Below are 57,671 nucleotides of genomic sequence, written 5' to 3'. Positions count from 1 at the left end.
CTGCCAGGCCGGGCGGCGCAGCACGCCGAGCGCGACGAGCGCGACCGCGATCGGGATCACCGCGACGAGGAACGACAGCAGCAGCGAATGGGCGACCGGCGTCAGGGGCTGCGCGAAGACGATGCCTGCGGGAAGGGCGGCGGTGGGGTTCATCGTGTCTCCTGTGTCGACGTGAGTTAGCGCTTTAGCGCTTACTCACGTCCCATGCAGCGCAAGTCGACGTGAGTTAGCGCTTTAGCACTTACTCACGTCCCATGCAGCGCAAGTCGGCCCGAGCTAGCGCTTCAGCGCTTATTCGGATCCCATGCAGCGCAAGTCGGCCCGAGCTAGCGCTTCAGCGCTTACTCGGGCCCCATGCAGAGCAGCGCAGCCGGTCGGCGCCTGCGCCCAGGCCCTTGCCAACGCAACGACTTCGCTCGGCCGACCGATCGGTCACTTAAAAAGCGTAGGCGTCACGCGCCGCTTCTACAAGGAGGAACAAGCCTGATAACCGCCGGCCGCGCATCTGGCCCCGCAATGCACGGCGCGCCAGTCTTGCACAGCCGACAAAGGTGCCTATCCGGCAGCGGGATGTTTCCCCGGGTATGCGAAGCCTAGACTGCACGCATCGATTCACGCCGCGCCGCCTCGGTGCGCGGCGACCGACCGGAGTGCAAGATGAAGAAGGCAATCGTTCGTACCGCTTGTATCGGCATCCTGATGATGGGTGCCGCGGCGGCGGCCCATGCGCAAGCATCCGCCCAGCCGCTGACGCGGGCCCAGGTTCGACAGGAACTCGCGGAGCTCTCGGCAGCGGGCTACCGGCCCGCCATGGTCGGCAGCCCCGACTATCCGCAGAACATGCAGGCGATCATGCAGCAGGTCGCGCAGGCGCACGCGGACGAAGCCGGCTACGGCAGCAACGGCCGCGCGACAACCGAATCGGGCCGGCGCAACGCGGCGCCGGCTGCCGATCCGTCAATCTACTCGCATCATTGAAACGGGTGTGAGATGAGCCGCCTGCGCCTGTCATCCGACGCATCGCCGGAACGCAGCGGCAGTTGCTGCCCGCGCCGGCTGCCCGGCGCGCATCGACGCGCACGCGCCGGCGGGCGCCACCGGCATCGCGCGCAAGCGGTGCGCACGCCGATGCGTGCGGCCGCGTGCGCGATCGTCAGACGCTGAAGCGGTTCAGCGTGTACGCACGGTACGCGGCGACGAACGCGTCGAACGAACCGGCTTCCTTCGCTTCCAGTTCCGCCTGTTCGGCCAGCGAGCGCTCGGAGAGCGCCGCCGCGGCGCGCGCCGCATCGTCCGGCAGCGGCCGCGCGCGGAAATGCGCGGCATGCGCGTCGCTTTGCGCGCGCGCGAATGCGAGGAACGACTGGTTGCGCTCGCGCATCGTGCGCAGCACGCGCGCGGACGGCGTGCGTTCCGGATCGGCGAGCTTCTCGCGCTGCGCGGCAATCGCGCGCGCATGCTCGTCGCCGCCGCGGATCTCGTCGAGGCGGCGGCCGACGGTTTCGATCTTCGTCATCAGCTCGTCCGCCCATGCATGCAGCGTGATGGGGCTGCCGTCGCGCGACAGCGTGAGACCCGGCTTGCGCCCTTCCATCGTCACGGTGCCGAAGTTCGCGTTTGCTTCCTGGTACGCCGCGCAGTCGAGCGGCGGGCTCGCTTCGAGTGCGCACACCAGCAGATACGCGTCGATGAAACGCGCGGTGTCGAGCGCGATGCCGGTCGGCTCGAACGGGTCGATGTCGAGGCAGCGCACCTCGATGTACTGCACGCCGCGCGACGCGAGCGCATGCAGCGGGCGCTCGCCCGAATACGTGACGCGCTTCGGCCGGATCGTCGAGTAGAACTCGTTCTCGATCTGCAGCACGTTCGTGTTGATCTGGATCCACTCGCCGTCGCGATGCGTGCCGATCGCCTCGTAAGGCGGATACGGCTCGCTGACCGCCTTCGACAGCGCGTCGAGATAGCCCGACAGCGTGTTGTAATCGACCTGCAGCGCGGCCTGGCCGGTCGTGTTCGAGTAGCCGAGATCGCTCATCCGCAGGCTCGTCGCATACGGGCGATACAGCGTGTCGGCATCGAACGTGTCGAGCGTATGCGGGTTGCCGCGCAGGAATTTCGCATCGAGCGCCGGCGACGCGCCGAACAGGTACATCAGCAGCCAGCTCGTGCGGCGGAAGTTGCGGATCTGCGCGAGATAGCGTTCGGACTGGTAGTCGACGAGCGTCGCGGTCGAGCCTTCCTCCGCGTGCAGGCGCCGCCACACTTCGTCATGCAGCGAGTAGTTGTAGTGGATGCCGGCGATGCACTGCATCGTGCGGCCGTAGCGATACGCGAGGCCGCGCCGGTACACCGTCTTCAGGCGGCCGATGTTCGACGTGCCGTAGTCGGCGATCGGAATCTCGTCGTCGGCCGGCAGCAGGCCCGGCATCGAATCGTTCCACAGCATCTCGTCGCCGAGCGACGCATACACGTAGCGATGCAGCGCGTCGAGGCGTTCGAGCGTGAGCGCCGCATCGGGTTCGGCGGGGGTGATCAGTTCGAGCAGCGCTTCGGAATAGTCGGTCGTCAGCGACGGATGCGTGAGCGCCGAACCGAGTGCGCGCGGATGCGGCGTGAACGCGATCATCCCGTCGCGCGTCACGCGCAGGCTTTCCTTCTCGATGCCGCGCAGGCCGTCGGGCAGGTGCTGCCGCGTCGGGCCGGTGCTCAGCACGTCGAGGCGATCCAGCAGCAAATCGGTCTGGCGGATGGTCATGGTGTTCGACATGAATGCGCAAGTGCGGGACGGCCGCGCGCGAAACGCTCGCGCGCGGCCGGCAGGATTGTTGGTCGCTTCGTTGGTAGCGGGCACTTTAACATCTCGCCGTAACACGCGCTTGAGGTGGCTCCGGGCGCGGGCGGGCGGGTCGGGACGGGCTCGGGAAGGGGGCGGACAGGCCGTTGCGGCGGCCGCAAGAATGCGGCGCGGAGACCGCACGCGTGATGCGCATTCATCTGCCCGATGACGGCATGCATCGCATGCCGGCTGACGGTGCAACCCGGTTGCAGGTATCGGACATCGGCCGGCGCCCTGCTCCGCCGGGCCCCGGCAAGCGGCCATGCGATGGCCGCTGTGCGCCGGCTTGCAGCGTGCCGCTGCCAAGACAAGCGTGCACCGGCGCGCAGGTTGCACCTTCGCGCGCGTTCACGTCGATTGCGTATCGAAGCGCGATGGTCCGCGCACACGCGCCGCGATCAGGCGATCGGCGGCCGGCACGCGCTTCGCCGGATCAACCGCCGCGCGCCGCCCCCGCGCGATCGGCCACCTCGTTCCACAGATGCAGCGCCGCATACGCGCGCCACGGACGCCAGCCGTCGGTGCGGCGCTTCTGGCTCGCGAGCCGGTCGAGCGACGGATCGCGCGCGGCGATCGACTGCATCAGCACCAGGTCGGACGCGGGCCACGCATCCGGGTCGCGCCACGCACGCATCGCGATGTATTCGACGGTCCACGGGCCGATGCCGGGCAGGTCGAGCCACGCCTGCCGCAGTGCCGCCAGGTCGGCCTGCGCGGGATCGACCGGCACGTCGCCCGCCGCGACCGCGCGCGCCATGCCCGAGAGCGCCGCGGCCCGCTTGCCGGGCATTCCGATCCGCGCGAGATCGCACGCGGCGAGCGCGTCCGGCGTCGGGAAACGCCACGCGGGCGCGCCGTCGTCGTCGTGCACCACGCGCTCGCCCGCGCGTTCGACGAGCCGGCCGACGATCGTCGTCGCCGCCTTCACGCTGACCTGCTGGCCGACGATCGCGCGCACCGCGAGCTCGAATCCCGACCACGCGCCCGGCACGCGCAGCCCCGGCGCGGCCGCGACGAGCGGCGCGAACCACGGGTCGCGCACGAGCTCCCCGCCGATCGCGGCCGGATCGGCGCGCAGGTCGAACATCGCGGCGATGCGTGCCGCGAACGCGTCGTCGACGTGACGCGCCGCCGCGCCTGCTACGGTCACCACGAGGCAATGCTTGCGCGGATGCCGCGTAACGGTGAGCCGGCCGGGCGCGCCGTGCAGGTCGACGATCCGGCGGTAGACGCCGTCCGCGACCTGCTCGACACCCGGAATCGCGCGCCCGCTGAAGAAGCGCAGCACGCGCGCCCAGTCGTAGGGCGCCTTGAAGCGCAGCTCGAGCTGCGCGGCCGGCGGCGCATCGCCGCCGTTCGTGGTTGTTCTGGTGATCGCGACGCTCAAGCTGCACTGCCCTCCGTCATCGCGGCGTCGGCCGCCGCCTCTTGTGAATGACGCGCCTCGTCCGCGAGTAGCGTCGCCTTGCGGCGCACGCCCCAGCGATAGCCGGCCAGCGCGCCGCCTTTCTGTACGACACGATGGCACGGAATCGCGAGCGCGACCGGGTTCGACGCACACGCGGACGCCACCGCCCGCACCGCGCGCGGCGAGCCGAGCGTTTCGGCGATCTCGGAGTAGCTGCGCGTCTCGCCGTACGGGATGCGGGTCAGCGCTTCCCACACGCGCTGCTGGAACGCGGTCGGCGCGATGTCGAGCGGCAGGTCGAACGCGCGGCGCGTGCCGTCCAGATACGCGCCGATCTGCGCGACGAACGGCGCGAGCCGCGCCGGCGATTCGACCAGCTCCGCGCGCGCGAACGCGTCCTTCAGCGCGGCGACGAGCGGCGCGGGATCGTCGCCGAACGCGATCCGGCAGATGCCCTGCGCGGTCGCGGCGACGAGCACCGTGCCGAGCGACGTCGGCGCGGTCGCATAGTCGATCCGCAGCCCGGCGCCCTGCCGGCGGAACGCCGACGGCGCCATCCCCAGCTCGCGCGGCACCGACGCATACAGCCGCGACGGCGAATTGAATCCGGCGTCGACCGCGGCCTGCGTGACCGGCTGGCCGCTTTGCAGCGCCTGCCGCAACGCCGCGCCGCGCTGCGCGGCCTGGTACTGGCGCGGCGACACGCCCACCACGCGCTTGAACAGCCGCTGCAGATGGAACGGGCTCACGTGCACGGCATCGCTCAGCTGCTGGAGCGTGAGCCGCTCGGGGTGCGCGTCGAGCACCGCGCACGCGCGATTGACGATCTCGAGCTCGCGCGGCAGCCCCTCGGGCTGGCAGCGCTTGCAGGGCCGGAACCCGGCGGCACGCGCGGCGGCCGGATCGTCGAAGAAGGCGACATGTTCGCGCCGCGGCAGCCGCGACGCGCAGGTCGGGCGGCAGAACACGCCGGTGGTGCGCACCGCATAGAAAAACGCGCCGTCCGCATGCGGATCGCGGGCGGTCACGGCATCCCAGCGGGCGTCGTCGGTCGGATAGGCGGTTTTCATCGGAACCTCGCACTCTCAGTGTAGACGGTGCCTACTCTAGCCAGCCCCGCACACCGTCGCGCCCTGAATCTTGCTCTGTGATTCGCCTCATAGAATTGGGGACATGCTCCAAAAACCATCGCCATGTTGCAGTGCGGCTGCGGCAAATCGCCGTCCTGACGTTTTTTGACACAAACAATATTGCGTCGCACCATCGGCATGTGTATAGTTGGAACTGTCTCCTCCATGTCTCCTCCTGATATGGATTAAGCCCGTTCCTCGTGAGCGGGCTTTTTTTCGTCCGTCGATTCTGCACGCGTTCACGCGGGCGCCGCCGATGCGTTGGGCTACACTCGATGAACCCTGCCCTCAAAGGAGCGTTCATCCATGAAACCCACCCTCCGCGGAATCGATCACATCGTGCTTCGCGTGACCGACATGGCCGCGATGACGCGCTTCTACTGCGACGCCGTCGGCTGCCACGTGGAAAAGGAACAGCCGGATCTCGGCCTCGTGCAGTTGCGCGCCGGCGCCTCGCTGATCGACCTGCTCGCCGTCGGCGCGAAGATCGACCGGCCCGACAACGGGCCGCCCGGCGCCGGACGCAACCTCGATCATCTGTGCCTGCGCGTCGAACCGTTCGATCCGCAAGCGCTCGCCGCTCATTTCGCCGCGCACGGCGCGCAGCCGGGCGCCGTCCAGGAACGCTACGGCGCCGACGGCTACGGCCCGTCGATCTACCTGTTCGATCCCGAAGGCAACATGCTGGAACTCAAGGGCCCGCCCGCCGCCATCGCGTGAGTGCGGCCGGCCCGCGCGTCACCGCGTCATGCGTCGGCGCGCGCCTTGAGGAACGTCCATTCGACGGCAACCGGATCGTGGTCCGCGCTCGAGATCCACGCGGCGCCGTCCTGCACCGTGCATTGCAGGCGCATCGTCCGCTCGGCGAGCCGCCCGAGCGCAGCCGCGACGCCGTCGGCCAGCGACAGCACCTGCACGTTGCGCAGCCGCTCGACCTTGCTGCGCACGCCCTGCCACCAGATGTCCGAGGTCTTGCCGCCGTACGCGATCACCGTCACCTGCCCGGCGCGGCCGGCTGCCTTCGAGATGCGCCGCTCGTCGGGCTGGCCGACGTCGATCCACACGTCGATCGCGCCCGTCAGGTCCTTCTGCCAGAGATCGGGCTCGTCGGTGTCGGACAGCCCCTTGCAGAATTCGAGCCGCTCGTGCGCGAACAGCGCGAATGCGGCGATGCGCACCATCATCCGGTCGTCGGTTTCGGACGGATGGCGGGCCACCGTCAACGCGTGGTCGCCGTAGTAATGCCGATCCATGTCGGCAATTTGCAGTTCGGCTTTGTAGATCGTGGATTTGAGCGCCATGCGGGAAGTGCCCGGGCGGGCATCGGTTCAGTTCGGGTCGTGATGATACCGAAAGCCCGGCGTCGGCCCCATGTCGCGCACAGCACGACGGCCCGGCAGGCGGCCGGGCCGTGTTCGGGATCGCGCCGCCGGCCCGCTGCCGGCGCGCGGTGGCTTGGCGTTATTGCTTGATGAAACGCGAATCGGCCCAGAGGCCCTGCTGGTCGCTGTTGTCGGCGCTGACGAACTGCACGTCGCCCTGATCCACCGCCACCACGCGGAAGCGCTGGCCTTCCGGCACGGACAGGCAGCGGAAGTCGTCGAAGTACTGCTGCTTCGCCTGCGACTTGCCGTCACGCTCGTGATTCAGTACGGAATCCAGATTGTCTTTCGACAGGCAGCCCCACGCGTTCTTCGTCAGCTGGATTTCCTGCTTCGGCTTCACGCCGGTATCGCCCGCCTGGGCGATCGACACCACGGCAAATGCACCGACAAGCGCAACAAAAACAGCGGTTCGCTTCATCATGTTCAGTCTCCCATGCTCGCGGGCGTCAGGCTGCGGTTAGCTATGTGTTTAAAGGTGATGGTGAACCCGCGTTTTTGAGCTTAGAAGACCGGCAAGCGATAGCAAGCACATTTGTTGTGCACTCGCAGTAGCGGCGAATTGTCGCACCCTGCGCGCCGCATGTTTTTCGTGCGCACCGAGTCGCCATTCAAACGTATCGACGATTGGGGCGCACATGGCGCCAGAGCGCAAAGCCTTGCCCGGCAATGCGTTCATCGAATTGTCATCGCATCGTTTGAACGGCCTGGATAATCCAGTTCGATATCCGGATCATTTTGATGCGCCGCACATAAAGTCAGGCGAAAACACAGGCGCATTACTGCAGTGCGCCATGCGATTTATCGCATACAAGAAAAATGCCAGATCGGCGAATACTGGCATTTACCCGTATTTCCCGCCCGCATGCGGCACCGCGGAATCGCGCGCCGGCGAGCGGGCATGCGTCACGCAATGTTTTGCCGTTCGAAATAATCGCGCTGAAACAGGCACATCCGGTAAGCGTTGTGATACGCGCCGTTGCCGAAGAATTCCTCGATCAATTCCGCTTCGCGCTGGAACCCGCATTTTTCATAAACGTGGATCGCCGCCGCGTTCGACGTATCGACGATCAGGTACAGCTTGCGCAGGTTCAATACCTTGAACGCGTATTCGACCGCGAGGCGCGTGGCCTGGCCCGCATAGCCGCGGCCCTGGCACTGCGGCGCGATGATGATCTGGAATTCGCCGCGGCGGTGGATGTAGTCGAGCTCGATCAGCTCGACGAGGCCGACCAGTTCCCCTTGCGGATCGACCGCGACGAATCGGCGCTCGCGCTGGTCGTGCACATGGCGATCGTAGAGCTGCGAGAGTTCCGCGAAGGTTTCATACGGCTCCTCGAACCAGTAGCGCATGATCTTCGCGTTGTTGTTCAGTTCGTGCACGAAGCGCAGGTCCTGGCGTTCGAGCGGCCGCAGCGCGAGCGTGCGGGTGTCGTTCTGTATTTGCATCGTAGGAATCGTCGTGGGGTGCACCGGGGCGCGGGAGGACCCTGTCGGGCCCAGTCCCGATTGCCACCCGGAAGCACAGTAAGAAAATGAAGGTAGGCCGAAGTACAGAGCCTAGAATGGAAAAAGGGTTCCTGCCACCGTCATGGAGGCTATCGTGATCGAGCAAGTGATACTCGGTGTGTTTCTGGTGCTGCCGCTCGTGATCGTGGCCGTGCTGTTTTCCGATGAACTCTGGCAGGAACACCGGCGCCAGCATCCGCGCGACGAGGATGCACCGCACATCGACTGGAAGCATCCGTGGCGCCGCGTGCGGCGCGGGCATTGACGGTTGCGCGCCAGCCGGATGCCGACCTTCCGCACCCGCCGCCATGCGGGCGTGAAGCCTGCGTGCGCCGCCGAACGCGGGCGAGCCGGGTGCGCATGCACCCGCTGTCCCGCTGCCGGCGTGCGGCCCGTTTCGATCCGATTGCGAGGCGCTGACGTGAACGACAGGCCATCTTCCCGGAAGCCGGACATCCCGCACGAAACGATCGACCTGCAGATCGCCGACGTGCTGGCCGGCATCACCTATCCCGCCAACAAGGACGCGATCGTCGACGCCGCGCGCGATGCGGGCGCCAGCAACGAAGTGCTGACGATGCTCGACGGGCTGCCCGAACAGGACTACGCGGACATCGACGCGGTCACCCGCTGGGTCGCCGGCAACTACGGGCCTGGTCTGGGGATTTGAGCGCGCGCCGATAACGCGCTAGGATCGGGCCGCACCGGTCGCGCGGCGGCCGGGACGCACACGCCCGGCGCACCGGCCGGACGCTTGCGCGCGAGCGCGTCGGAGACCTCATGGAAGGCATCCTGATCCAGCACACCACGCGGCGGCAGTTCTGGTTCGGCGCGCTGTCCGCGCTCGTCATCCTGCTCGCGCTCGGCGTCGCCGCGCCGCATGCGAACGTCGCGCTGCCCGCGGTCGAACCGTTCATGCCGATGTGCGCGCTGACCGTGTTCTCCACCGCCTGCATCGCCGCGTTCTTCCTCGGCGCGCAGTTCGCCGTGTCGCGACAGCCCGTGCTCGGTGCGCTCGGCGGCGCCTACGCGTTCACCGCGCTCGCCGTCGCGCTGCAGCTGCTGACGTTCCCCGGCGTGTTCGCGCCGCACGGCCTGTTCGGCGCGCGGCCGCAAAGCGCCGCGTGGATGTGGATCTTCTGGCACGGCGGCTTTCCGTGCTTCGTGATGCTGGCGCTGATCGCGCGCGAACGCATGGTGCGCTCGCCGATCAGCGTGCAGCGCACCCGCCGGTGGACGATCGCGCTGATCGGCGGCCCCGCGCTCGCGGCCGCGCTGCTGTGCGTGCTGGCGCTGAACGCGCCGCTGCCGCCCGCCTTCCGTCCGCCCGGCGACATGGCCGTGATGCCGGTCAATCCGGTCGCGCTCGTCGTCTGGACGCTCAACGTGAGCGCGCTCGCCGTCGTGCTGCTCACCGGCCGGCTGCGCACGACGCTCGACCTGTGGCTCGCGATCGCGATGCTCGCGTGCACCACCGACACCACGCTGAACCTGCTGAGCACGAACCGCTTCACGGTCGGCTGGTACGTGGCGCGCGTGTTCAGCATGTTCACGCCCGGCGTGCTCGTCTGCGTGCTCGCGTGGGAGGTGACGATGATGTACCAGCGGCTTTTCGAGGCGCACGCGACGCTGATGCGCTCGTCCGCGCGCGACGGGCTGACGGGCGTCTACAACCGCAGCCACTTCAACGATCATTTCCACCTGCTGTTCCTGCAGGCGCGGCGGCAAGCCGAGCCGCTGTCGCTGCTGATGGTCGACGTCGATCACTTCAAGGCATACAACGACGCGTTCGGCCACGTGAAGGGCGATGCCTGCCTGATCGCCGTCGCAAATGCGCTGACGGGCGTCGTGCGCCGGCCCGCGGATCTTGTCGCGCGCTATGGCGGCGAGGAATTCGCGATCGTGCTGCCGAACACCGGCGTGCGCGGCGCACGGCTCGTCGCGGAAGAAGCGCGCGAGGCCGTGCTGCGGCTCAATCTGTCGACGCATGCGCCGGCGGGGCGCGTGTCCGTCAGCGTCGGTTGCGCGACCGTGTCGCCCGATGAATTGTCGATGCCGGATGCGCTGATCGAAGCGGCCGATGCCGCGCTGTATCGTGCGAAGGATGCCGGGCGGAATCGGGTTCTCGTCGCCTGAAACCGTCTGCTGTGCGGGGCAATTGTTACGGTCATTTTGACCGGAATAATCCACCGTTACGGATTACGGCACGGGGATACGAACGCTTACATCCGGTGTTGCGGGCGCTCGCTATGCTGCGTTCCATATTGAACCCGAGCAGGTGAGCGTCATGAAGAAAATCCTTTTACTGATTGCCGGTGTCGCCGTGCTGCTGAGCGGCTGCGTCGTGGTGCCTGACGGCGGGTATTACGGTGGTGGCGGGTATTACCACCATCATCGTCATTGGGATTGAACGCGACGCTAGCCGAACCGCGCGAGATCGTTTCGCGCGCATCCGATGAAGCGAATGTTCGGGTCGCCTGATGCTGCGGGGAATCGCCCGCACGGCCGGCGGCCCGAATCCGATCCGCAATCGGCTGTCGGTTGCTTCTCGGTGAATTCTGTCTGCCGCTCGCTTCGATACAGAACCTACCCTGGCGGAAAGTCCTCATAGGACTTCGGGGCGTAGCCCCAGATTCTGGCCACATCGCCGCTGGCCTCGAACTCGAAGCCAATCTCGGCGAGCTTGCCCGACACCAGCGCTGAGTGATCAATCACGTCGTGCCTCGGCGAGGCTTGTTCATGCAGCCCGATGTCGAACCACTCGACGCCCACGAACGGGAATGGCAGATGGTAGAACCACTCGACATCCCATCCCGACACATGGCCGTTGACCCACTTTGACCGGTACGACGGCCGCCAGCCATTCAGGCCGCGCACGAAGGCAATCAGTTCGTTCCACTTGGTGTCGTTGGCCAGCGACCCGGCGAATTTCCGGCGCGCCAGGGACGCTACTTTTTCCTTGTCCATGCCGCGCGGCACGGCATCGGCCATCGGGAGGGCATTCATCTCGGCGTTCGCTTGGAATGCCGTTCACTTCCCGATACAGAACCTGCTGAAAATCACCCCCAGCAGGTCATCCGAAGTGAACTCCCCGGTAATCGCGTTGAGCTGCTCCTGCGCGAGCCTCAACTCCTCCGCGAACAAATCGAGCGACTGCGCGCGCTGCTCCGCATGATCGGCCGCCTGCGCAAGATGTTCCTGCGCCGAACGCAGCGCAATCAGATGCCGCTCGCGCGCGAGATAAACCCCTTCCGCACCCGCCTGCCACCCCGCGATCCGCAGCAGCTCACCGCGCAGCATATCGATCCCGTCACCGCGCTTCGCCGACAGATGCACCTCGGTGAGATCCCCCTCCGCCGCCGGATGCGCGACCGACGCCGGCGCGCCGGTCAGGTCCGTCTTGTTGAGCACGCGCACGACCGGCACACCCGCCGGGAAGCGCGCGGCGATCGCCGCGTCGTCCGCCGTCATCCCGCTGCGCGAATCGAGCAGATGCAGCACGACGTCCGCGCGCTCGATCTCGCTCCACGTGCGCGCGATGCCGATCCGCTCGACTTCGTCCTCCGTCTCGCGCAGCCCCGCCGTATCGATGATGTGCAGCGGAATGCCCTCGACCTGGATCGTCTGCGCGACCTTGTCGCGCGTCGTGCCGGCGATCGGCGTGACGATCGCGAGCTCCGCGCCGGCCAGCGCGTTCAGCAGCGACGACTTGCCGACGTTCGGCTGCCCCGCGAGCACGACCGACAGGCCTTCGCGCAGCAGCGCGCCCTGCCGCGCATCGCCGAGCACGTGCGCGAGCTGCTCGCGAATGCGAGCAAGCTTGCCGCGCGCGTCCGCCGCCTCGAGAAAGTCGATCTCCTCTTCCGGGAAATCCAGCGTCGCCTCGACCAGCATCCGCAGCGTGATCACGTCGTCGACGAGCGCGTGGATCTGACGCGAGAACGCGCCGTCGAGCGAACGCCCGGCCGAGCGCGCCGCCGCCTCGGTGCTCGCCTCGATCAGGTCGGCCACCGCCTCGGCCTGCGCGAGATCCAGCTTGTCGTTCAGGAACGCGCGCCGCGTGAATTCGCCCGGCTCCGCGAGCCGCAGCCCGATCCCGCGCCCGGCGTCCAGGCAGCGCTGCAGCAGCAGCTGCATCACGATCGGCCCGCCGTGCCCCTGCAGCTCGAGCACATGCTCGCCCGTGTACGAATGGGGCGCCGGGAAATACAGCGCGATGCCGCGGTCGAGCGGCGCGCCGTGCGCGTCGAGGAACGGCACGTAGCTCGCATGACGCGGCGCGAGGCCTTGCCCGCACAGCGCGTCGATCAGCGGCAGCGCCGCCGCCTCGCCGCCCCGCCCGAACGACACGCGGACGACGCCGATGCCGCCCCGGCCGGCGGCGGTGGCAATGGCGACGATCGGATCGGAGTCGGTAGCAAGCATGGCAATCGGAGGTTCAGCGGTGGAACGGCCAGCCCGTGCGGCATCGGCGCGCGGGCATCGGGACGCCGGCATTGTAGCGTGCCGGCACGCCCGTCACCGCCGCCGCACGACGCTTCGGACTCCCCTCAATTTATCTCGAAAGAGATAAGATAAATACTAGTCGAACCCGAATACACCTGGTCCGTTTCGGACAAGTATGGCCAATCGGGGCGACCTGCGCCCGCTCCTTGTGGCCGGCCATCGCTGCGGGATTAGCTTGGGATTCGTCTGACTAAGCTACGTTTAGCCTGATTGGTTGTCTGAGAGCCGTTAGTCGAAATGCACAATCTCCCCCATGCCGACATCCGAAGAGAAAAAGGCGTTCTCCGAGCGCCTGAAATTCGCCTTGCAGCGCAGCCCGCACAAGATCACGGGTGCGACGGAGCTCGCCAACCAGTTCAACCTTCGCCATCGCGGCGAGCATCAGGTGTCGCCGCAAACGGCGCACAAGTGGCTGACGGGGCGCACCATTCCGACACAGGACAAACTGCGCACGCTCGCGGAATGGCTGCGCGTCGAACTCCACTGGCTGCACTACGGCCCGTCGCCGAACGCCGCGGCGCGCTCGACGCCACAACCGCTGCCGCGCGACGAGCGCTATCCGCCGACACCCGAGACGATCGAACTCGCGTCGAAGATCGAGGCGCTGTCGCCGCACCATCGCTACCTGGTTCAGGAACTGATCGAGCAGTTCTACGGCGATTCGCCGAAACGCTGAGCGCCGCCGCGCCAAACAAAAAGCCGCATGACCCGAAGGCCATGCGGCTTTTTTGCATCTTCGCGGCCGGCTGCGCGGGCGGAGCGTTGCCGCCCCCGCGCCGGCCCGCCGTCAGGCGGTTTTCTTCGCGGCCCCGATCGTGCGGGTGATGTAGTACTGCTGCGCGATCGACAGCACGTTGTTCACGACGTAGTACAGCACGAGGCCCGCCGGGAAGAAGAAGAACATGACCGAGAACGCGATCGGCATGAACATCATCATCTTCGCCTGCACCGGGTCCGGCGGCGTCGGGTTCAGCTTGGTCTGCACGAACATCGAGACGGCCATCAGCACCGGCAGGATGAAGTACGGATCGCGCTGCGACAGGTCGTGGATCCACAGAATCCACGGCGCGCCGCGCATTTCCACCGACGCGAGCAGCACCCAGTACAGCGAGATGAACACCGGGATCTGGATCACGACCGGCAGGCAGCCGCCGAACGGATTGACCTTCTCGGTCTTGTACAGCTCCATCAGCGCGGCGTTCATCTTCTGCGGATCGCTCTTGAAGCGTTCGCGCAGCGCCTGCATGCGCGGCGTGATTTCCTTCATGCGCGCCATCGACTTGTAGCTCGCGGCCGACAGCGGGAAGAACACGGCCTTGATCAAGAGCGTGAGCAGCACGATCGCCCAGCCCCAGTTGCCGACGAAGCCGTGGATCTTCTCGAGCAGCCAGAACAGCGGCTTCGCGATGATCGTCACCCAGCCGTAGTCCTTCACCAGCTCCAGGCCCGGCGCGATGCCTTCCAGCATGCGCTCTTCTTCCGGGCCGGCGAACAGGCGCGCCGACACGTCGACCGACTGGCCCGGCGCGATCGCCGCGACCGGCTGCTTCACGCCGACGCGGTACAGCGTCGGATCGATCTTTTCAGCGTAGATGTCACGCTTCGCGCCCTGCTGCGGAATCCACGCCGACGCGAAGTAGTGCTGCACCATCGCAACCCAGCCGTTGTCGGCCGACTTCTCGAAGGTCGCCTTGTTCTTGTCCAGATCGCCGAAGTCGATCTTCTGGAAGTGCTTCGTATCCGTGTAGACCGCCGGCCCGAGGAACGTATGCGAGAACATCGGCGTCTCGACCGGCGTGTTGTCGCGCACGAGTTCCATGTAGACCGTCGGCGACACCGGCGCGGCGCCGACGTTGTCGATCTTGGTATCGACGCCGATCACGTAGCTGCCGCGCGTGAACGTATACGTCTTCACGACCTTCACGCCGCCCTTCACCGGCGATTCGAACGACAGCTTCAGCGCGTTCTGGTCGGCCGCCAGCGACGTCGCGCCCGCGTTGACCTGCGAGTAGACGTCGTTGTGGTTCGGGAAGTCGCCGCCGAGCAGGCCCGTGCGCGCGAGGTACGTGTGGCCGGCCGTGTGGTCGAACAGCGTGATGTACAGGTCCGGCTGCTTGCCGTCGCCCTGCTTCTTCAGCGTGAGCTTCGCGAGCGTGCCGCCGCGCGTGTCGATCTCGCCGTCGTACACATCGGTCGAGAACTTCACGAGCTGCGCCTGCGCGGCCGGGGCCGTCGTCGCGGGCGCCGCGCCGGTGGCCGCCGCGGGCACGCCGCCGGCCGTGGTCGCGGCATTACCGGCCGCGCCGGTGCCGGATGCGCCGCCTGCTGCCGCCGGGGCCGTCTGCGTGGTGTTCGGGAAGAACATCGACGGGCGTCCATGGGACCGCTGCCAGTTGTCGTACAGCATGACAGCTGACATGAAGAAGATCACCCATAGGACGGTGCGTTTGATATCCATGCGTTGTCTCAGAGTCGATGGGACCGCGCTTCGGCCTGGCCGCGAGCGCGTGTGTCGGAGTTGGGCGGCGGAACGAGGTCGACGCCGCCCGCGGAAAACGGGTGGCATCGGCACACGCGCCTGACGGCGAGATACGCGCCGCGCGCGGCGCCATGATACTGGATTGCCTCGCGCGCGTAATCCGAACAGGAAGGATAAAAACGGCAACGGTTGCCGAGCAGCGGACTCACGGCAACCTTGTAGAAACGCAGCAACGCGATCAGAACCGTTTGCATACCAGGGGCGGCGTCAGGGCAGCGCCGCTTCAAAGCCGGCCGGGCAGGCGCGAACGCCGCCGCGGCGGGCGGTGCGTCACTCGGACGCGGGCTTCGACGCACGGCGGACGATCTCCCGGGCTGCCCGATCGAGCAGCTCGCGGATCTCGGCCGCGCACATCGCCGCGAGCGGGGCGGAAGCCGCGCTCGGCAGCGCTTTCTTGTCGAAGCGCGTGTGCTGGCGCAGCAGCACGTCGTAACCGGCGAACTCGGCCCGGCGCAGGCGAAACGCATCGCGTGCGAGCCGCTTCACGAGGTTGCGCGTCACTGCGCGCGGCGCATACTTCTTGCCGACGACGAGCCCCAGTCGGGCGGGCTGGCCCGTCGGCTTGCCGTAAATCACGAAGTGCGCGGAGCGCCGCCACGGGCGCAAACGAAAAACGGATGAAAATTCATCCGTTTTCAGAAGTCGCGCAGCTTTCGGAAAGGCGGCCTTCGTCTGCAACGGATTCGCACCCGGCTCGACGGCCCCCTCCGCAGGACTGCGGACGGCGGTCACAGCGCGCAGCCTGCCTTAGATGGCCAGGCGCTTGCGGCCCTTCGCGCGGCGTGCGTTGATGACCTTGCGGCCACCTGCCGTCTTCATGCGGACACGGAAGCCGTGGGTGCGCTTGCGACGGGTCACGGACGGTTGGTAAGTACGTTTCATGATGCTCTCACTTGTTCGAGAATGTCGAAATTCAGGGGACCGCGTGCCCTTACCAGGACGCCTTCGGGCGAACGCAATCGCCGGAAATACAGGATTGGTTTTCGCGGAACCCGCTATTTAATCCGTTTTTCTCTTGACGGTCAACACTTTAGAAGCTATCCAAGTGCGTCAGCACTCTGCGATCCGGCCCCGCACCCCACAGCACAGCCCTGTGGATAACTCACGCTGTGGCCGTTTTTGCGGGTAGAATCTCGCCTTATCTCCAAGAATCCCGCACGCCGCTTCGGCTCGCGCCTGCCTCTCCACCGCTGTGACGCAGGGCCCCGAGGCATGCTCGCACGACCGCTTCGGGCCTTGTTGCGCATCCGCGACAAGGGCGACGGCGAGCCATAGTGCACGCAAAAAACGACAGTTACTTGATGAACGATTTCTGGCAACACTGTTCCGCACTGCTGGAGCGCGAGCTGACGCCCCAGCAGTACGTGACGTGGATCAAACCCTTGGCCCCGGTGGCCTTCGATGCGGCGGCGAACACGCTGTCCATCGCCGCGCCGAACCGCTTCAAGCTGGACTGGGTCAAGAGCCAGTTTTCGGGACGGATCTCCGATCTGGCCCGGGATTTCTGGAATGCGCCGATCGAAGTCCAGTTCGTCCTCGATCCGAAGGCCGGCATGCGCAGTGCGGCGCCCGGCGCCGCACCGGCCGCGCCGCGCGCCCCGCTGGCGCCGGCCAGCGGCCCGGCCGCGACGGTGGCCGCGATTGCCGCGAACCTCGCCGCAGCCGCGGCGGGCGCCCCTGCCGCTGCCGCGCCGATCGATGCGCCGCTGAGCCCGCAGGCCGCCGCGCACCTGCACGCCGACGACGCCGACATCGACCTGCCGAGCCTGCCCGCGCATGAAGCGGCCGCGGGCCGCCGCACCTGGCGGCCGGGCAACGGCGCCGCGCCGGCCGCCGCCGGCGAGAGCGATTCGATGTACGAGCGTTCGAAGCTGAACCCGGTGCTCACGTTCGACAACTTCGTGACGGGCAAGGCGAACCAGCTCGCGCGCGCCGCCGCGATCCAGGTCGCGGACAACCCCGGCATCTCGTACAACCCGCTGTTCCTGTACGGCGGCGTCGGCCTCGGCAAGACCCACCTGATCCACGCGATCGGCAACCAGCTGCTGCTCGACAAGCCGGGCGCGCGAATCCGCTACATCCACGCCGAACAGTACGTTTCGGATGTCGTGAAGGCGTACCAGCGCAAGGCGTTCGACGATTTCAAGCGCTACTATCATTCGCTCGACCTGCTGCTGATCGACGATATCCAGTTCTTCTCCGGCAAGTCGCGCACGCAAGAGGAATTCTTCTACGCGTTCGAGGCGCTGGTCGCGAACAAGGCGCAGGTGATCATCACCAGCGACACGTACCCGAAGGAGATTTCGGGGATCGACGACCGCCTGATCTCGCGCTTCGATTCGGGCCTGACCGTCGCGATCGAGCCGCCCGAGCTGGAAATGCGGGTCGCGATCCTGATGCGCAAGGCGCAGTCGGAAGGCGTGAACCTGTCGGAGGACGTCGCGTTCTTCGTCGCGAAGCACCTGCGCTCGAACGTGCGCGAACTCGAAGGCGCGCTGCGCAAGATCCTCGCGTATTCGAAGTTCCACGGCCGCGAGATCTCGATCGAGCTGACCAAGGAAGCGCTGAAGGACCTGCTGACCGTGCAGAACCGGCAGATTTCGGTCGAGAACATCCAGAAGACCGTCGCCGATTTCTACAACATCAAGGTCGCCGACATGTATTCGAAGAAGCGCCCCGCGAACATCGCGCGGCCGCGGCAGATCGCGATGTACCTCGCGAAGGAACTCACGCAGAAGAGCCTGCCGGAAATCGGCGAGCTGTTCGGCGGGCGCGATCACACCACCGTGCTGCACGCGGTGCGCAAGATCGCCGACGAGCGGAGCAAGGATGCACAGCTCAACCACGAGCTGCACGTGCTGGAACAGACGCTGAAGGGCTGACCGGCGCGCCCGGTTGAGAATTCGGCGTCCGCCCCAATTTAAGGGGGGCGGTTCGGTTTTGAGGCACAATATAGGTTTGACCGCTCCGGCGGGGGCGGGCCATGAGCCCGGCCGGCGGAGCGTTGCGAGGCTGCTGCAGGCCGTTATCTCAACGAAGGAACTCTATGCAACTGGTCAAGACCGAACGAGACACCCTCCTCAGGCCGCTGCAAACGGTCAGCGGCATCGTCGAACGCCGCCACACGTTGCCGATCCTCGCCAACCTGCTGATCACCAAGAACGGCGCGGACGTTTCGTTCCTGTCGACCGACCTCGAGCTGCAGATCACCACGCGCGCCGATTTCGGCGTCGGCGGCGACCAGGTGGCCACCACCGTCGCGGCCCGCAAGCTGCTCGACATCCTGCGCGCGATGCCGGACGGCCAGGTCACGCTGTCGCTCGCCGACAAGCGCCTGACGGTGCAGTCGGGCAAGAGCCGCTTCGCACTGCAGACGCTCGCGGCCGACGAGTTCCCGACCGTCGCACAGGCGAAGGATTTCGGCGCGAACCTGAGCGTGCCGCAGAAGTCGTTCCGCCAGCTGCTCGGCATGGTGCACTTCGCGATGGCGCAGCAGGACATCCGCTACTACCTGAACGGCATGCTGCTCGTCGTCGACGGCGACCAGCTGATGGCGGTTGCGACCGACGGCCACCGCCTCGCGTTCTCGTCGATGAAGATCGAGGGCGGTGCGTTCGGCCGCCAGGAAGTGATCGTGCCGCGCAAGACCATCCTCGAGCTGCAGCGCCTGCTCGAGGACATCGACGACACCGTCACCATCGACATCGCGCAAACCCAGGCCAAGTTCACCTTCGGCCAGGTCGAGCTCGTGTCGAAGCTGGTCGAGGGCAAGTTCCCCGACTTCCAGCGCGTGATCCCGAAGGCGCACAAGAACACGTTCGAGATCGGCCGTGAGGAACTGCAGCGTTCGCTGCAGCGCGCGGCGATCCTGACCTCGGACAAGTTCAAGGGCGTGCGCTGCATCATCGCGCCGGGCCAGCTGAAGATCATGTCGACCAACGCCGACCAGGAAGAGGCGCAGGAAGAGCTGGAAATCGCCTACCAGGGCGACACCGTCGACATCGGCTTCAACGTCACGTATCTCCTCGACGTGCTCGCGAACCTGAAGGTGGACACCGTGCAGGTGAGCCTCGGCGACGCGAGCTCGAGCGCCCTGATCACGGTGCCCGAGAACGACGAGTTCAAGTATGTCGTGATGCCGATGCGCATCTGACGCGCGCGACATCACGACACACACCAGGGGGCGGCAAGCCCCTTTGGCGTTTTTATGGCGAATCGAAAACCCCTCCTTTTGGCGCCGGGCCGGTGCCTTGGACGGGTCAGTAAACCTGGAGCGGCCCGGCGTTTTCGCGAGAAAACGCACCACGGCGCCGCTTGAGTGGCCTCGCAGAACCGGAAGATATCCATGAGTGAACAGCACAATACGCAGCCCGATAACAGCAGCTACGGCGCCTCGTCGATTCAGATCCTCGAGGGTCTGGAGGCGGTGCGCAAGCGCCCCGGGATGTACATCGGCGACACGTCGGACGGCACCGGTCTGCACCACCTCGTGTTCGAGGTGCTCGACAACTCGATCGACGAAGCGCTGGCCGGCTACTGCAACGACATCCACGTGACGATTCACGCCGACAACTCGATTTCCGTGACCGACAACGGCCGCGGGATTCCGACCGACGTGAAGATGAACGACAAGCACGAGCCGAAGCGCAGCGCCGCCGAGATCGTGATGACCGAGCTGCATGCGGGCGGCAAGTTCGACCAGAACAGCTACAAGGTGTCCGGCGGCCTGCACGGCGTGGGCGTGTCGTGCGTGAACGCGCTGTCGAGCTGGCTGCGCCTCACCGTGCGCCGCGACGGCAAGAAGCGGTTCATGGAGTTCCATCGCGGCGTCGCGCAGGATCGCGTGCTCGAAATGGTCGACGGCGTGGAAGTGTCGCCGATGCTGGTGACCGGCGATACCGAGAACCGCGGCACCGAAGTGCACTTCATGGCCGATCCGACGATCTTCGGCACTGTCGAGTATCACTACGACATTCTTGCCAAGCGGATGCGCGAGCTTTCGTTCCTGAACAACGGCGTGCGGATTCGTCTCACCGATCTGCGTACCGGCAAGGAAGACGATTTCGCGTTCGCCGGCGGGGTGAAGGGCTTCGTCGAGTACATCAACAAGACGAAGAGCAACCTGCACCCGACCATCTTCCACGTGAACGGCGAGAAGGATGGCGTGGGCGTGGAAGTCGCGATGCAGTGGAACGACAGCTACAACGAAAACGTGCTGTGCTTCACGAACAACATTCCGCAGCGGGATGGCGGCACGCACCTGACCGGCCTGCGGGCCGCGATGACGCGCGTCATCAACAAGTACATCGCCGATAACGAAATCGCGAAGAAGGCGAAGGTCGAGACGTCCGGCGATGACATGCGCGAAGGTTTGTCCTGCGTGCTGTCGGTGAAGGTGCCGGAGCCGAAGTTCAGCTCGCAGACGAAGGACAAGCTGGTTTCTTCGGAAGTGCGTGCGCCGGTCGAGGAAGTCGTGGCGAAGGCGCTGGAAGAGTTCCTGCTCGAAACGCCGAACGACGCGAAGATCATCTGCGGGAAGATTGTCGAGGCGGCTCGTGCGCGGGATGCGGCGCGGAAGGCGCGTGAGATGACGCGACGCAAGGGCGTGCTCGACGGCGTCGGGCTGCCGGGCAAGCTTGCTGATTGCCAGGAGAAAGACCCGGCAAAGTGCGAAATCTACATCGTCGAGGGTGACTCGGCAGGTGGGTCGGCCAAGCAAGGGCGTGACCGGAAGTTCCAGGCGATCCTGCCGCTGCGCGGCAAGGTGCTGAACGTCGAGAAGGCACGGTATGACAAGCTGCTGTCGTCGGAGCAGATCGTGACGCTCGTGACCGCGCTCGGGTGCGGGATCGGCAAGGATGATTACAACCTCGACAAGCTTCGGTATCACCGCATCATCATCATGACCGACGCGGACGTCGACGGTGCGCATATTCGGACGCTGCTGCTCACGTTCCTCTATCGGCAGATGCCGGACATGATCGAGCGCGGGTATGTGTATATCGCGCAGCCGCCGCTTTACAAGATCAAGGCGGGCAAGGATGAGCGGTATCTGAAGGATGATTCGGAACTCAACGCGCATATGCTGCGGTTGGCGCTGCAAGGGTCGGAACTGGTGCCGGGTGAGAATGCGGCAGCGATTTCGGGGGATGCGCTTGGGGAGCTTGCTAGGTCGTATCTGATGTCGCAGAGCGTGATCGGGCGGTTGAGCCGGTTGTATGACCCGGCGGCGCTTGAGGCGGTGATGGATGGGGTTGTGATCGATCTCTCCAGCGAAGAATCGACTGAGGCTTCGGCGAAGGCGCTGCATGCTGCGTTGCATGATGAAGCGCTCAAGAATGAAGTGCGGGTGGTGCCTTCGTATGATCCGGTGCGGGAGCTGCGGTCGCTGCGCGTTGAGCGGGCTCATCACGGGAATGTGCGGGTTTCCGTCATCGATGAGGAGTTCCAGCACACCGCGGATTATCAGCAGCTTGTGAACACCGCAAATACGTTCAAGGGGCTCATTGGGGAGGGTGCGGTCATCAAGCGCGGGGAGCGCAGCATGGCTGTGGCGGACTTCAAGAGTGCGATGAAGTGGTTGCTTGCCGACGCAGAACGCAACGTTTCGAAGCAGCGGTATAAGGGGCTGGGGGAGATGAACCCCGAGCAGCTGTGGGAAACGACGATGGATCCGGCGGTGCGACGACTGCTGCGCGTGCAGATCGAAGACGCGATTGCGGCGGATGGGATCTTTACTACCCTGATGGGGGATGAGGTTGAGCCGCGGCGGGCGTTTATTGAGTCGAATGCGTTGAGGGCGGGGAATATTGATGTTTGACGCATTTCGGTAGTGTCAGCGACACAGAAATAAAAAAAGGCTCCTCGGAGCCTTTTTTGCGCTATGGGTTACCGACAAAACGTCTTATTCTCGACCATATCAAGAACTGCAAACCGCAAAAGCGTGAAGGCACGCCCTGACAGACGCGAAAAAGCCAACGCAGTTTAAGTGTGTGATTCACGGACATCGTTTCAACTAATATGGGACGATGGAGCGCGAAATCTCGATGCGATTACGTTGGGTGCGCATGTATCACGAGACCGGCAACGCCGGTCTCGTGTGCACGCGTTGTGGCATCTCCAGGCCGACGCTTCGCAAGTGGCTGCGCCGCTACCAGGAGGCGGGAGAAGAAGGTCTTCGCTGTCAAAGCCGTCGCCCTCTGACCAGCCCGAATCGAAAGGTCTCTGACGCTGATCGGGCAACGATTCTTCGCCTGCGGGCCGAGCGCAAGGGGGCACGGCGGATTCAGAACGAATTGCGTCTGAACGAACAAAGAGAACTGTCCCTTGCGACCATTCACAAGGTCCTGTGCGAAGCATCGGTGAAGCCGTTGGTTCGCCCCAGGAGGCCGGCACAACCGAGGCGCTACAGCCGTCCAGTTCCCGGAGACCGCGTCCAGATGGACACGATGAAGATTGCACGAGGCGTCTACCAGTACACGGCCATCGACGACTGTTCACGCTTTCGTGTGCTGGCCGTCTACCCCCGTAGAAATGCCCGAAATACGCTGTTTTTCCTTGATCGCGTCATCGAGGAGATGCCGTTTCCGATTCAACGTATCCAGACCGATCGCGGCGGTGAGTTCTTCGCTGAATCCGTGCAGCGGCGCCTGATGAACGAGTGCATTAAATTCCGGCCAATTCCACCACGCTCGCCGCACCTCAATGGCAAAGTTGAACGTTCGCAGCTTACTGACCTGAACGAATTCTGGTTCCACCATGCCCCGACAGAGCGGGCAATCGACTTGCGAATCGAAGAGTGGCAGTTCGACTACAACTGGCGTCGGCCACACGGCTCACTCGGTGGAAAGACTCCGGTTGACCGCATTGCGGAGCTGGGTGAAATCACACCTCTCGCGGAAGCGGTGGAAGGTGCGTACGACGAGCGGAAAGAGCGAATTCGGCACCGTGAATGGCGGGTCGACAAAATCCTCGGCGAACATCATCGGCGCGCGTCGGAACGCGTGTTCCCTACGGGCGCCACGGGTTCCGACGCGCCAAAGAAACGGCCTTCAAAAAAGTGAAACGATGTCTGCGAATCGCACAGTTAAGTTAATGCGGACACGTCAGCGGCATTTCTGAGTTGCCTGTAGTAGTTTGCCTCAGCTTCAGCAGGCGGGATATAGCCGAGCGGTTCCATCAGCCGATGATGGTTGTACCAGGCGACCCATTCCAGCGTTGCCAGTTCGACGGATTCCCTCGTTTTCCAAGGGGCGCGCCGATGAATCAGTTCCGTCTTATACAGGCCGTTGATCGTTTCGGCCAGCGCATTGTCGTAGCTGTCGCCCCGGTTGCCGACCGACGGCTCGATGCCGGCCTCAGCCAGCCGTTCGCTGTAGCGGATGCTGACGTATTGAGACCCTCTGTCGGAATGATGAATCAAAGTCCCGTCCTCACCCGGTTGGCGGGCGTACAGCGCTTGTTCAAGTGCATCCAGAACGAAGTCCGTGGTCATCGACGAGCTGACGCGCCAGCCAACAATACGGCGGGCAAACACGTCGATCACGAATGCCACGTACAGCCAGCCTTGCCATGTCGAGACATACGTAAAATCCGACACCCAGAGCTGATTCGGTCGGTCAGCCTTGAACTGCCGGTTGACTCGGTCCAGCGGGCGCGGCGCGGTCACCTCGGGAATCGTCGTGCGAACACGCTTACCGCGAACTGCGCCACGCAAGCCCTGCAGCTTCATCAACCGTCCGACCGTGCAGCGTGCCACTGCAATGCCTTCCCGGTTCATCTGCTTCCAGACCTTCGGCACGCCGTAGACCTGCATGTTGGCCTGCCAGACACGCTTGATCTCCGGTTGCAAAAGCTCATCGCGTTTCGCGCGGGCGCAGCGCTTCGACGGATCGCGAAGTTGTGCTGCATGGCGTCGGTAGCCCGACGGGGCAATCCGCAAGACCTTGCAGATCGGCTCGACCCCGAAGGTGTCGCGATGCTGATCGACGAAGGCCTTCAGGACTTGAAACGGCGGTCGAGCTCCGCCTGGGCGAAAAACGCGCTCGCCAGTTTGAGAATCTCATTGGTCCGGCGCAGTTCCTTGACCTCGCGCTCCAAGGCCTTGATGCGTTCACGCTCGGCCGTACTCACGCCATCGCGCTCTCCACGGTCGACCTCGTCGCGCTTAACCCAATCCAACAGCGTCTGCGGCGTGCAGCCGATCATCGGCGCAATCGATTCGACTGCCGCCCACATCGACGGGTGCTCGCTACGCTGCTCGCGTACCAGGCGCACTGCGCGCTCTCGGACTTCCGGGGAAAACTTGCTTGGCTTCTTGTTCGTGGCTCCATTCTCTCAAGAGTTGGAGCCTCCACAAAACTCGGGGCGGTTCACACCACCGAATTTGGCTGTAGGAAATCAAGCACTTGCGAGCGATCGCGGTGCTTTTTTTCGTCTATACCTGGCACCGTCAGCGATGGTGAGCCATCTGCCCTCAAACCTTGACCGCCACATGAGTCGCTCCACCGTGCTGGGTCACCCGAGGTCTGCACCGAAGCTTGACGGCCCCTTTGGAGAACGACTCATCGGTTGCCTTGCTTGACCAGACGTAGGCTTCCCCAGCTTTAAGGAGGGCCATGCGCTCGGGGGTCAGGTTTCCAAGCGCAGCATTGGCCTTCTGAATGTGCTTCAGCCAAGCAGGTGAGTTGAACTTGTGCATGATGATCTGGCTGGACAGCTCGATCAGACTCACTGGCACAGACGGCGGGTCTTGGCTCGCCACCATGATGCTGACTCCCTTGTGCCGCATCTCTCGTACCACCTCGATAAGTCCAGCCACGAGGTCGGGGCTCTCGATGTACTTGTGGGCCTCATCGAACACCACCAGCTTGTTGAAGCTGCGCCCATCGATCCGCGCATCGGCAAACAACTGCAGGAGCACAACGAACAGTCCGAGCGCTTCGTCCTTCTCGATGAATTCGTCTCGAAGGTCCACGATGATCAGTCGCCCAGGCTTCACCACGTCGGTGAGCGAGGTGGCATCATTGATGTACTCGGCGGCCAAGTCGAGGCGCATCCGAGCTAGTTCCTTCAAGTGATCTGGAATCGACGACGCATCAATGCCTGCACGCAAGCCCTCCAGGGTGATGTCATCGCGCATCGCTTTCATGATGCGCATGATCTGGCGGAGATAGGTCGCCTGATTGCCCACGGCACCCATCAAGAATTTCCAGTGCGACGCCTTCAGCTCCGATGCAGAGAATTGCAAAGGCTGCACCTCGATGTCCGGGTACTCCCCCTGCCGCTCTTCGATCTTGTCTGCAGGCACAAGAAGCAAAACATCTGCGAGCGCCTTCGGCTCAGCGCCATAGACTTCCTTCAGCGCCCGGACCTGGTCTTCCACACTGTTTGCGCCCACCATCGACGTGAACTCCGGCTTGTAGTCCATGGTCGGGCTGTAGTGGAAGATCACCGTGGACAGAGGCTCTGGCAAGCAATTGATACCAGGGATCGCCAGTGAAGCCATCTCTGCAACGCTGCCCAAGGTGTAGCTTTTGCCGCCGCCCTGAACACCGAACAGGCTGATGGTGTGGGTTTGATTGAGGTCCAGCGCCACCTTGCGCCCTGATACCTCGCCAAGCAGACCGTACTGTGGCGTTTCGCCAGTCGCGCCAAGCATGATGTCGTAGGAAACGTGGCCATTGGGCGTCGCACCTTCTGGTGAAAGAGAACGCACAGCAGAACGGCCCTCAGGCTCGACCACCTCGTCAGTCTGAGCTGACACTGGTACTTGCATCGAGATCGAAGCGGGAACCGGCTCGTCCGCTGGCGATGGCGCTGGTTCAGCGGCGACGATTGGAAGCTGAGCGTCTGTACTCGGCTGAGGGGTTACCGTCAGTGCGGATACACATTCAGGTGCCTGCATGCTAGGAGCGACTTCGGGTCGCTGGTAAGCAACTCGTGGGCTGTTCTCATCCCATGCGAGCGTTCGATCGCGCGGCGGGCTGAGGAAGGCTGCTGTCTCAAAGGTTGGTACGGCAGGTGCCAACTCCCTGCGACGCAGCAGTTCCTGCGTGATTTCCCCTGCCGTGTCGGCGGGATAGCCGAACTGAACGCTGGCAACGGTCTCAGTGTCGGTCACGGCCGACTCCACCAGCTGTCGGATCAGGTCGCTACCGATACGATAGAACTCGATACCATCTTCGTGCTCGGCTGGCTCGGTTCCCGGTTTGCTGAAGTCGAAGACCACGGCGCTTCGAGTGAACTTCAGCGTGTAGGGGCGCCCATCCAGGCGTCGCAAGAAGTAATGCGCTTCTTCGACGGCCTCGGGCAAGACTACGCCGTAGCGCTCTGATCGATCCAAATAAAAGCCGAGCAACGCCGCCAGATCACGATTCTTGATCGGGCGGTCTGGACGATCCACCTCAGCTCGCTTCGGGTCAAAGTGGTAGGCGAGAACCTCTTCCGTTTGTGCGATTTGCTCGGCAATAGACGCCTTCAACTGGGCGTAGGCGGCCACATCACCAACCTTGCTGTAGCACTTCACCTCGACCAAACGGCAAGTCACCTCTCGGTTAGATGGGTCGAGATCAAACAGAGCAAGATCCGTTCTGCGGAAGCTGACCTCATCCCCCATCTCTTCGGCAGTTTGACGTAGCACCTTGTACAGCTCCAGATGCGCGTCTAACGGCACCACAACCTGGTTTTGGAAAACGCCTTGATGTTCGAGGAACAGCCTCGAGAGTGCGAGCCCCATCGCCTCGGCTCGTTGCGACGATGAGGACAACAACTTCAGGGCCAAACGACCGGACAGCGAGCGAAGCTGATCCAGCATCACCAAGGCATGCCGACCTGTATTTGGCAGACCATACTCGCCTAGGATGGGCACCAGCAAAGACTCAAGCTCGGCTACAGATCGCGAAGTGATCGCCAAGCGATGGCTCATCGCGTTCGCCATATCGGGCGAGTGGTCGATCAGATAGTCTGGCCGTGTGGAGTGCCGCCGATGATCAAAGAACTCGATGCCGAGGTTCCTATCAATCGTGAGTACCCAATCACTGACCTCGTGCACCTGATGGAGCATTGCGCGCTCGTCGGCGGACAAGCTCAACGCAACCACTGGGCGGGCGTGCGGCAGGTACTGGCTGCGCGCGACAGTCGCCACGGCTACTGATACTGCGCGGGAGATGCTCCCCATCAAATCGGACAGTGCCTCAGCCCCCTCGAGAGGCTGTGCGGGACCATGTAGCGGGCGACGAAGCCAGGTGATGGACTGTTCGTCTTCCAGATAGTCCACCTCAAAGGGCTGAACCAGACCATGGACGAAGGAGGAGTCGTCGCTGTCATGGACATCTACGGCTCGAATTTCCTCAGCCGGGAACAGGTCAAACAAGAACGACAGATGCGCCGCGTGTAGATCCGGGGCGTCGCGGAACTCCTTGATCGCGCGGATGGCCAATCGCAGTTTCGGGTGCAGATGACTATCGGTCGGCGTTGAGAACGCATCCGCCTCCCTCGCACTGGTTCCAGAATCTGGCGACAAGAGTTCGAGCAGCGCTTCCCCCGTCAATGGGGCAGCCGGGTCAAGCACGAACAGCCTAACGTCGTACCGCAGATCGGCAAACTCCGGATGTCGCTGGAGTGTCAGCAGCACTTCGGCCAATGCCCCTGCTCGCCCTGCATTGAAGGCGTTGATCGTCAGAGTTTCGACATACGGGTGCTGAACGAGATAACGCTGCACGCGCGCGGCCAGATACGTGCTATCAATGGTAGCACCGACGATTGCTGGCTCAGGCAGTCCGAGCGCTGCGCAAACCTCTCCAATCAATCCACGAGGGTCTTTCTCATCGGTTGCTGCGTACAACGACCAGAATGGGTTGATGTTGTCCACCGCCAGCGCTGTCCGTCCCAGCTCTTCGCCAAAGGGAACCACTGGGGGAAAAGCCGCTGGTGCAAGCTGCTTGATCACCGCGTCACGGGTAGGGACCACGAACTCCTTGCTACTCGACCGGCTCTGCTCCATCCAGGTCTGCCCGAGATAGCTCCAGGCGACATGCCAATTGGCACGCAGTGGATGCGTTGGCCCGAGCAGCACAGCATCGCGTCGTCTACCTTGGTAATCCTCCAACACCAGTGCAACTGAATCAATCGTGAGCGCGCACCGCAGCTCATCGATAGCTTGCCGTGCAACGGCAGCATCAGTTGAGCTGGAGCGCACTAGCACAGCATCAATCCAGGCCAAGTAGGCGGCGGCATAGTTTTGAGCAGGCTCCTGCAGGTGCAGAAGGTCGCTAGCCTGCATGATTAGTCGCTGATCGCCCTGTAGTACAGCTGCGAAGAAGGTTGCTCGTGCCTCTCTGAACTGTGCCACCTCGTCAGATACCGGCCACTTAAACGATGTCGTGGAGCGTGCGGCAACGCCGGACGCGCTAACCGAGAGTCTCAGACGGTTGAGGCCGTCCGGATCATCAAGAAATGCACGCTCCAAGTTTGCTAACAGACCCGACACGAGGACGTTTGCCCTCCCTTCTTTGCCCAGGCGAATCTCCAAGGTCTCACCGCTGGTCGCTGACTTGCTGCTTCGCTCGACCCACCCACAACCCGTGACCGAAACAGAACCAGGGTCTCGGTCCTGGGCAACGGCAGCAAAACGTGCTCGCAGCAACGCATGGATCAAGCTCGCCTCGCGCGGCACGGCACGTTGTAGTGGCTCTACCTCGACCTCATCGTCGGTGACCACATAGAAGAGATCGCTCTCGTTCGGATTCGCGTGCGTCTCAGATGCGTCACTGTTGAAACGCACAGGATTGCCCTCTCCATCAGCGAGCGGAATGCGGTCACCGTCTTCGGTTTCCGCATACACGCGCACGTAGTGCCACCCTTCCTCCCAGTCAATCTTGCCAATCGAGGAGAAGGCGATCACACCTGAATCCGTACCCTTGGCCCACGCAGCTTTACGCCGACGCAACCCGGTTGGTCCGTTGTCACGCGATACGACCTCCGCCACAAACCGGGACAAGCCCTCCACCTTTGAAGGTACGGGATCGACACGGAAAGAAACGCTGAACTTCTTGAGCCCAGTTTTCGAGATGGGCAACACCTTGTGCCCGATCAGTTCTGCCAAGCGTGAGTCGTCGTTATCATCCTTCACCACCGGGAGGTCCGGAAGAACGACATCACAGATGTAGATGGCATCAGGGTTGACGCCTCCGTCCTCAAAAAGCCACTTGTTGAACGCCAGGGGCCAGTTCACGCGGTCGCGAACGATTGCTTGAGTCCACTCCCTGGGATTGGCAACGCCGACTCGCGAAAAGAACTCGCCCAGCTGCTTGCAGAACCCGAGATCGAGCAAGCCCAGCTCCAAGGCACGAACACGCTCGGTCTTCGTAGACCAAGTGATCCGCTCGACACACTCCCGGTTGCGAGCTATCCGCGCAGGCGCGCGTTCGGCCTGCTGGAACAGCTCAAAGTCAGGTACCAGAGCCAGCTCAAACAGCGCGGCCCCCATAGCATCTGGATCAAATTCGTTGACTTGGCAGGTGAGCAAATACCGCGCCACAGCAACATCATCTGCATAGCGCCAGCGGGACTCCTTCCGACGCAAGTCGTTCAAGCTCGCTGCTACGGCAACCCGCAAATTGGCAGGAACCTGCGCAATCAGCTGAGTGTTCAGTTCGACATAGGCGCCGTCAATCTCGACCTCTTCAAACGTCGCAACACCAAAGGAGTCTTCCGCCGAAACACGCAGGTCGTTCGGCACGAACACCAGCAACGGAGGCCGAAGTTCATCGTTAGGCAGAGGATTTCGCAGCTCAACCAGTTTTGTACTGCTAACGGCCAAGTCAGGTGCCATTGCACGCAAGCTGTCGTCCGCCAGAACCACGACATTGGCAGACGGCACGGCAGCCCGCAGGCCGCCAGCCAGTCGAATCATCAGCTCTCGGTCCAAATCCGTGACCCGCATGCAATGCCCAAGGTCGCGAGCAGCAAGCAGCACGGACAACCTTGGCAGCAGGACAGATTCCAGCGCAGCATTCAGTTCCTGGTTGGTGAGTTCACGCAGTCCTTGGCTCACGCGCGCGCTCCTTCGGCTCGTTCTGCAATCGTGTAGCGCGGCACAACTGTCTGGGTCACATAGGCATCGGAAAGGTCTCGATAGAAGCCGATTTCACGGAGGCGCCCAGTGAAAGCCTGCACATTGCTCCGCAAGGCTTTGCGCTCGTCGATGGTCGGTGTGCTGAAGCCCTCACCTGGGGGCAATTGATCGATGTAGAGCCCATAGCGTTCACGTAGGAACGACAGGAGATCATCGATCCGCATTTCCCCTGTGAAGTAGCCCTGATCCCCGCCTGGCCGCAAAACTGCAATCTGCAGAAGAACTTCCAGCAAGCGGCTCTCCAGCGCAAATCGCCGAGGGGCGTTGCGTGCACGGGTTTGCGCCAGTAACGCGCCCGACTTGTTCTTCAACATCGTCGCGTCCAGCGATTCAATGATGTACTTCCGGTGGAAGGCGCCACGCAGGGCCACCAGAATCTCGATGTAGGTCTCGAAATCGGAAAGCCCCATCTTAGTTATGGCCTCGACCTCAGCGTCCAATCCCCCGCCTCCTTCGGACAGGGATTCCAGGAGCCCGGCCAAGCGTTCGCCGAAAAACTTGTCCCGCTCTTCCGCAAAGGGCTCGCCCTGCAGTCCGTACAGCTCACCCACCGAAAACACCGAGTTCAAGGGGCGGATCAACTTGCCGCGCCGAACGAGGTGCTCCGAGAACTCGTCCAGCTTTTTTGCGACGAAGTACGCCCGGACAAAGCCTGGGATGCGCCGGTAGTAACCATCTGCGCTGCGCTCAGCCAGCGCAGCAGTCGCGGACTCCGCACTACCCGATAGGTCAACAAACAAACTGAGCTTGTAAGGGCAATCACCTTGAGGCTCGCGTTGCTCGCGCGGCTTCATCGGGCACGCAGATTCGGCGCACAGCGAATTCGCTCCTTCCTGCTTCTGCCACGCGGGCAGCAGCTTTAGCAGCCGCACGTGATACAGCGCCAGGTGGAACGACAGCAGCACCTTCAGGTACTCCACCATTACCGAGCGCGGCATGAAGGGCTTGTAAAACAGCAGTCGCTGGATGTCCTCAGCCATCAGGTCGGCCGATCCGATACAAACCGGCGCGAACCGATCACCGCCCGCGCGCGTGTCCGCTGTGTCCTTTCGCTGAGACAAGAAGTGCAACAGCGTTGCCGTCTCGATGTCCGTCAGTGCTTTGTCGTTCAACTCACGCGTGAGCTTGTCGAACCCATCGAAGAAGAAGCCCTTCAAATGCTCGATGGCCTTGTGGCCAGCAAGGTTGCGTGCGTGGTGCAGCATCTGATAGAGATGTTGGGCCGCACCATAATCACGCGAGTGCTTCGGATTGCGGAAGCGATAGGTGTATCCATGCAGTGGGCGTGGGCCAGCCACGGCTGCGTTCTTCTTCCCCCGGTTCACAATGTCCATCAGGTGGGTTTCCACCCAACGCTCGACCATATCTCGGTGCTGCGCGAAGCCCAAGAACTTGTCGCTGGCGTCGATGATGTCATCGACGAACTTGTCCACGGTCAGCTCGCGCTTGTCGCGGAAAACGCTCGGATAGCCGCCATGCTCTAGGCGCTCGAACAGGCCCGTGAGCACCCGGTCCATCTCGATGGTCTTGAAGTCGAGATAGCTGATCTTCGGGAGTCGGAACTCCCTGTCCTTCTTCTGCAATGCCATCAGTTCCCCCTGACGCCGTTTTCTACGGCTTCATCTTGACGCACGCCCGACACCGTCTCCTGCAGTAAGCGCATCTCCACACGGCCATCATCATAGCGAGCCAGACGATAGAAGTCGTGCCCGGTTGTAGTCAGCAGAATTTCCCGGTAGGGCTGTGCGTTCAGACTGTTTTTGAACACGCCGAGGCAGAGATAGAAGCCCTGCATCTCCTCAACGCTAGGCCGGTAGCCTTCGTTCAGGCGCACCAACATCTCGAACACGTCGAGGTTGATGATCAACTCACTGGTGATGGCACCTGCGCCTTGGCCCTGGAACTTCAGCAGCAGGCCTGTCGGCAGGTGCTCAACGAAACGAGCCTTGGCCGCAAAGTCTTGAACTTGAAGCCCGAATCCCTCGACAGGGAACAAGCGATAGCTGCGAACCGTGCCGTGCTCGACCTGTCGCAATTGCAAAGCCAAGCTGGCACCCAGCCGCTCTGGCCGCTGCAGACCCTCACCTCGGTTGATTGCATGCAGGATGTCGCTCGTGAGCTCGTCGATGGGCGTTGCCCCTCGAATGATTTCCACCATGCGCTTGGCTGAGCGATATGGCAGCATCTTTTCCCAGCTGGCGTCGCGCCGCTCGAAGAAGTGTTTGCGGCGAGCCATGGCCACATACTCACGGTGCTTACGCGCACGCTGACGGACCGATGAATCCGACACTCCACGCGGCAAGTCGCCGAACAGGCGCTTCAATACCTCAAAGTCGAACTGCCCCCGGTGCTCAAATCGGAACAAGGCCCGGTCATCTGGCTGAACAAAGTCCAACCCTCGATCAAAACGTGGGTCTTCTTGCTTGCCCACATCAAGATCGCTCAACAGCGTGAGCAATCGATCCGCTGTGGCTTGCCCGACACCCATCCAGCTGTTGAAGTAGAAGCTGCGTGCCACCGCATCGTGCTTGCCGGCCGCGTAAAGGGCATGAATCTCGCCACAGTCGCGGTTGCCAATCAGCATGAATGACAGGGCCGAGCGCAAATCACGCATCGTAATGTGCAAGCGCCCGCGCAGGTGCGCCATGGTGTAAATCGTCTTGAGGCGCTCCAGCAAGCGCGGGCCAGCGATCTCATCCTGGAAGCTGCGCGCGTTGTGCAAGGCGTAGCAGCTGTCCTTCAAGTCACACTGTTCGCAAGCGGACCAGTTCTCGGGCCGCACAATACTTCGCAGCGTGCGCTCCAGAATCGAACCACCTTCAGCATCGGCGACGACGCTACGGAGGTTCAGGTTTACCACCGCCACGCCAGACTCAGCCTCACCGGTTAGGAACGCACGCCGAACCAACGCGGTGAGCGCAGGGAAGTCTCCCTCATGGGTTGCGAGGAAGTCCACCAATCGGCCTTCATTGATCGCGATCAGTCGAGTTTCTTGCGGCCTCCATACCTTCGCGTCGCTGCCTTTGAACGGGGTCAAAAAGTCTAACAGGACCTGGTTGTTGTCCTTGTTGCCCTCATCCTGGCTACCGTCATAGTTAATCAGGAAGCGCTTGCCATCCAAGGTGAGCTCACTGCCATTGGGGAGGCCACGATTGGCAGAACCGCCTTGGACTTCGACTTCCTTCTCCAGCCGTTGCAAGAACGCCGTCTTGCCATCGCCCGCATTACCCGAGATCAGCACCAAACGGAACTCACCCTGCAGCACGGCGGGCAACAAGGCCCGATCCAGTGCGGTGTCCACATAGGCGGAGAACCCAAGGGCATCCATGCCACGCGTACCGGCATTGCTGCGGCGGCTCTGGCTGTAAAGCGTCAATAAGTGCGAGACAAATGCATTGCTGTTCGGCGCTGATTCGGCCAAAACGACTTGACCACTGTTGGCCGCCGCTATAGCAGCCAGGCTAACTGTTTGAATACGCCGCGCGTGACGCACCTCTGCCAGCGCATCTCGAAAATCAATGGCGGAGTAATAGCGCTCAGCCCGGCGCGGGGCAATTGCTTTCAACACTACATTCACCAGCTCCGGCGCCAGATCAGCAAACCCAGACAGCTCACGAGGGTCCGGCGCAGGCTTGTTTACGGGGGGCTCGGTCGTGTCCCAGGGGTAGCGGGAGGTCAGTGCTTCATACAAGGTCAAGCCCAGAGCATACAGATCACGATCGGCGCGTTCTCCGTTGTGCGGGATGACCTCTGGGTCGAAGTCAGGCGGTAGATAGCGCCTGGAACCACCGCCCCGCGACTCGTTGTCGTCAGCTCGCACGGAGACATTGAAGTCGATGATCTTGGCCCCCTTCTGCGTCCACAAGAGGTTGCGCGGCTTGATGTCGCAGTGATGGAAGCCCTGCGCATGCAGATGCACCAGGCCCTCAATCACCTGCTTGCCCAGTTCCAGCGCGTCTTCGGGTGACAAAAGTCGATCATGGATCATGTCGCGAACGTCGGCTCCTTCTACGTACTCGAACACAAGGAAGGGAATGTCCCGCCCAGGAATCACATCCGCATCCAGCACACGCACCACGTGTGGGTGCTCAGGGATATGCACCAGATGGCGGTACTCCTTCTTCAAGCGCTCCAGGGTCGAGTGCCGGTCGCTGACGATGAGCTTCACCGTGCGCGCCACATCACCCAAGGTATCGATCACCTTGTAGACCACGCCAAAGCTGCCACGCCCCAGCTTCTTTTCGATGATGAACTTGTGGGTCAGGCGGTAGCCCGAAGCGAGGTTCAAGTAGTCGGTTTGGTCATCCGTTGCCTCAACCGAGTCGGGCTTCGGCGCTTCGATAGGCTCGACGCCAGGTTGCGCTACGGGTTGCAACAAGGCATTCAATGCAGCCAACGCGGCCGATGCGGTCAGTCGCTGGTGTTCATCAAATGCGCACAGGCTCTGCAACCAGGCGTCAAAGGTTTCGTTCAACTCCGGCCGCAGCACAGATGGCTTGTTCAGGAATTCGCCGGCCCGATCCCACACCGTGGTCGGCTCGCCCGCGAACGGGCGCTCACCTGTGAACAGTTCGTAGAGGATGACGCCTGCGGAAAAAATGTCTGATGCGGCCGATGCCGCGCCCGGCTCCCGGAACGCCTCAGGCGCCACATACGCTTTCTCCACCAGATCAACAATGTCCGACGCAATCGTCAGGCTGCGGTCCACGCCGGGCTTGGCGAAATCGAAGTCTGTGACGCGCGTCGTACCATCCTGGCCAATCAAGATAGCGCCTGGCGTGAGGTTGCGATGTACCACCCCGTGGATGTGCGCGTGGGCCAGAGCTGCCAGTAGATCTTTGGCGACTCGCCACTTCTGGTCTAGCGTCAATGCCAACTGAGGCCGGGCCATGTGCACAGTGAGTGCTTGGCCCGGCGCATCGTCCAAGATCAGGATGAAAGACTTATCATCATCGGTGGGGAAGAAGTCCCTCGCGGCCACAATATTGGGGTGCAGTGGCAGCTTGGAAAGCGCCCGGTAGGAGTTGGCGATGCGGTTGGCCTGCGCCTTGCGCACGTCTTCAGGTTGATAAGGGTCAGCCTGGTACACCCGCAGGCGGGCCGTACCGCCTGCGAATGCGTTCTCGGCACGGAACTCGGTGTAGGCCTCTGCCGCCCCGAGCCTCTCCTTCACCTCCCAGTGTCCAAAGCGCTGCACGGAAGAGGCCGGCTTCACCACCTTCAAGGCATGCAGGATTAAACCCTGCTGCTGCATAATGTTCTTGGAAAAGCGCACAGGGACGCGCGTGGCATCCTTGAAGTAGCGCTCTGCGTCCTTCAGCCTCACTACCCGATCCGCATCGACCTGTTCGCGATCGCTCAGATGGGCATCGGGCGCAGTGAGCAGGATGGCGGCATCCACGTAGATGTCGTCCAACTCATGCCGTCCTGGATTGGCTTGGGTCACCAAGCCCTTCAACGTGCGGGCATGTCCTCGCAGCTTACCTAGCGGAGACGGGTATGGTGCGCGCCCCTCGGGGTACCACTTGTTGCCATACACATCGATGGTGCCGCGCGTGCCCTTCACATCGATCAGGTAGAGAGCGTGCGGCGTCAGCAATGCGATATCGATTTCAAATCGCTCGCCTTGGCGCTCGATCTCGAAGTTGTGAAGCAGAACAACACTGTCTGGCAAGCGATCCCGCAGGTAGGCGATGGCGCTGCGCTCTGCGTCGTTGACCGGCTGGCCTACTGGGATCACTTTGGCCATCAGATTCCTCCGTTTCGGATCTTTTCTTCGATTAGCGAGCGAGCCTGATCTTCTGCATTCAAGCCTTGGTCGTAAAGATTATTGGCTTTGTCGATCAGTGCCGCAATTTCACGCTCCCTAGTCCTATCTAGTCGTGGAATTGGCAGGCGATACATCATTGCAGGATGCTGCTCTTGTTGTTTGCCTCCAATACTGATAGAGCGAAGCATACGGAACGCTAAGCGCGATCGCATGAACGCAAATAGATAGCCGGGCTCAATACTACCTTTGATTGGAACGCATCGGAAAAAATCTCCACTGTAGGCGTACTGCGATGTGCGCCTAGTAACGATCAGTGCGCGGCAGTAAAGCTCAAATTCGCCCAGCGTTCCGTGAGAAGGTATGAGCGTAGTGCCAGGTGGAACAATAAGCCCAAGGCCGGCTACCGACTTACGTGAAATCCACCTCCCCTCTGGTCGTAGGTGAAACGCGTTTCGTTGCCCAAGGAGCATATAGCCATGTTCAGGATCAGCATCAATCCGCGTGAAAATAATTTTACCTTTAAACTGAGAGGGATCACACAGGGTTCCCAGTTGGGAATGCGGACCAGCTTCAATCTCACGACGAATTTCGGCAATTCGTGGGTCATAGTTAAGCGCGCGGAGACTCTCAGATGTCACCGAGCTTTCTTTCCATCCCCCCGCCCTTGTGTCCAGATGCCACATGTCGTCACGCAAATCACTGCGCCCAATAGCCTGCAACAGTGTCTGCGTTGCAAGACTTGTTAGGCGGCTCGATTCACTGATGTTGTTAGCAGCTCCTGTAACTAGCTTGTCGATTTGGTTTTCGAAGTCGCCATCGAATCTAGGTACAGGCAAGTCGGCGATGTGTTCAGGCTCAATGTGCTGAATGATTGCCCCATAGGTTCCCGAGACAACCAAGGGAACGCCATAGCGACTTGAGAGGAAGGCGTACAGATAGCCGGGCGAAATAACTTCTGGGTTGGGGACAACTCGCAACACATCCTCTGAGCACGCCAAGCCAGCCATATCCGACCTAACATAGGCCATACGCCCAACGGTGCCTGACCGAGTAATCAGCGACCAATCCTTCTTCACCAAGAGTCTAGGGTTTCGTTCTACTTGTTTTTTCGAGATTAGAGGCAAGTAAGATAAGTCAGCCAGATTAATAGCCGAGCTACCCATATACCGAATCCCGAGCTCTGGGGCATCGACCCAGTTGCGACTTTCTCGACCCGAATCAAACATATCGATCGTGACCTGATGAAGGCTATCCTTACGCCAAGCCAATTGCCGCAAGGTCTCCCTAGCCTCCAACGCTCCGGACATATACGGGTTGCAATCCAATCGCCGGCCACCTTCATCTAACCAGCTGGAACGGGCAATGCGCGCGTTCTTGAAACTCGCGAACGTCATACTGGCACCTCCACGCGGAACCAAGCCTGCAATTGCGCCACGAGATGACGGAACTCACCGTCCTCGCAAGTTGCCACGGGCACCCCTGATGCGATCCGTTTGAAAACTGAGGAGGACAGCTGCTCAAAGCAGCGATAGCGTGTAGCTTCGAGTCGCGTGATCATTTGCTGGGCTCCGGGTGTTGGGCGCGGAACTCGGCATACGCCTTGGCGATTTCGGGCAGGTCGTCGTCGAGAATACGCTCTTTGCGGTGCAGGGTGCGCACTTGCAGACCACCGCCGACGCGGACCTTCTCCTCGTGGCTGACATCCACCAGGATTTCCTCGCCGTCTGGGTGGCGTTTGTAGAGCGTGTTGCCACGACGGTCGAAGCCCACCTTCTCGGCCACAGCCATAAACACAGGGTAATCCTTCTTTTGGCCCAGGTCTTCTGCCTGGATCACTTCCGCGGGCTTGCGCTTTAGGAAGAGGAGACTGGTCAGAATGTTGACATTCGCCTCCACGATGAAAGACTCCACCGGCAGGTCGATACTGGCCAGTACCCAGCAGTGGCGAAGAATCCAGTATCGGATGTATTCGTCACCGGGGTTGCCCAAGATGCCGTCGGGCAAGACGATGGCTGCACGGCCGCCAGGCTTGAGCCATTTGATGCAACGCTCGATAAACAGCACCTCGGGCGACACTGCAGGTTTGATGGCATTGGTCATCACGAAGCCATCGTCTTGCCGTTCCCAGCGGCGAGCCAGCTCGTATTGCTCCAGGATGGTTTTCTCTGTGACAGGAATGTCTGTGCCGAACGGCGGATTGGTCATTAAGACATCAATCGTGCCGAGCGGGATCGCTGCTTTCGCTGCGGGGGCGCCGGGAAGGTGACCCGCTGGGAATTCCAGCGAGTTCATGTGGTACAGATGACCCAGCGAATTGCCAGCCATCATCACGTTCATTTGCGCGGCACGAACCAAGAACGGGTCAAAGTCAGCTCCGAACAGGTTGTTGGCTGCGAAGTTGGCCAGCCGGTCACGGATGGAGACGAACTCTTCGGTATTTTCGTCGCCCGCCTTGATGCGCTTCTCTTCGTGGAAGACCTTGTTGAGATAGTTCAACGTCTCCACCAGGAAGCCGCCCGTTCCACAGGACGAGTCGAGCACACGCTCGTGCTCCTGGGGCGCCAGCATTTTGACCACCAGGCTGATGGCGCCACGCGGCGTGAAGTATTGGCCACGATCTCCGCGCAGGTTTGTACCGACGATTTCTTGGTAGGCCGTTCCCTTGGCATCCACATCGGTGCGACCAAAATCGTATCGAGCCAGTTCTGAAACGATGAAAGCCAAGGCCCGATCGGACAGGGTGATTTCTTCGTTGCCCTTGAACAGGCCGCCGTACTTCGTCTTCACCGCCTCAAAAAGCGGCTTGATGCGCAGGCGAATTTGCTCCCTACCTCCAACCTCGAACGGCTCGAACGGCCCCACCCAGAAACGACGTGCGTCGTTGGGTTGCTGTTCATCGTGCATCTTACAGAAGATGAGATACAGGAACTGCCAAAACGCAGCGTCCTTGGGCATGCCTTCGTTGCCGTGGATGTAGTTGTGGCAACGGCGGAACGCCGTACGCAGCATGACCGGATCCGCGCGTCGAAGGCGGCCAGCCGAGCGGCCTTCGACGCTGAAGGTATCGTCACCCAACGGCCAGTCGCCGATGGGCTTGAACTTGGTGTCGAAGCGGGTGACCTCCTTCTTGAAGAAAAAGAACTCCAGACCGTTGGTCCAGAGGCCGTAGTCGCAGCTTTCGACTTCGGCCATCACAGTTTCCAACACCTCAAATTCTTTGCGCGCCTCTTCCGGGTCTCGCATACGATAGGCACCTTTGGTGCCGAGCTTGGGCTCCTTCTCAACCGCCACGGCGCGATAGAGGTTGTCCACCGTGTGTGCTTGGCCGGGCTTGAAAATAGCGATGTCGAGCTTGCGGTTCTTACCCAGCACCTTGACCTTGAAGTCGGGCTCCATGTCTTCGGCGGCGATGCCGTACTCATGGATGATGGCGCGGGCAATACGCTGGCGCACCCGCTCCTTGTCGCTGTCCTTCACCGGGTTGCCGGTAATGTAATCAAAGACCTTGCCCTCTTCGAGCGCGCCCTCAGGCGCTTGGGTTTCTTGTGCGAGATCACTCATATCGTTGTTGTCTTGTGCAGAGCGCTGCTTAGGCATTGCGCGGCTCCTTATCGTCAAAGTCATCACTGCTGGTAGCGGCACCGCCCTCTCTCACCCAAGCGTCCACGTCATCCTTCTTGAATTTCCAGAAGCGCCCGACTTTGTGCCCAGGCATACCCTTGGAAGTCACCCAAGTGTAGATGGTGTCTTTGGCCACACCGAGGTAATCGGCGATTTCGTCGACAGAGAGCCAGCGGTCGTCCATGTCTGCACCCCAACAGAAATGCGCCGCCAGAATGGCGGCAGCTGAACGCAGTTTACGCCATTTTCATCGGGTTTAACATGGTTTTGTACGGTTTGAGTTGGGTTGATCTTTGTCAGACGCATTTGAATCGGGATCAACCTGCTCAGGCCGTTCTTGGTCAGCACACAGAGCGTTGTCTTGAAAATTTGCTCCTCGTCACGACTCATCGACGGGGAGCTTCGCGGTTTACGGAAGCCCATAATGTTGCGCGGTCCACATGATCGGCTTCGCCAAGACTTGCACTAAGTAGTGCCTCGCGTACCGCCACCGGTGTTCGAGGCGAAGAGGAGCGGGAGTTCTAGCCACTGTCGATCGCGGTCGTCCCCGATGGTCAGCGGTGAAAGTCCACCTCGGTCGCGTCGCACATGGTACGTTACATGTCACTAGTATGATTAGACATCCGAAGTACCTGCGACATATCCTAGATGGTATTGCGGATAGCAAGATAATCAGATTTTGTACTCGACTACTGGCTGCCTCCAGTTCGCCATGGCGATCATCTCTTATCCGCGTGAAGCATTCCGAACTGCCACGCTATGCCGTTACTTCGCAACACAAGTACAGAAGAGAAAGGCCTATGACTGAGAACCGTGAGGTGACGATGTGCCGGAGTATGCTCCTAAGAGACGGTTTCATAAAGACTGATCGGCCCGCCGAAGGGTATTCCAGCAGATCAGGCAGCAACCGAGTTTGAGGAACGCGCCGTGAATGTCTGCACGGCGCTCGAAACGAATACGGAGACGACGGAAGTGATGCAGCCAGGCATGCGTGCGTTCGACGACCCAGCGATATTTGCCAAGGCCGCTGCCGTGTTCGGTACAGCGCTTGGCGATCACCGGCTCGATACCGCGATCGCGCAACGCGCGTCGATGTCGCTCGGAGTCACAACCGCGATCCGCGTAGACCACACGCGGCCGCTGCAATGGGTGGCCACGCAATCCGCGGATCGGCGGATCGGCGGAATCGCGTCGATCAGCGGCAGCAATTGCGTGACGTCATTGACGTTCGCGCCGGTCAGGATCGCGGCGAGCGGCGTACCGTTGGCGTCGGTGACGATGTGGTGCTTGGAACCGGGTCGCGCGCGATCGGTAGGGTTTGGCCCAGTTTTTGGCCTGCCCCAACTGCGCGAATCAATGATGAATCGACGGCGGCTCGTGAGAAGTCGATCTGGTCCGCTGCGCGCAGCTTTGCGAGCAGTAGCTCGTGCAAGCGATCCCAGACACCGGCTGCTTGCCAATCGCGCAGCCGGCGCCAACATGTCACGCCCGAGCCGCATCCCATCTCGGCCGGCAGGTCGCGCCAGCGTAGTCCGGTCTTGAGAACGAACAGGATGCCGGTCAGCGCGGCGCGATTCGAAACAGGCAGGCGGCCCGGGTTCTTCTCGCGCCGCGGCTTGGGTGGCGGCAGTAACGGCTCGATCAGTGTCCACAATTCATCGTCGATGATCGGCTTGGCCATCTCCTCAGTCTCGGTTGTTCCGATGCCTGAGGTTAACAGCTCGCCGCGAAAGTTAACAGCCCCACCGGGCCTTTTTGAAACCGTCTCTAAGGTATTGAAGCCCTGAGCAACGCTTAAGAACATGCTACGCGGACGTTGGTTTCCGTACCTCGATCAGCGCTATTCAACTGTTCTTGCCGCAATCGACGGAAGAACATTCCGGTGTTCCCTGACAATCCCCGACGACACGCTCATGTTCGGAGCGTCTCACTGCTCAATGCGGCAATTGGTTTCTTCTCTCGATGATCGGCTGCGATAGTCTCCAAGATATGCCTCACATCGACATGAATTTACGTAGCGATACGTAAAACTGATAATTCAGGCCCGGAAGAATCCCAAATCGAACAAAAACATATTTGAATTTGCGTCCGCCACGGATTGTCGAAATATATGGATTTTGTTCCGCAGTCCTTCGCCAAGATTGGTCATTGACGTTCACTTTTTCCGCTCTTATTCTGCAAAAATTCGAGGAAACATTGTCGTTGAATTTCACGTGACAGACTTTGGAAAATTCATCCGTACGCGCCGCAAGGCGCTCAAGTTGACGCAGAGCGAACTCGCGCGGTAATCCCCCCGAAAAACCGGTGTAATCGGAAGTAGAATTTTCTCGTTGAGGGAGTTCTACAGCATGAAGAAGTCGAGATTCACGGACAGCCAGATCATGGACGCGCTCAAGCGCGTGGAATCGGGGCTGTCGGTGCCGGACCTGTGCCGGGAGTTGGGCATCAGCACGGCGACGTTTTACAAATGGCGCTCGAAGTACGGCGGCATGGACGTCTCGCTGATCGCACGGATGAAGGAGTTGGAGGCGGAGAATGCCCGGCTGCGCAAGATGTACGTCGAGGAAAAGATCAAGGCCGAGATCGTGGCGGAGGCGCTCGCAAAAAAAGATTGAGGCCATCTTGCCGACGTGAGATGGCCATGCATGCGGTGTCCAGCCGGGGCATATCGATCCGGCTGGCATGTGAGGCATTTGGGATCAGCCAGGCCTGTTATCGGTACGTCGGTCGGCGCAGCGCCGAGAACGACGAGATTGCGAACTGGCTGCTGCGGCTGACCGACAACCATCGGAACTGGGGCTTCGGGCTGTGCTTCCTGTACCTGCGCAACGTGAAGGGCTTCGGGTGGAATCACAAGCGCGTGTACCGGATCTATCGCGAACTGGAGCTGAACCTGCGGATCAAGCCGCGCAAGCGGCTGGTCGGAGGTATCCGGAATTCCGTGTGTGAGGCGGGGTTGAGATTCAGACTCCAATGTTGAATCGTTCCGGGTAAAGCAGTGCGAACTGCGTCATCGCACTCTTCCAATCGTGCCGGGAGCCGGTCCATTTGGCCACGACGTTGCGCAGCGCCAGCCAGATCAGTTTGAGCGCGGCCTCGTCCGACGGGAAGTGGCCGCGCGCCTTGATGATCTTCCGAAGCTGCATGTGCAGCGACTCGATCGCGTTGGTCGTATATACGATTTTCCGGATATCCGGCGCGAAGGCGTAGAACGGAATCACCTGATCCCAGGCCCGGCGCCAGAGCGCGGCAATCGGAGGGTATTTCGTACCCCACGGGCTCGTATCGAACGCGTCCAGCGCCACGGCGGCCGCTTCGGCCGACGGTGCCCGATAGACCTCCTTGAGCGCCGCTGCGACCGATTTCCTGTCTTTCCAGCTGGCGAAGTCCAGCGAGTTCCGGATCAGATGCACGATGCAGGTCTGGACCGTCGTTTCCGGGAACACCGTGTTGATCGCTTCCGGGAAGCCCTTCAGGCCGTCGACCACGGCAATCAGGATGTCCTGCACGCCACGCAGTTTCAGGTCGTTGACGACCCGCAGCCAGAACTTGGCGCCCTCGGTCTGCTCGATCCAAAGGCCCAGCACGTCGCGTGTGCCGTCGCGGCGCACGCCCAACGCCAGGTAGATCGCCTTGTTGCGCACGACGCCTTCGTCGCGGATCTTGACGCGCAAGGCGTCGAAGAACACCACCGGGTACATCGGCTCGAGCGGCCGCTGCTGCCACTCGCGCACTTCGTCGATCACGGCATCGGTCACCGTACTGATGAAGTCCGGCGACACCTCGATGCCGTACATCTCCAGCAGGAAACCCTGAATCTCCCGCACGCTCATGCCGCGTGCGTACATCGCGATGATCTTGTCGTCGAAGCCGGTGAAGCGTCGCTCGCCCTTGGCGATCAGCACTGGATCGAAGGTGCCTTCGCGGTCGCGCGGAATCTCGACGTCGAGCAGGTCGTCATCGGTCGTGATGCGCTTGCGGCTGGTGCCGTTGCGGTGGTTCGTGCGGCCTGCCGGCTTGGCATCGCCCTTCTCGTAGCCGAGGTGGTGGGTCAGTTCGCCGCCCAGCGCGCGTTCGAAGATTGCCTTCTTGAGCGCCGCAAGCTGCTCGTTGATCGTCGCCCGATCCAGCGTGCCGGGTACCAGTTGCTTGATCAGTTCCGGGTCCAGGTTCAAGCCCTTGCCCGGTTCAATCGTCACTTCTTCCTTGCGTTTGCGTGGCATAACGTGGCTCCTTGGCCATCAGTTTATGCCTCACACACAAACATTCGGATAGGCTCTACCGAGCCGCCGCACCGTATGCACATACCCGTGATGCGGTCGATACGTCCGGTCCGCTTGCTGAATCGAGAGGGTGATCGGCTGAGCGATGAGGGCTTTGAGCTCCACGTCGTCGTGAGACGACACCACATCGACTTGCATTTCAAATTGCCGGCCGATCGTCGAGCGTCCGACAACCCGGTGAGGAACGAGAACGTTGCTGCCTAGCGTCGTTTCCAATTTCAGCAGCCTGTCACGCTGGAGCAGGCCGCCTCGAATAAGTTGAACCAGGTCACGCGTTTCCATCTGGCATCCCTTGTTATTGATCTAACGCCTCGCCGCAAAAAAGTATTCGCGGAAGATCCGAGTAGCCAATCGCATCACTCCGCAACTGACTGGCGCTCGATATCACGCCACACTCGGTCTTCACGCTTTCTTTCAACGCCCTCGGACGGCGCCTGTTCTGTTATCTCGCGCGATTCTACTGCCTTTCTTGCATCCCAAGGCAATCGTCTAACCAACACCCGAAAGGCGTGATTATTTAGGGTCGCATAACCTATTAGCAGTTAAACGGGATGACCCAACGACAATGCAGTGACAAAGACACCCTCACCTCCCCACCATCGCCCTAACCACCCCATCCCTCCGAATCAACCCGTGATAAAGCGCAGCCGCAAAATGCGCAAGAAACGTAGCAAAGAACAAATAAGCCAACACCCGATGCGCGACCCTGAGCCAGGCAAACGCCACCGGATCCGCCGCCACAATCGCCGGCAACTGCACCCCATCACCCAGCGTCACCGGATACCCTCCCGCCGAAAGCATCGCCCACCCGATCAGCGGCATGGCAACCATCAGCGCATACAGCACGACATGCGACCCATGCGCAGCAACCTTCTGCCACCCCGGCAAATCTTCAGGCAACGCCGGCGGCTTCGACAAAAACCGCACCACGATCCGCACACAAACCAGCACCAGCACGGCAATCCCCAAAGGCTTATGAATCGCCACCAAAACCGCATGCCGCTCGGAGACAGACGAAACCATCCCCACCCCAATAAACAGCATGGCGACAACCATCACCGCCATCCCCCAATGCAGCACCCTCGCCGGCAACCCAAAACGCGTCTTCATCACCGTCCCTCCCCACTCAACCTGGCCGCCCCCGCCACCCCAGCCTCTTCACTGGTCCGTCGCAGATACGAATCCGCATAAGCCGCCGACCTCGCCGCCAGCAACGGATCCCCCGACACCTCAATCCCCCGCGGCAGCACCGTCGGGTCGTAATTCACATCCCGGCACGGCCCGCTGTCCTGCGGCACCACCCGATCGAGCACGAGCGTCCCCGCATCGATCGTCGTCCGCTGCGCGGGCCAGACCTGCGTCGCGTCGTCCACCGGATCGCCGGGCTCCGCCAGCGTGACCAGCAGCTTCCACTTCTGCGCCCCGCCCGCAATGCGCCGCGTCACATCCTCCTGCAACACATTCGGATCCGCGGCCGTCGCAACATCCCCCGCGCCGGCCGTCTGCTCCGGCACGACCCGCCACCGCACCGCCTGCTGCTTGGCCGCCGCGTCGACGAAGTAAAACGCATTCAACGCGTAATAACTCTCGGTGACGTAACTCGCGCTCGGCTTCGCACCCTTCACCCACGCGCTAAACGCCGTCGTCTCCGGATGCGCGGCAAAAAACGCCTTCACCTTCGCCGGATCGGGCTTGCCCGTCTTCGGATCGGGCCGGGTTGCCACCGTCAGCGCGTAGAACGCCTGCGGCGTCGTCACCGGAAACACGGGCATCGCGTTCATCCCGGTGCGCCATTGCTCGCCGTCGGGCGCGGTGAGCTTCAGCGCGAGGCTGCGGATCGGCACGCTGCTGTCGGGCGCATACGGGTTCCCGCCCGGCAGCGCGAACCGCCCGACCACCGGCGTGCGCACCGCCTTGAAGAACGGCGCGACCGAATACGCGCTCGCGGCCCCGTTGCCTTCGAAGTAACCGCTCACGCAGACGCCTTTCGCGTGATTGCGCCGGAACCCGGCATGCAGGCCGCTGTTGGTCTGCAACGCGTCGACGAGCCGGTGCGGCGTGAGCCGCGCCGGCGCGAGCCACCCGCCCGCATACCCGAACGCCGCCGCCACGCCGGCCACCGCGCCGCCGATCACGGCCCAGCGCCACCACCCGCGCCCGGGCTCGCGCTGCGGCGAAGAAGAGGAAGAAGATCGCTCCATGAAAGTCACTCCCGACCGTCAGGTCATTGTCGAACGCGTGTAGGACGCCGCCCGCGCCACCTTATTCCATGAAAAATTTCTCGTATGCTGATGGAATAAGCGACGCCCGCCGGCGTCCTACGCGGCATCACGACCCTTTCGGCAACCGGCAAGGCCATGCCCTCCACCGCCCTCGACGACGACGCGTTGCGAGAACTCATCCCCAGGCTGCGCCGCTTCGCGCTCTGGCTGACCCGCGACGTCCACGCGGCGGACGATCTCGTGCAGTCGACGCTCGAGCGCGCGCTGTCGCGCTGGTCGAGCCGCCGCGACGACGCGTCGCTGCGCAGCTGGCTCTTCACGATCCTGTATCGGCGCTTCCTCGACGGCAAACGCAGCGCGAAGCGCTACGCGTGGCTGCTCGGCCGCCTCCACGAACCGGAAGAGCCGCACTGGCCGTCCGCCGAACGCGAGGTAGCCGCGCGCGCGACGCTCGAAGCGTTCGGCCGCCTCTCCGACGAGCAGCGCAGCCTGCTGCTGCTGGTCGCGGTCGAGGGCTTCAGCTACCAGGAAGTCGCCGACCTGCTCGACGTGCCGATCGGCACCGTGATGTCGCGGCTCTCCCGCGCGCGCCAGGCGCTGCGCCGGCTCGGCGACGGCGAGATCTCCGCTCCTTCGCTCCGTTTGATGAAATGAACATTCCTCCCGACGAACACGACCTGCATGCGTACGTCGACGGCCGCCTCGACGACGACGAACGCGCCGCCATCGAGCGCTATCTCGCGCATCATCCGGACCGCGCCGAACAGGTGCAGCGCTGGCGGCAGGACGCGCAGCGGCTGCGGGCGGCGCTCGCGAGCGTGGCGCCGCCGTATGAGAACCCGGCGCTGGACCCGGCGACGATTCGGGCGCGGCGCGCGGAGCGCTCGCGGATGCGGTTTGCGATGGCGGCGTCGTTCGTGCTCTGCATCGGCATCGGGTCGTTCGGCGGATGGCAGGCGCGTGGATGGAACGCGCCGTCGCCGGTCGCGCCGATGAGCGATGCCGTGGAGGCGTACAAGCTGATGGTGGTCGATCGCAGCGCGCGCGTGGACGTCACGCCGACGCGTGCGGGCGAGTTGCAGACCTGGCTCACCAGTCGGGTCGGGGCGGGGGCGAAGTTGCCGGATCTGAGCGCGGCGGGGTTTCGGCCGGTGGGCGGGCGTCTGTTCGCGACCGAGCGAGGGGCCGCGGCGATGGTGCTCTATGAAGACGACGCAGGGCGCAAGCTGAGCTTCTACGTGCGACCACCTGAATCCGCGCATCGGCTGCTCGCGGCCGGCGAACGCGTCGACGGCGAGCTGCTCGCGCGCTATGGGTCACGGCATGGGCTCAACTATGCGGTGGTCGGGAAAGCGGATAGCCTCGGCGAGAAAGCCGTCGCGCGTGCGCTCGATGAGCAGACGTGATCGGCGCGCTGCTTGCGGCAGACGGCTTGAACATCGAATAACGCAATGTATTCAAAGAGATGCGTATGCTCTCACCATTCGATTGCACAGCGTTTCGAGTCGCTCGGGAAGCCGGTTGTCCACAACTGAGCGGAGGTGATCACCCTCACCCTTTAAACACACAGCGTTTCGAGTGTTTTGCGAGCCGGATATCCACAACGGGATCGACGGCGCGATGTTTTCTGCTGAACGCGCTCAGTCTCACCTTGGGTTGGCACAGCGTTTCGAGTGGTTTGGTTGGCGGATATCCACAACACATCCGGCCGCTTGCGCATTAATCGAAACCGCCCGTTCATCAGCACGAAAAGGCCCTGCGAGTACCGAATAACAAGGCGCACTCGACCTCGGCCGTCGTTCCTCACCATTGCGATTCACAGCGCGCCGAGTCGTTTCGACGGTCGGTTATCCACAAGGGAACCGACAACGCGCCAGCAATTCGCACTTGAACTGAAGCAGTCTCTTCGACAAGAACCGGCGCCTGCCGGACACACGCGGCCGCGCACAATACCACACACAGCGTTTCAGACTGCTTTTGGGGTCGATTTCCACACGTCGGTTGTCACGTCGCCGCCGTTCTGCTCCGTTCCATCGGCTTCGCATCGCTCGCGGACGGGATCGCTCGCGCCTCGAAGATCGATTGGCGCCTCATCGAGTTGGTTTTGCTGGCCACGACGTGACCGAACGCCCGCTCGACGAAGGTCGTTCAGACACGGCGGGACCATCGCGCGTCCTGCCGCCACGTTAATCGATCGATGGAGTTCAACCGTGCCCGTACAAGGCACCTCGAGCAGTTCCCATGTCCAACCGACATACACGACGGAATCTCAAGGCACCAGCCCGCAAGGCAGCACCCCCGCGCCGTCGAGCCCGCGCTCGAGCAATCCGCAGTTGAGCGGCCTGCCGCCGCTAGCACCGCATACCGTCGGCCAGGTGCAGGACACCGCCAAATCATTCTTCGCAGCGACGACCGGTGTTTCGCCGAAGGTCGTGGCAGGCTCGGAAAGCGCGGAAATGCAGGCGCTGCGCAAGCAGCCGGCCACGGCCGAGAACATGGAAAAACTCGCGGCGCTGGAGCACGGCTACGCAAACAAGCCGGGCGAGGCGACAACGGCCGACACCATCGCCGCCAAAGCAGGCTTCCTGCGCAATGGCGCGGCCCACTTTGCCGCGAGCACGGCAGCGCTCGGCGCCGGCGGCCTGAAAGGCGCGGATGCGGCGGGCTATCTCCCTCACCATATCGAGAGTGCGACGTCGAATTTCTCCTGACGGGTTTTCCGATACGCTTCAGCGTCGACCGGCGAAGCACGCCGGTCGGCTCGTCACCGAAGACGTCGCATGCTTGCGATGGAGCCCGGCACAGCATTTTCGATTCTTCTTGGGCGGGGTTGTCCACAACTCGAGCGGCAGGATTGGCTGTCTTGCATACCTCGACGGCCACTTCGGGCAGCCGCTACTCAAATCGCAATCGAACCGTTGGCCCAATTGCGTGACGCTCACAGCGTTTTCACACTGTTCTGCCGCCGCTATCCACAACTCACGTCATTCGCGCCGCAGGACATACCGCTTCACACATCCGGCACAGCATTTTCATTCGCTTTCACTGCCGGATATTCACGACCCGCGTCACGGCGCCATCGGCTATCCGCACCTCGAGCCAGACATCTTTTCCACATGCGGCAGCCAGAAACGCAACCGCGCCGTTCATCGATTCGACCACGTCGTAGAACATGAGACGTTCTACAACGCTCCCCGCCGACACGTTTCTCCGCAACGAATCGTGCGCGTCGACGAGGTACGCGCAGTTGGCCGACGAATCAAAAGGCGCTTCGACGACGGCGATCACGCCCGACTCGTTGCGAATGACATGCTGCACGCCGTCCGCCCGCCACGTCACGCCGACGGGCGTCAATTGCGCGACGGTCAATCGCAGCGGATTGTTCGCCGCGTCGTAACCTGACCGACGTTCGATGATCGCGTAGTCCGTGACGAGACGCCGATGCGTCATGCGATTGCCTTGGTTGCTCATGTCATGGCCTCAGCGGCCTGGATTGCCCAGCAACCAGCAGATGCCGATGGAGCTCGCAGAAACATTCGTCATGCCACCCGTAATGCGGATCCGCGCAGACCGTGTGCTTGATATGAGGCGGCAGCGCGATCGCCGAAAGATGAAGATCGTCACGCAACGCCGCAAACACCGAATCCTCACTTGGCCACTGCGCACGCACCGGCCCTTCCTGCACTGCGTTGCCGAGCCGCAGCTCATTGCGCAGGATCGCGTCGAGTTCGGCACACAAGGGCGCCGGTGTCATGAACGAGGATGTCATCGTCTTTGCACGCCCATCACGCCGGCGTATCCGCACTCACCACGCCGCTACGCCGCAACACTTCCCGCAAGCAGATCGGACAAACCCGCTCCCCCGCATTCCAGAGCTTCACGAAATCCGCCCGGCTTTCCAGCCGGAACGTCGAATCGGCGATCTCGACACCAGGCCCGAATACCTTCCGAAGAAACGCTTCGTCGAACCAGTACACGGGCGCATGCGCCATCGAAGCATCGACGACCCGAACCACGCGAACCTCGCGCAGCACGTCGATCGTCAGGATCGCCTCCTCGACGTCCGGCGACGATCGCGTCGGAAAGATCAACCCATGCAGCTCGCACTGCGCGAGCGACCCGCTGCACGTCACCCCTTCGGCCACCACCGATGTATCGAACGCCTGCTTCTCCGACGTCGGTGCATCGGGCACCTCACCGGACCTCACCAGCAGCTCGTCGAGGCACGCGGGGCAGACAAGCGTCCACGCGCGCTCGAGCGCGGCGATCTGCGGAAACGCGGTCACATGCGCGACGTTGTCGACGTAGGTCGCCTCGACCTGATGCGCATCGAGATCCGCACGCAGCATCCACGCGATCTTGCTGCCCTTCGGCCGGTCGAGCGATACCTTGGCCAGTTCGCCGGGTGCGAATTGCCCGCGCGTGCGGATGCGCGCGGCAATCCCGGCCGACGCCCGCTTGAAAAACCGGATCCCGTGACGATGACACAGCACCGGCCCCATCACCGATCTCCGCTGCGCGCATCATCCTGCGTCTGCTTCAATTCCATCAGGCAGCCGTCGCACGTCGCCGTCATCAGGTCGAGCGCCGCCCACGCCGCGTCCTCGCCGGTGATGCGGTAGTTCCCGCCGGCATCACGCACCGCGCCCAGCTCGACGAACGTCGGTCCGTCCAATTCAAGGATGAAGCACCGCCATTCCATGCCGTCGTCCTCGAGCGTCAGCTCGACGAGCCGGCTGGCGGCCGCCCATTGATCGCGATCGCCGTATAGCACCGCGGCCGCGGTGCGCGTCAGATGGACGCCGCCGGCGCGGCCATGTACCGAACAATTGACTACCGACATTCGTGTTCCCTCGTTCACGCAACAAGTAAACGGACAATCTCGGCCATGTCGCTGTCCGACAATGCGCCGATCCGGTCGACGAACACCCCGTAGTCGAGATCGAATTTCACGTTGAACCGCTCGCCTTTGTAGCGGCAACACAAGACGTCGGCTTCGGGGATCGATACGCGTTGTTCGAGGATGAGGTCGCCGGGATGCTGCTGCAGGCGCTGCATCAATACGTCGATATCAAGCGCATCCAGTTGCGTCGTCAGGTTCGTCATTGCAGGCATGATTTCCATTTCGATCACTTCGTCCCGTACACCCCGAGAATCTTCCCGCTTTCAGCGGAGATGACGTAGTTGATCGATTTCCCGAGACGGTTCGCGTTGCCGAGCCCGCGCTTTCCGGGAATCAGCTTTGCCAGGAAGGTCACGCCAATGACATCCTTCCCGTCGACACCTTCGCCATTCGATGCTTTTCGCTCGGATATCGTGATCTCGAAATTGTTGATGTCCTGTCCGCTCTTTTCGAAATCCTCGTACGCCGAGCGCAGGCCGATCACCGTGGCCGTGTTGAGCGTGACGTGATGGTTGTCCATCGTGCCGAAAATTGACTCGCTCATGGCAAGTAGCGGGAACACAAGTAGAAAAATCGAGGAGAGATATTTCATAGACGATAGACGGTATCCTTTGCAGCCTCGTCGTCCTGGTTATGTCTCATGCCAGACATAACTGCGCCATACGGCGAACCGATCGCTGGCGTGATGTTCGCGAGACAGGCTCCCGGCCGGATCGAAGAAATGCTGCTACTGAAACCCGGCTTCCGTAGCTTCAATCCGTGTCGCAGCGAATCGCTCACAGCGTTCCGGCACCTTTCAGTGCGGGATCTCCACAACCGTTATCCGAGAATGTCACCAGCGGACCGCGCTATCTGCTTTCCTCAACACGAACCACAGCGCCATCGGCCTCGCGAATTTCGATGCGAAGATCTTTTCCCGGGGTCGCGGCAAGAAACGCAACGGCCCCGCCCGAATCGATCACGTCGTAAAAAGCGACACGGTCAGCGCCGATTTGTGCCGGAATGCGCGCTCGCAACGAGCCGTCTGCATTGACGATATAGGCGCAATTTGCCGAAAGGTCGTATGGCGCTTCCACGACTGCAATCCCGCTGGCATCGCCCAACAGCCTCCCGGCTACTCCGGCCTGGCTGTGAATCGCATGCTGAACACCGCTTGAGCGCCACGTCAGCCCGATCGGCATCAATTCGGCGACGGTCAGCCGCCTGGGATTATTCAGCGTGTCGTAACCTGGATGACGTTCGACAAATTCAAGATCCGCGGCCATTTCTCGCATGACGCTGCCTACGCACCTTCCTGCAACTCCATCAACTCACGCAGGCAGCCGCCACAGCTTGCCGTCAGCAACCCAATTGCCGATTCCATCGATTCATCATCGTTGAAGCGATAAATTCCGCCGCCCTCGGGTGTACCACCCAACTCTAGAATTTTCACTTCCTCGGATTCAAGCATGAAACCCGGAAACTCGATGTCGTCACGCACGAGTATCAACGGCAGTACCCGGTGGCTACCTTTCCAGCGGGCACGATCATTGACGAGATCGAGTACGGCCTGCGTCACAAGCTGGCCACCGGTATACCCGTGATACGAACAACTTACTAATGGCATCATTTCACCTTTGCCTTGAACCCCAGTTTCCCCAGGTATCTCATCTGTCCCAACGGTCCTTGCGGAACATCGGCGCCGCCTGCTCGCAGCACGCTCGCCACGTGATCAACGCAACTATTGGTGCGTTCATCATATTTTCCGATATCTTTACCGATCTGCGATTGCTGATAGGCGATCGCGGCCCTTGCATCGGGCAACGGCACTTCAGCCGTATGGAGAATCGGATCGCCATCCATCAAACGTGAGCGCCGTTCGTTCACGATCGTCGTGTCGCCGGCCTCCGTGCGCGTGACCTGATGCGTATGAAGCGACATGTAACCACTCTCTACTTCGACCGTGTAATGTCCGGTTGCCGAATTCTCGACACGATAGTGCCGAATGATTGCCTTGCCCCCACATGAGCAGCACGGGTCTTCGCTCAATCCGAGCGGGTCGACCCATCCCGTCGGCGCGAGAACATAGCGGAACGGGTTGACGCCACCCAACAGCCCGATCGGATCGGCGCTGACATATCGCGCCGTCGTCGCATCATAATAGCGATGCCGGTTGTAGGCGAGCCCGGTCTCTTCGTCGAACTGCTGTCCCTGGAAGCGAATCGCGTTCCGTACTGCGTGCCTTGTCGTGCGCGACACGCGCGCAATGATCTCCTTCGCTTCGCCCCACGCCTTGTACCTCGCTTCCCATACGATATCGCCCAGTTCATCCGTCAGCATCAGCGGTGTACCAACCTGATCGCAATGGTAGTAATACAGGTGGGCGTCCCTCCCTGGATCCGGAATCTGTTGCAACGGATCGTCTTCGGGCGCATAGCGCGCCGAATTATCGTGCGAAGGCGTCGGCATCCCGCCGACTGGCGCACTGACGTACTGCGCCAGCGGCACGAATGACCCGGCTTCATAGACGTAATGCGTACTGCGCTCACCGTCGCTCTCATAGGCGAGCTTGTTGCCGTCCCAGCCGAACACGGTTGCGATACCGTCGACTTCTTTCGCGATCCGCCTTCCGGCCGCATCGTAGAAATATCGTGCATCGGTTTGCCGCGTTGCGGTTTCGATTCGCGCGCGAGCCAGTCGATTGAACGCATCCCACTCGAAGCGCTGCACGCCGCCTGGTGTCCGCTTTTCGATCACGTTCCCATGCGAGTCGTATCTGAAATGCGCGCCAGAATATTCCCTGAGCAAGTTGCCGAGTACTCTCGGCACCTGGGGTGGCAACGTACTGTCGGATCGACCCGGGCTCGCCGGTGTGAGCGTGCGGGCATGTTCCGGACTGCCTGCATCGATCAGGTTGCTCGCGGGATCGAACGCAAAGCGCTCGGTTCCGCCATGGCCGATCGACTCGATCAGTTGTCCGACCGGATCGTATCGATAGTCGAATAACCCTTGCCGGCTGTCTTCGACGTGCATGAGCTGGCCCGCGGCATCGTAACGATAATGACGCGCGCTCAATGGCGCGGGAGCATTCTCGCGCCGTAGGGTATGGCGCTGCAAACGCCCTGCGGAATCATATTCGGTCCGCTGCTCGAGCTTGCTCGCATAGCTGCGATGGATTTCACGATGCAGGTCGTCGCGTTCGAAATGCACGCGCGCCTCGCCGTCGAGCACCATGCCATGGACATGCCCGGATCCGTAGGTAAGCCAATCAATCTTGTGGCCGTCCGGGCGCACTGTGCCGATACGCACGCCCAGTTCGTCGTATGTGTGATGCCAGACGTAGCTGCGCTGCACGCCGAAGAGGTCATACGCGTGATGCTCGCGCACGAGATTCCCCGCGAGATCGAAGAAATGCTGCACACGGCTGCATGCGTTCCGCGCGTCAACGAGTCGTCCGAGCGCGTCGTACGCGAAGCGTTCCTCGGCATCGCCGCATGCGCGTCGTGTCAGCCTCCCGCCACGATCGAATTCGACTTGCGTGATCTTCCCTGCCGTGTCGATCGTCGAAACGTAGCCCGTGTCTTCGTCGTAGATATAGCGCGTTTCCGTCCCGTCGAAACCGATCGTCTCGAGCAACCGGCCTACCGGATCGTACTTGCATTGATAGCTCGCGTGATTCGAATCGGTCAGCCGCACGAGCCGCCCGAGCCGGTCATAGCCATAGCTCAGTGAATGTCCGAGCGCATCGGTTCGCGTCGCGACGCGGCCCGCACCGTCATAGCTGTAACGCGTCGTACGTTCCAACGGGTCCGTGACGACGATCAGGCGCCCCTCGGCGTCGTATTGAATGCGCTTGACGCCTGCTGCGGTGCGAATCGATTCGAGTCGCCCGTTGCCGCCATACTGGTATGTCGTCGCGCCGCCCAGCGCATCCGTCGTCTTGATCAGACGGCCTTGCGCGTCGTGGGCCCAGGCTGTCGTCTTGCCCGAACAGTCGGTATGCGAAATCAACTGACCGGCGTCGTTATACGCCAGGACCTTCGTGCCGCCCTTCGCATCGGTCACTTCGGTCGGCAAGCCCTGCGCGTTATAGCTGTAGGTTGTCTTGTGGCCGAGCGGATCGGTTTCGACAGCGACCCTGCCCGCATCATCGTATTCACGCAGCCACACCGCGCCTTGCGGATCGACGATCCTGACCATCTGGTCCTTCTCGTCGTATTCCATCTCGATGACGCTGCCGTCGACGCGCACATGCCGCACGAGGTTGTCATGACCGTTATAGGTCATTCGCTCGACGCCACCGTCGGGATAAGTGTGTTGCACGAGATTGTGATTCGCATCCCGATACATCCATTCTTCGCCGCCGTCAGGGTGAACGATGCGGAACGTATAACCATGCAGGTCGTAGTAGTGTTGCGTCACACTGCCGAGCGCATCGGTGACGCTGACCATCCTGAAATCCGGATGCCATGCGAAACGTGTGTCGAAGCTGCCGTCATCCGCGTATTCGTGGACGCACTTCGCTTTCGGCCCGATACCATCCCATTCGAGATTCATCGCCCGGCTGGTCCGATCCGTATAGCGCGTGATCAGGTGATGCCGGTACGCGTATTCGCGTGAGTCGCCGTTGCGGTCAGTCGCCACGACGAGATCCCCGTCCACGTCATAGGTATAGCGTGCCAACGTACCCATACGCCGACCTTCGGCATCGTGATGCGAGGCTTCGACAATTCGGCCTTTGTCGTCGTAGCCGAAGGCAACGGCGGCAGTGGGTGCAATCAGCCGGATCAGCCGATCGTGATCGTCATAGGCAAGCGTGATCTGGTTACCAGACCGATCCTTGACAAAGGCAAGGCGAAACGCGTCGCCTCGCTTCTCGTATGCTTCGAGCAGTTCGTGCCCGCGAGTCAGCGTGATCCACGTTTCATCGAGCCGCAAAAGCGTCTGTCCTTCGCTCCGGTCGACATGTGCTTCGCCAGGTGCGAGCAGCGGATAGTCGATGCTGCGCCCTGTCGCATCGTGGTATACGAATCCGTCACGACGCACGTCGATCCGCGTGGTATAGGGCGTAATCCAGCGCGCGCCCAGTTCGCCCTGCGCATCGTTGGCGTCGAAGAACGATCGATAGGTGCGCGTCCAGACCATCGGAAGAACGCCAGGCACCGTAAAATCGTGATGTTCGAGCCGCTCGTCGCCAAGCGCGAAGCCCACGGAACGCTTCGTCGCGACCGACGGTGAACGAACCGGACAATTGACCTTGCTGTCATTCGGCCCCGGATGCTTCGCCGGCTCCGTATGCCGCACCGTCTCCTTCTGCCCTTCGCCCTCCTGGCGATGAACCTTCGTCGCGCCCTGCTCCTTGATCCCCGTCGAATGCACCTTCTGCTTGCGCAGGATGTCGCGCTTCTTCTCGATCGCGACCTGAATCAGGTTGATCAACCAGCCGATCTTGCCCGCGTCGACCCCGCCTAGCGCAAGGATCTTCTCCTTGACCACCGGCACCATCGCACGCAACGCCTTCGCCATCTTCAGCAGCGGCTCGCGGTACTTCAGGTCCAGCACCTTCGCCGCCCGCGTCCCGGCATTGATCACCCCCTTCGCCTCGATCTTCACGAAATCGACGAGCAGGTGTCCCAGGCTCGAAAACGTCTTGCTCGCGTCATGCGCGGCGAATCCCGCCGCAATCTGGCTCGCGTGACGTTCCGCCGCGCGCACGTTGTGCGCGGCACTGATCGGCTTCTCGCCCGCGACTTCCTCGAATAGGTGCGCAAACCCGATCAAAAACTTCTCGATGTACTCGGCGCACGTCTTGAGGACGCTGTTCAATTCCTTCGTCACCCCGTCGACGAAGCTCTGAATCTTGCCTGCGAACTGCTCGCTCAGGCTGTCGATCAGCGCCTGCAGCAGCGCGGTCTGCATGACCTGCAACGATGCCTCACCCAAGGCCTTGCCGCTCTGCACGACCTTCTGCCGTACCAGCTTCATGACAGGCCGCATGCCCATGCGGAACTGGGCCGTGCCGGGCGGCACCGGAACGATGCCGATCAGGTCGAGGCCGAGGTTCAGATAATCGAATACGTCGGGATTCCGGCCATGCTGGCCATGCTCGACCATGTCCTTGATGTCGAGGACGAGATCGACGGCCGCCATGATGTTGGCCACCACGGGCAGCGAACTCGCGACCATCTTGAGCCGCTCGATGGTGATGAAATCGTCGCTGATGCCACGCAGCCAGCGGTCGCACGCCTTGATGCCGGCGCTGACGTCGGCGGTTTCGATCTGCAGCAACGGCGCGACGTAAACCTCCGTCGGCTTGGGAAGAATGACGCCCGAAGAATCGGTCATAACGGTTCTTGTGTTCGAAAGTGTGTGGGTCGCGTCCGGCGCGAATGGCTCGTCAGAGCGAGGTCAATGCAGGTGCGGCGCTACGTGCCGCTTGCGCGAGCG

General features: G+C 62.2%; 47 protein-coding genes, 3 pseudogenes and 1 other annotated feature (2 of these 51 running past the window's edge). Of the genes and pseudogenes, 15 read left to right on the top strand and 35 right to left on the bottom strand.

Going from position 1 to position 57,671, the window contains the following annotated elements; translation table 11 throughout:
* A protein-coding gene (locus tag ABFO07_RS02685; protein WP_347468245.1) for an L-lactate permease crosses the window boundary here: on the bottom strand, nucleotides 1–153 show its start. Its footprint begins 1,485 nt before the window's first position; the window shows 153 of its 1,638 coding nt (coding positions 1–153); its start codon is at nucleotides 151–153; its stop codon lies off the left edge, out of view.
* Between the two features lie 504 nt (nucleotides 154–657).
* Here ABFO07_RS02685 and ABFO07_RS02680 point away from each other — a divergent pair.
* Entirely contained in the window at nucleotides 658–978 is a 321-nt protein-coding gene (locus ABFO07_RS02680) for a DUF4148 domain-containing protein (protein WP_059563748.1), read from the top strand.
* A gap of 175 nt (nucleotides 979–1,153) precedes the next feature.
* Here ABFO07_RS02680 and gshA read toward each other — a convergent pair whose 3' ends face one another.
* From gshA to ada, 3 genes are all read right to left on the bottom strand, one after another.
* The gene (gene gshA / locus ABFO07_RS02675) at nucleotides 1,154–2,767 is read right to left on the bottom strand and encodes a glutamate--cysteine ligase (RefSeq protein WP_059906743.1); all 1,614 of its coding nucleotides are present in this window, start codon (nucleotides 2,765–2,767) and stop codon (nucleotides 1,154–1,156) included.
* A 502-nt stretch (nucleotides 2,768–3,269) separates the two neighbouring features.
* Nucleotides 3,270–4,223, bottom strand: a complete 954-nt coding sequence (locus ABFO07_RS02670) for a DNA-3-methyladenine glycosylase family protein (RefSeq protein ID WP_347468243.1) — start codon at nucleotides 4,221–4,223, stop codon at nucleotides 3,270–3,272.
* The gene (ada, locus tag ABFO07_RS02665) at nucleotides 4,220–5,314 is read right to left on the bottom strand and encodes a bifunctional DNA-binding transcriptional regulator/O6-methylguanine-DNA methyltransferase Ada (RefSeq protein ID WP_059563626.1); all 1,095 of its coding nucleotides are present in this window, start codon (nucleotides 5,312–5,314) and stop codon (nucleotides 4,220–4,222) included. The genes ABFO07_RS02670 and ada overlap by 4 nt, the downstream gene beginning before the upstream one ends.
* A 366-nt stretch (nucleotides 5,315–5,680) precedes the next feature.
* On the opposite strand from ada, the gene ABFO07_RS02660 reads away from it, so the two are divergent.
* Nucleotides 5,681–6,094 (top strand): VOC family protein, encoded by a 414-nt coding sequence (locus ABFO07_RS02660; RefSeq protein WP_059810507.1) that lies wholly within the window; start codon nucleotides 5,681–5,683, stop codon nucleotides 6,092–6,094.
* Between the two features lie 26 nt (nucleotides 6,095–6,120).
* Here the strand turns inward: ABFO07_RS02660 and ABFO07_RS02655 are convergent, their stop codons facing one another.
* The 3 genes from ABFO07_RS02655 to speG form a co-directional block, all read right to left on the bottom strand.
* Nucleotides 6,121–6,675: a YaeQ family protein gene (locus tag ABFO07_RS02655; protein WP_059563624.1), complete on the bottom strand. Its 555-nt coding sequence runs from the start codon at nucleotides 6,673–6,675 to the stop codon at nucleotides 6,121–6,123.
* Between the two features lie 160 nt (nucleotides 6,676–6,835).
* Nucleotides 6,836–7,180: a surface attachment protein Sap1 gene (gene sap1 / locus ABFO07_RS02650; RefSeq protein WP_059563623.1), complete on the bottom strand. Its 345-nt coding sequence runs from the start codon at nucleotides 7,178–7,180 to the stop codon at nucleotides 6,836–6,838.
* A 482-nt stretch (nucleotides 7,181–7,662) separates the two neighbouring features.
* Nucleotides 7,663–8,205: a spermidine N1-acetyltransferase gene (speG, locus tag ABFO07_RS02645; RefSeq protein ID WP_059563622.1), complete on the bottom strand. Its 543-nt coding sequence runs from the start codon at nucleotides 8,203–8,205 to the stop codon at nucleotides 7,663–7,665.
* A 154-nt stretch (nucleotides 8,206–8,359) separates the two neighbouring features.
* Between speG and ABFO07_RS02640 the strand changes: the two genes are divergently transcribed.
* The 4 genes from ABFO07_RS02640 to ABFO07_RS02625 all read left to right on the top strand — a co-directional run bounded on the left by ABFO07_RS02640 (nucleotide 8,360) and on the right by ABFO07_RS02625 (nucleotide 10,675).
* The gene (locus ABFO07_RS02640) at nucleotides 8,360–8,530 is read left to right on the top strand and encodes a hypothetical protein (RefSeq protein WP_026045284.1); all 171 of its coding nucleotides are present in this window, start codon (nucleotides 8,360–8,362) and stop codon (nucleotides 8,528–8,530) included.
* Nucleotides 8,531–8,686: 156 nt separating this feature from the next.
* Entirely contained in the window at nucleotides 8,687–8,935 is a 249-nt protein-coding gene (locus tag ABFO07_RS02635; protein WP_017334664.1) for a DUF2795 domain-containing protein, read from the top strand.
* 110 nt (nucleotides 8,936–9,045) lie between these two features.
* Nucleotides 9,046–10,401, top strand: a complete 1,356-nt coding sequence (locus ABFO07_RS02630) for a sensor domain-containing diguanylate cyclase (RefSeq protein ID WP_060027652.1) — start codon at nucleotides 9,046–9,048, stop codon at nucleotides 10,399–10,401.
* A 151-nt stretch (nucleotides 10,402–10,552) separates the two neighbouring features.
* Nucleotides 10,553–10,675: a hypothetical protein gene (locus ABFO07_RS02625; protein ID WP_257785947.1), complete on the top strand. Its 123-nt coding sequence runs from the start codon at nucleotides 10,553–10,555 to the stop codon at nucleotides 10,673–10,675.
* Nucleotides 10,676–10,851: 176 nt separating this feature from the next.
* Here the strand turns inward: ABFO07_RS02625 and ABFO07_RS02620 are convergent, their stop codons facing one another.
* Nucleotides 10,852–11,271 (bottom strand): DUF6678 family protein, encoded by a 420-nt coding sequence (locus ABFO07_RS02620; protein ID WP_347468239.1) that lies wholly within the window; start codon nucleotides 11,269–11,271, stop codon nucleotides 10,852–10,854.
* Between the two features lie 24 nt (nucleotides 11,272–11,295).
* A complete protein-coding gene (mnmE, locus tag ABFO07_RS02615; RefSeq protein ID WP_059882051.1) occupies nucleotides 11,296–12,690 on the bottom strand; it encodes a tRNA uridine-5-carboxymethylaminomethyl(34) synthesis GTPase MnmE in 1,395 nt (464 codons plus the stop codon).
* A gap of 334 nt (nucleotides 12,691–13,024) precedes the next feature.
* Here mnmE and ABFO07_RS02610 point away from each other — a divergent pair, with 334 nt between their 5' ends.
* Nucleotides 13,025–13,447 (top strand): transcriptional regulator, encoded by a 423-nt coding sequence (locus tag ABFO07_RS02610; protein ID WP_059563619.1) that lies wholly within the window; start codon nucleotides 13,025–13,027, stop codon nucleotides 13,445–13,447.
* A gap of 111 nt (nucleotides 13,448–13,558) precedes the next feature.
* On the opposite strand, the gene yidC is transcribed toward ABFO07_RS02610, so the two are convergent.
* The 4 genes from yidC to rpmH form a co-directional block, all read right to left on the bottom strand.
* Nucleotides 13,559–15,229 carry a membrane protein insertase YidC gene (gene yidC / locus ABFO07_RS02605; RefSeq protein WP_059920385.1) on the bottom strand — a complete coding sequence of 557 codons (1,671 nt, stop codon included), beginning with the start codon at nucleotides 15,227–15,229 and terminating at the stop codon, nucleotides 13,559–13,561.
* Nucleotides 15,230–15,237: 8 nt separating this feature from the next.
* Nucleotides 15,238–15,504, bottom strand: a complete 267-nt coding sequence (gene yidD / locus ABFO07_RS02600; protein ID WP_059563617.1) for a membrane protein insertion efficiency factor YidD — start codon at nucleotides 15,502–15,504, stop codon at nucleotides 15,238–15,240.
* A 76-nt stretch (nucleotides 15,505–15,580) separates the two neighbouring features.
* Nucleotides 15,581–16,042 carry a ribonuclease P protein component gene (rnpA, locus tag ABFO07_RS02595; RefSeq protein ID WP_034178137.1) on the bottom strand — a complete coding sequence of 154 codons (462 nt, stop codon included), beginning with the start codon at nucleotides 16,040–16,042 and terminating at the stop codon, nucleotides 15,581–15,583.
* 15 nt (nucleotides 16,043–16,057) lie between these two features.
* Nucleotides 16,058–16,192, bottom strand: coding sequence for a 50S ribosomal protein L34 (rpmH, locus tag ABFO07_RS02590; protein ID WP_004198824.1), 135 nt, complete (start codon nucleotides 16,190–16,192; stop codon nucleotides 16,058–16,060).
* A gap of 419 nt (nucleotides 16,193–16,611) precedes the next feature.
* On the opposite strand from rpmH, the gene dnaA reads away from it, so the two are divergent.
* The 4 genes from dnaA (at nucleotide 16,612) to ABFO07_RS02570 (ending at nucleotide 23,373) form a co-directional block, all read left to right on the top strand.
* Nucleotides 16,612–18,192, top strand: a complete 1,581-nt coding sequence (gene dnaA / locus ABFO07_RS02585; protein ID WP_059882054.1) for a chromosomal replication initiator protein DnaA — start codon at nucleotides 16,612–16,614, stop codon at nucleotides 18,190–18,192.
* 164 nt (nucleotides 18,193–18,356) lie between these two features.
* Complete coding sequence (gene dnaN, locus ABFO07_RS02580) at nucleotides 18,357–19,463, top strand: DNA polymerase III subunit beta (RefSeq protein ID WP_059563615.1); 1,107 nt, start codon at nucleotides 18,357–18,359, stop codon at nucleotides 19,461–19,463.
* 192 nt (nucleotides 19,464–19,655) lie between these two features.
* Nucleotides 19,656–22,130 carry a DNA topoisomerase (ATP-hydrolyzing) subunit B gene (gene gyrB / locus ABFO07_RS02575; RefSeq protein ID WP_059563614.1) on the top strand — a complete coding sequence of 825 codons (2,475 nt, stop codon included), beginning with the start codon at nucleotides 19,656–19,658 and terminating at the stop codon, nucleotides 22,128–22,130.
* Nucleotides 22,131–22,356: 226 nt separating this feature from the next.
* On the top strand, nucleotides 22,357–23,373 hold the full coding sequence (locus ABFO07_RS02570; RefSeq protein ID WP_081086592.1) for an IS481-like element ISBcen24 family transposase: 1,017 nt from the start codon (nucleotides 22,357–22,359) through the stop codon (nucleotides 23,371–23,373).
* Nucleotides 23,374–23,396: 23 nt separating this feature from the next.
* On the opposite strand, the gene ABFO07_RS02565 is transcribed toward ABFO07_RS02570, so the two are convergent.
* From ABFO07_RS02565 to ABFO07_RS02530, 8 genes and pseudogenes are all read right to left on the bottom strand, one after another.
* A protein-coding gene (locus ABFO07_RS02565) for an IS3 family transposase (RefSeq protein WP_347468233.1) occupies nucleotides 23,397–24,586 on the bottom strand; the annotation gives its coding sequence in 2 pieces (ribosomal slippage) (nucleotides 23,397–24,343 and nucleotides 24,343–24,586; 1,191 coding nt in all).
* Nucleotides 24,237–24,353 (bottom strand) — a sequence feature (AL1L pseudoknot). Its footprint overlaps the gene before it by 117 nt.
* A gap of 199 nt (nucleotides 24,587–24,785) precedes the next feature.
* Nucleotides 24,786–30,365: a methylation-associated defense system ATP-binding protein MAD8 gene (gene mads8 / locus ABFO07_RS02560; protein WP_347468232.1), complete on the bottom strand. Its 5,580-nt coding sequence runs from the start codon at nucleotides 30,363–30,365 to the stop codon at nucleotides 24,786–24,788.
* Nucleotides 30,362–32,035 carry a methylation-associated defense system protein MAD7 gene (gene mads7 / locus ABFO07_RS02555; RefSeq protein ID WP_336752072.1) on the bottom strand — a complete coding sequence of 558 codons (1,674 nt, stop codon included), beginning with the start codon at nucleotides 32,033–32,035 and terminating at the stop codon, nucleotides 30,362–30,364. The genes mads8 and mads7 overlap by 4 nt, the downstream gene beginning before the upstream one ends.
* Nucleotides 32,035–36,195: a methylation-associated defense system protein kinase MAD6 gene (mads6, locus tag ABFO07_RS02550; RefSeq protein WP_347468230.1), complete on the bottom strand. Its 4,161-nt coding sequence runs from the start codon at nucleotides 36,193–36,195 to the stop codon at nucleotides 32,035–32,037. The genes mads7 and mads6 overlap by 1 nt, the downstream gene beginning before the upstream one ends.
* On the bottom strand, nucleotides 36,195–37,610 hold the full coding sequence (gene mads5 / locus ABFO07_RS02545; protein WP_347468228.1) for a methylation-associated defense system restriction endonuclease subunit S MAD5: 1,416 nt from the start codon (nucleotides 37,608–37,610) through the stop codon (nucleotides 36,195–36,197). The genes mads6 and mads5 overlap by 1 nt, the downstream gene beginning before the upstream one ends.
* A 160-nt stretch (nucleotides 37,611–37,770) precedes the next feature.
* Complete coding sequence (mads2, locus tag ABFO07_RS02540) at nucleotides 37,771–39,813, bottom strand: methylation-associated defense system DNA methyltransferase MAD2 (RefSeq protein WP_347468227.1); 2,043 nt, start codon at nucleotides 39,811–39,813, stop codon at nucleotides 37,771–37,773.
* The gene (mads1, locus tag ABFO07_RS02535) at nucleotides 39,806–40,021 is read right to left on the bottom strand and encodes a methylation-associated defense system helix-turn-helix domain-containing protein MAD1 (RefSeq protein ID WP_175665853.1); all 216 of its coding nucleotides are present in this window, start codon (nucleotides 40,019–40,021) and stop codon (nucleotides 39,806–39,808) included. Before mads1 ends, mads2 begins: the two co-directional genes overlap by 8 nt.
* 671 nt (nucleotides 40,022–40,692) lie before the next feature.
* Nucleotides 40,693–41,518: pseudogene (locus ABFO07_RS02530) on the bottom strand (IS5 family transposase).
* Between the two features lie 667 nt (nucleotides 41,519–42,185).
* Here ABFO07_RS02530 and ABFO07_RS02525 point away from each other — a divergent pair.
* Nucleotides 42,186–42,757 (top strand): annotated as a pseudogene (locus tag ABFO07_RS02525) (transposase); the annotation flags it as partial.
* A 43-nt stretch (nucleotides 42,758–42,800) separates the two neighbouring features.
* Here the strand turns inward: ABFO07_RS02525 and ABFO07_RS02520 are convergent.
* The 4 genes and pseudogenes from ABFO07_RS02520 to ABFO07_RS02505 form a co-directional block, all read right to left on the bottom strand.
* On the bottom strand, nucleotides 42,801–44,060 hold the full coding sequence (locus tag ABFO07_RS02520) for an IS256 family transposase (protein ID WP_175900972.1): 1,260 nt from the start codon (nucleotides 44,058–44,060) through the stop codon (nucleotides 42,801–42,803).
* A gap of 57 nt (nucleotides 44,061–44,117) precedes the next feature.
* Nucleotides 44,118–44,402, bottom strand: a pseudogene (locus tag ABFO07_RS02515) (contractile injection system protein, VgrG/Pvc8 family); the annotation flags it as partial.
* A 303-nt stretch (nucleotides 44,403–44,705) separates the two neighbouring features.
* A complete protein-coding gene (locus tag ABFO07_RS02510) occupies nucleotides 44,706–45,230 on the bottom strand; it encodes a cytochrome b (RefSeq protein WP_347468225.1) in 525 nt (174 codons plus the stop codon).
* Entirely contained in the window at nucleotides 45,230–46,321 is a 1,092-nt protein-coding gene (locus ABFO07_RS02505) for a catalase family peroxidase (RefSeq protein WP_347468224.1), read from the bottom strand. Before ABFO07_RS02505 ends, ABFO07_RS02510 begins: the two co-directional genes overlap by 1 nt.
* Nucleotides 46,322–46,477: 156 nt before the next feature.
* Here ABFO07_RS02505 and ABFO07_RS02500 point away from each other — a divergent pair, with 156 nt between their 5' ends.
* From ABFO07_RS02500 to ABFO07_RS02490, 3 genes are all read left to right on the top strand, one after another.
* Nucleotides 46,478–46,996: an RNA polymerase sigma factor gene (locus ABFO07_RS02500; RefSeq protein WP_059890371.1), complete on the top strand. Its 519-nt coding sequence runs from the start codon at nucleotides 46,478–46,480 to the stop codon at nucleotides 46,994–46,996.
* Nucleotides 46,993–47,748: an anti-sigma factor family protein gene (locus tag ABFO07_RS02495; protein WP_059906763.1), complete on the top strand. Its 756-nt coding sequence runs from the start codon at nucleotides 46,993–46,995 to the stop codon at nucleotides 47,746–47,748. Before ABFO07_RS02500 ends, ABFO07_RS02495 begins: the two co-directional genes overlap by 4 nt.
* Nucleotides 47,749–48,675: 927 nt before the next feature.
* Complete coding sequence (locus tag ABFO07_RS02490; RefSeq protein WP_060290969.1) at nucleotides 48,676–49,053, top strand: hypothetical protein; 378 nt, start codon at nucleotides 48,676–48,678, stop codon at nucleotides 49,051–49,053.
* Nucleotides 49,054–49,384: 331 nt separating this feature from the next.
* On the opposite strand, the gene ABFO07_RS02485 is transcribed toward ABFO07_RS02490, so the two are convergent.
* The 10 genes from ABFO07_RS02485 to tssI form a co-directional block, all read right to left on the bottom strand.
* Nucleotides 49,385–49,711, bottom strand: a complete 327-nt coding sequence (locus ABFO07_RS02485) for a hypothetical protein (RefSeq protein WP_155634485.1) — start codon at nucleotides 49,709–49,711, stop codon at nucleotides 49,385–49,387.
* A 103-nt stretch (nucleotides 49,712–49,814) separates the two neighbouring features.
* Nucleotides 49,815–50,111: a hypothetical protein gene (locus ABFO07_RS02480; protein WP_230951450.1), complete on the bottom strand. Its 297-nt coding sequence runs from the start codon at nucleotides 50,109–50,111 to the stop codon at nucleotides 49,815–49,817.
* Nucleotides 50,112–50,127: 16 nt separating this feature from the next.
* Complete coding sequence (locus tag ABFO07_RS02475; protein ID WP_060027641.1) at nucleotides 50,128–50,844, bottom strand: hypothetical protein; 717 nt, start codon at nucleotides 50,842–50,844, stop codon at nucleotides 50,128–50,130.
* Nucleotides 50,844–51,185 (bottom strand): hypothetical protein, encoded by a 342-nt coding sequence (locus ABFO07_RS02470; protein WP_347468222.1) that lies wholly within the window; start codon nucleotides 51,183–51,185, stop codon nucleotides 50,844–50,846. The genes ABFO07_RS02475 and ABFO07_RS02470 overlap by 1 nt, the downstream gene beginning before the upstream one ends.
* A gap of 14 nt (nucleotides 51,186–51,199) precedes the next feature.
* The gene (locus ABFO07_RS02465; protein ID WP_322245165.1) at nucleotides 51,200–51,448 is read right to left on the bottom strand and encodes a hypothetical protein; all 249 of its coding nucleotides are present in this window, start codon (nucleotides 51,446–51,448) and stop codon (nucleotides 51,200–51,202) included.
* Nucleotides 51,449–51,471: 23 nt separating this feature from the next.
* Nucleotides 51,472–51,837: a hypothetical protein gene (locus ABFO07_RS02460; RefSeq protein ID WP_230942248.1), complete on the bottom strand. Its 366-nt coding sequence runs from the start codon at nucleotides 51,835–51,837 to the stop codon at nucleotides 51,472–51,474.
* 256 nt (nucleotides 51,838–52,093) lie between these two features.
* Nucleotides 52,094–52,519, bottom strand: a complete 426-nt coding sequence (locus tag ABFO07_RS02455; protein ID WP_347468219.1) for a hypothetical protein — start codon at nucleotides 52,517–52,519, stop codon at nucleotides 52,094–52,096.
* A gap of 8 nt (nucleotides 52,520–52,527) precedes the next feature.
* Entirely contained in the window at nucleotides 52,528–52,854 is a 327-nt protein-coding gene (locus tag ABFO07_RS02450) for a hypothetical protein (protein ID WP_230941962.1), read from the bottom strand.
* The gene (locus ABFO07_RS02445) at nucleotides 52,851–57,569 is read right to left on the bottom strand and encodes an RHS repeat-associated core domain-containing protein (protein ID WP_347468217.1); all 4,719 of its coding nucleotides are present in this window, start codon (nucleotides 57,567–57,569) and stop codon (nucleotides 52,851–52,853) included. The genes ABFO07_RS02450 and ABFO07_RS02445 overlap by 4 nt, the downstream gene beginning before the upstream one ends.
* A gap of 52 nt (nucleotides 57,570–57,621) precedes the next feature.
* Nucleotides 57,622–57,671, bottom strand: partial view of a type VI secretion system Vgr family protein gene (gene tssI / locus ABFO07_RS02440; RefSeq protein ID WP_069236518.1) — the final stretch only. 3,115 nt of this gene lie beyond the right edge of the window; only the last 50 of its 3,165 coding nucleotides appear in the window; its start codon lies beyond the right edge, outside the window; its stop codon occupies nucleotides 57,622–57,624.

Source organism: Burkholderia stagnalis, from assembly GCF_039848545.1.
GTDB classification, from domain to species: domain Bacteria; phylum Pseudomonadota; class Gammaproteobacteria; order Burkholderiales; family Burkholderiaceae; genus Burkholderia; species Burkholderia stagnalis.
This window is presented reverse-complemented; position numbering and strand designations above follow the sequence as displayed.

What these genes read in the sequence shown, in the direction of transcription:
- yidC (WP_059920385.1), bottom strand. Translation starts at nt 15,229, where the DNA reads ATGGATATCAAACGCACCGTCCTATGGGTGATCTTCTTCATGTCAGCT.
- speG (WP_059563622.1), bottom strand. Translation starts at nt 8,205, where the DNA reads ATGCAAATACAGAACGACACCCGCACGCTCGCGCTGCGGCCGCTCGAA.
- mads5 (WP_347468228.1), bottom strand. Translation starts at nt 37,610, where the DNA reads ATGACGTTCGCGAGTTTCAAGAACGCGCGCATTGCCCGTTCCAGCTGG.
- dnaA (WP_059882054.1), top strand. Translation starts at nt 16,612, where the DNA reads ATGAACGATTTCTGGCAACACTGTTCCGCACTGCTGGAGCGCGAGCTG.
- mads6 (WP_347468230.1), bottom strand. Translation starts at nt 36,195, where the DNA reads ATGGCCAAAGTGATCCCAGTAGGCCAGCCGGTCAACGACGCAGAGCGC.
- ABFO07_RS02660 (WP_059810507.1), top strand. Translation starts at nt 5,681, where the DNA reads ATGAAACCCACCCTCCGCGGAATCGATCACATCGTGCTTCGCGTGACC.
- ABFO07_RS02475 (WP_060027641.1), bottom strand. Translation starts at nt 50,844, where the DNA reads ATGGGGCCGGTGCTGTGTCATCGTCACGGGATCCGGTTTTTCAAGCGG.
- gshA (WP_059906743.1), bottom strand. Translation starts at nt 2,767, where the DNA reads ATGTCGAACACCATGACCATCCGCCAGACCGATTTGCTGCTGGATCGC.
- ABFO07_RS02625 (WP_257785947.1), top strand. Translation starts at nt 10,553, where the DNA reads ATGAAGAAAATCCTTTTACTGATTGCCGGTGTCGCCGTGCTGCTGAGC.
- mnmE (WP_059882051.1), bottom strand. Translation starts at nt 12,690, where the DNA reads ATGCTTGCTACCGACTCCGATCCGATCGTCGCCATTGCCACCGCCGCC.
- rpmH (WP_004198824.1), bottom strand. Translation starts at nt 16,192, where the DNA reads ATGAAACGTACTTACCAACCGTCCGTGACCCGTCGCAAGCGCACCCAC.
- dnaN (WP_059563615.1), top strand. Translation starts at nt 18,357, where the DNA reads ATGCAACTGGTCAAGACCGAACGAGACACCCTCCTCAGGCCGCTGCAA.
- ABFO07_RS02465 (WP_322245165.1), bottom strand. Translation starts at nt 51,448, where the DNA reads ATGACGAACCTGACGACGCAACTGGATGCGCTTGATATCGACGTATTG.
- ABFO07_RS02470 (WP_347468222.1), bottom strand. Translation starts at nt 51,185, where the DNA reads ATGTCGGTAGTCAATTGTTCGGTACATGGCCGCGCCGGCGGCGTCCAT.
- ABFO07_RS02445 (WP_347468217.1), bottom strand. Translation starts at nt 57,569, where the DNA reads ATGACCGATTCTTCGGGCGTCATTCTTCCCAAGCCGACGGAGGTTTAC.
- ABFO07_RS02455 (WP_347468219.1), bottom strand. Translation starts at nt 52,519, where the DNA reads ATGCGAGAAATGGCCGCGGATCTTGAATTTGTCGAACGTCATCCAGGT.
- ABFO07_RS02520 (WP_175900972.1), bottom strand. Translation starts at nt 44,060, where the DNA reads ATGCCACGCAAACGCAAGGAAGAAGTGACGATTGAACCGGGCAAGGGC.
- mads7 (WP_336752072.1), bottom strand. Translation starts at nt 32,035, where the DNA reads ATGGCATTGCAGAAGAAGGACAGGGAGTTCCGACTCCCGAAGATCAGC.
- ABFO07_RS02610 (WP_059563619.1), top strand. Translation starts at nt 13,025, where the DNA reads ATGCCGACATCCGAAGAGAAAAAGGCGTTCTCCGAGCGCCTGAAATTC.
- ABFO07_RS02460 (WP_230942248.1), bottom strand. Translation starts at nt 51,837, where the DNA reads ATGAAATATCTCTCCTCGATTTTTCTACTTGTGTTCCCGCTACTTGCC.
- ABFO07_RS02495 (WP_059906763.1), top strand. Translation starts at nt 46,993, where the DNA reads ATGAACATTCCTCCCGACGAACACGACCTGCATGCGTACGTCGACGGC.
- ABFO07_RS02570 (WP_081086592.1), top strand. Translation starts at nt 22,357, where the DNA reads ATGCGATTACGTTGGGTGCGCATGTATCACGAGACCGGCAACGCCGGT.
- ABFO07_RS02510 (WP_347468225.1), bottom strand. Translation starts at nt 45,230, where the DNA reads ATGAAGACGCGTTTTGGGTTGCCGGCGAGGGTGCTGCATTGGGGGATG.
- mads1 (WP_175665853.1), bottom strand. Translation starts at nt 40,021, where the DNA reads ATGGACGACCGCTGGCTCTCTGTCGACGAAATCGCCGATTACCTCGGT.
- mads2 (WP_347468227.1), bottom strand. Translation starts at nt 39,813, where the DNA reads ATGCCTAAGCAGCGCTCTGCACAAGACAACAACGATATGAGTGATCTC.
- ABFO07_RS02630 (WP_060027652.1), top strand. Translation starts at nt 9,046, where the DNA reads ATGGAAGGCATCCTGATCCAGCACACCACGCGGCGGCAGTTCTGGTTC.
- ABFO07_RS02480 (WP_230951450.1), bottom strand. Translation starts at nt 50,111, where the DNA reads ATGACATCCTCGTTCATGACACCGGCGCCCTTGTGTGCCGAACTCGAC.
- ABFO07_RS02680 (WP_059563748.1), top strand. Translation starts at nt 658, where the DNA reads ATGAAGAAGGCAATCGTTCGTACCGCTTGTATCGGCATCCTGATGATG.
- ABFO07_RS02505 (WP_347468224.1), bottom strand. Translation starts at nt 46,321, where the DNA reads ATGGAGCGATCTTCTTCCTCTTCTTCGCCGCAGCGCGAGCCCGGGCGC.
- ABFO07_RS02655 (WP_059563624.1), bottom strand. Translation starts at nt 6,675, where the DNA reads ATGGCGCTCAAATCCACGATCTACAAAGCCGAACTGCAAATTGCCGAC.
- ada (WP_059563626.1), bottom strand. Translation starts at nt 5,314, where the DNA reads ATGAAAACCGCCTATCCGACCGACGACGCCCGCTGGGATGCCGTGACC.
- gyrB (WP_059563614.1), top strand. Translation starts at nt 19,656, where the DNA reads ATGAGTGAACAGCACAATACGCAGCCCGATAACAGCAGCTACGGCGCC.
- sap1 (WP_059563623.1), bottom strand. Translation starts at nt 7,180, where the DNA reads ATGATGAAGCGAACCGCTGTTTTTGTTGCGCTTGTCGGTGCATTTGCC.
- ABFO07_RS02620 (WP_347468239.1), bottom strand. Translation starts at nt 11,271, where the DNA reads ATGAATGCCCTCCCGATGGCCGATGCCGTGCCGCGCGGCATGGACAAG.
- ABFO07_RS02500 (WP_059890371.1), top strand. Translation starts at nt 46,478, where the DNA reads ATGCCCTCCACCGCCCTCGACGACGACGCGTTGCGAGAACTCATCCCC.
- ABFO07_RS02450 (WP_230941962.1), bottom strand. Translation starts at nt 52,854, where the DNA reads ATGATGCCATTAGTAAGTTGTTCGTATCACGGGTATACCGGTGGCCAG.
- yidD (WP_059563617.1), bottom strand. Translation starts at nt 15,504, where the DNA reads ATGCAAACGGTTCTGATCGCGTTGCTGCGTTTCTACAAGGTTGCCGTG.